Annotated in this window: 55 protein-coding genes and 1 riboswitch (2 of these 56 running past the window's edge); of the genes, 23 read left to right on the top strand and 32 right to left on the bottom strand. The window is 61.6% G+C overall.

Annotation, left to right across the window (positions count from 1 at the left end):
- The 3 genes from WBF69_RS12570 to kdgD all read left to right on the top strand — a co-directional run.
- A protein-coding gene (locus WBF69_RS12570) for an amidase (protein ID WP_424264485.1) crosses the window boundary here: on the top strand, positions 1-371 show its 3' portion. The gene continues 997 nt to the left of window position 1, outside the view; the window shows 371 of its 1,368 coding nt (coding positions 998-1,368); the start codon falls outside the window, past its left edge; its stop codon occupies positions 369-371.
- A gap of 59 nt (positions 372-430) precedes the next feature.
- Positions 431-1,246 carry an HpcH/HpaI aldolase family protein gene (locus WBF69_RS12565; RefSeq protein WP_424264484.1) on the top strand — a complete coding sequence of 272 codons (816 nt, stop codon included), beginning with the start codon at positions 431-433 and terminating at the stop codon, positions 1,244-1,246.
- 83 nt (positions 1,247-1,329) lie between these two features.
- Positions 1,330-2,247 carry a 5-dehydro-4-deoxyglucarate dehydratase gene (gene kdgD / locus WBF69_RS12560; protein WP_424264483.1) on the top strand — a complete coding sequence of 306 codons (918 nt, stop codon included), beginning with the start codon at positions 1,330-1,332 and terminating at the stop codon, positions 2,245-2,247.
- A 56-nt stretch (positions 2,248-2,303) separates the two neighbouring features.
- Here kdgD and WBF69_RS12555 read toward each other — a convergent pair whose 3' ends face one another.
- Positions 2,304-3,818, bottom strand: a complete 1,515-nt coding sequence (locus tag WBF69_RS12555; RefSeq protein WP_424264482.1) for a phospholipase D family protein — start codon at positions 3,816-3,818, stop codon at positions 2,304-2,306.
- Positions 3,819-4,153: 335 nt separating this feature from the next.
- On the opposite strand from WBF69_RS12555, the gene WBF69_RS12550 reads away from it, so the two are divergent.
- The gene (locus WBF69_RS12550; RefSeq protein ID WP_424264506.1) at positions 4,154-4,516 is read left to right on the top strand and encodes a hypothetical protein; all 363 of its coding nucleotides are present in this window, start codon (positions 4,154-4,156) and stop codon (positions 4,514-4,516) included.
- Between the two features lie 43 nt (positions 4,517-4,559).
- On the opposite strand, the gene bdcA is transcribed toward WBF69_RS12550, so the two are convergent.
- Positions 4,560-5,273, bottom strand: coding sequence for an SDR family oxidoreductase (gene bdcA / locus WBF69_RS12545; protein WP_424264505.1), 714 nt, complete (start codon positions 5,271-5,273; stop codon positions 4,560-4,562).
- 71 nt (positions 5,274-5,344) lie between these two features.
- On the opposite strand from bdcA, the gene WBF69_RS12540 reads away from it, so the two are divergent.
- Positions 5,345-5,938 carry a TetR/AcrR family transcriptional regulator gene (locus WBF69_RS12540; RefSeq protein ID WP_424264481.1) on the top strand — a complete coding sequence of 198 codons (594 nt, stop codon included), beginning with the start codon at positions 5,345-5,347 and terminating at the stop codon, positions 5,936-5,938.
- Between the two features lie 5 nt (positions 5,939-5,943).
- Here the strand turns inward: WBF69_RS12540 and WBF69_RS12535 are convergent, their stop codons facing one another.
- Both WBF69_RS12535 and queG read right to left on the bottom strand, forming a co-directional pair.
- The gene (locus WBF69_RS12535; RefSeq protein WP_424264480.1) at positions 5,944-6,285 is read right to left on the bottom strand and encodes a zinc ribbon domain-containing protein YjdM; all 342 of its coding nucleotides are present in this window, start codon (positions 6,283-6,285) and stop codon (positions 5,944-5,946) included.
- A gap of 80 nt (positions 6,286-6,365) precedes the next feature.
- Positions 6,366-7,472, bottom strand: coding sequence for a tRNA epoxyqueuosine(34) reductase QueG (gene queG / locus WBF69_RS12530; protein WP_424264479.1), 1,107 nt, complete (start codon positions 7,470-7,472; stop codon positions 6,366-6,368).
- Between the two features lie 402 nt (positions 7,473-7,874).
- On the opposite strand from queG, the gene WBF69_RS12525 reads away from it, so the two are divergent.
- Positions 7,875-8,771 (top strand): amino acid ABC transporter substrate-binding protein, encoded by an 897-nt coding sequence (locus WBF69_RS12525; protein WP_424264478.1) that lies wholly within the window; start codon positions 7,875-7,877, stop codon positions 8,769-8,771.
- Positions 8,768-9,904 carry a GGDEF domain-containing protein gene (locus tag WBF69_RS12520; protein ID WP_424264477.1) on the top strand — a complete coding sequence of 379 codons (1,137 nt, stop codon included), beginning with the start codon at positions 8,768-8,770 and terminating at the stop codon, positions 9,902-9,904. The genes WBF69_RS12525 and WBF69_RS12520 overlap by 4 nt, the downstream gene beginning before the upstream one ends.
- Positions 9,905-9,913: 9 nt before the next feature.
- Here WBF69_RS12520 and WBF69_RS12515 read toward each other — a convergent pair whose 3' ends face one another.
- The 5 genes from WBF69_RS12515 to WBF69_RS12495 form a co-directional block, all read right to left on the bottom strand.
- Positions 9,914-10,450, bottom strand: a complete 537-nt coding sequence (locus WBF69_RS12515) for a DUF2058 domain-containing protein (protein WP_424264476.1) — start codon at positions 10,448-10,450, stop codon at positions 9,914-9,916.
- A 127-nt stretch (positions 10,451-10,577) separates the two neighbouring features.
- Entirely contained in the window at positions 10,578-12,086 is a 1,509-nt protein-coding gene (locus WBF69_RS12510) for a tripartite tricarboxylate transporter permease (RefSeq protein WP_424264475.1), read from the bottom strand.
- Positions 12,087-12,112: 26 nt separating this feature from the next.
- Positions 12,113-12,580: a tripartite tricarboxylate transporter TctB family protein gene (locus WBF69_RS12505; RefSeq protein ID WP_424264474.1), complete on the bottom strand. Its 468-nt coding sequence runs from the start codon at positions 12,578-12,580 to the stop codon at positions 12,113-12,115.
- Positions 12,581-12,680: 100 nt separating this feature from the next.
- Complete coding sequence (locus WBF69_RS12500) at positions 12,681-13,670, bottom strand: tripartite tricarboxylate transporter substrate binding protein (protein WP_424264473.1); 990 nt, start codon at positions 13,668-13,670, stop codon at positions 12,681-12,683.
- Between the two features lie 111 nt (positions 13,671-13,781).
- The gene (locus WBF69_RS12495) at positions 13,782-15,077 is read right to left on the bottom strand and encodes a hypothetical protein (protein ID WP_424264472.1); all 1,296 of its coding nucleotides are present in this window, start codon (positions 15,075-15,077) and stop codon (positions 13,782-13,784) included.
- Between the two features lie 211 nt (positions 15,078-15,288).
- Here WBF69_RS12495 and WBF69_RS12490 point away from each other — a divergent pair, with 211 nt between their 5' ends.
- The 5 genes from WBF69_RS12490 to WBF69_RS12470 all read left to right on the top strand — a co-directional run bounded on the left by WBF69_RS12490 (position 15,289) and on the right by WBF69_RS12470 (position 18,837).
- The gene (locus WBF69_RS12490; protein WP_424264471.1) at positions 15,289-16,239 is read left to right on the top strand and encodes a LysR family transcriptional regulator; all 951 of its coding nucleotides are present in this window, start codon (positions 15,289-15,291) and stop codon (positions 16,237-16,239) included.
- Positions 16,236-16,847 carry a pseudouridine synthase gene (locus tag WBF69_RS12485; RefSeq protein ID WP_424264470.1) on the top strand — a complete coding sequence of 204 codons (612 nt, stop codon included), beginning with the start codon at positions 16,236-16,238 and terminating at the stop codon, positions 16,845-16,847. Before WBF69_RS12490 ends, WBF69_RS12485 begins: the two co-directional genes overlap by 4 nt.
- The gene (gene arfB, locus WBF69_RS12480) at positions 16,844-17,254 is read left to right on the top strand and encodes an alternative ribosome rescue aminoacyl-tRNA hydrolase ArfB (RefSeq protein WP_424264469.1); all 411 of its coding nucleotides are present in this window, start codon (positions 16,844-16,846) and stop codon (positions 17,252-17,254) included. The genes WBF69_RS12485 and arfB overlap by 4 nt, the downstream gene beginning before the upstream one ends.
- A 71-nt stretch (positions 17,255-17,325) precedes the next feature.
- Positions 17,326-18,075: an esterase gene (gene ypfH / locus WBF69_RS12475; protein ID WP_424264468.1), complete on the top strand. Its 750-nt coding sequence runs from the start codon at positions 17,326-17,328 to the stop codon at positions 18,073-18,075.
- 36 nt (positions 18,076-18,111) lie between these two features.
- Complete coding sequence (locus WBF69_RS12470) at positions 18,112-18,837, top strand: uracil-DNA glycosylase family protein (RefSeq protein WP_424264467.1); 726 nt, start codon at positions 18,112-18,114, stop codon at positions 18,835-18,837.
- A 38-nt stretch (positions 18,838-18,875) separates the two neighbouring features.
- On the opposite strand, the gene WBF69_RS12465 is transcribed toward WBF69_RS12470, so the two are convergent.
- Positions 18,876-19,211, bottom strand: coding sequence for a YnfA family protein (locus WBF69_RS12465; RefSeq protein ID WP_424264504.1), 336 nt, complete (start codon positions 19,209-19,211; stop codon positions 18,876-18,878).
- 90 nt (positions 19,212-19,301) lie between these two features.
- Here WBF69_RS12465 and WBF69_RS12460 point away from each other — a divergent pair, with 90 nt between their 5' ends.
- Together WBF69_RS12460 and WBF69_RS12455 are read left to right on the top strand one after the other, a co-directional pair.
- A complete protein-coding gene (locus WBF69_RS12460) occupies positions 19,302-20,573 on the top strand; it encodes an O-acetylhomoserine aminocarboxypropyltransferase/cysteine synthase family protein (RefSeq protein WP_424264466.1) in 1,272 nt (423 codons plus the stop codon).
- Positions 20,574-20,621: 48 nt separating this feature from the next.
- Positions 20,622-20,798: riboswitch (yybP-ykoY riboswitch) on the top strand.
- A 2-nt stretch (positions 20,799-20,800) separates the two neighbouring features.
- Complete coding sequence (locus tag WBF69_RS12455) at positions 20,801-21,382, top strand: TMEM165/GDT1 family protein (protein ID WP_424264465.1); 582 nt, start codon at positions 20,801-20,803, stop codon at positions 21,380-21,382.
- Between the two features lie 15 nt (positions 21,383-21,397).
- Here the strand turns inward: WBF69_RS12455 and WBF69_RS12450 are convergent, their stop codons facing one another.
- From WBF69_RS12450 to panB, 5 genes are all read right to left on the bottom strand, one after another.
- Positions 21,398-22,006, bottom strand: a complete 609-nt coding sequence (locus WBF69_RS12450) for a 2OG-Fe(II) oxygenase (RefSeq protein WP_424264464.1) — start codon at positions 22,004-22,006, stop codon at positions 21,398-21,400.
- 68 nt (positions 22,007-22,074) lie between these two features.
- Positions 22,075-23,097, bottom strand: a complete 1,023-nt coding sequence (locus tag WBF69_RS12445; protein ID WP_424264463.1) for a magnesium and cobalt transport protein CorA — start codon at positions 23,095-23,097, stop codon at positions 22,075-22,077.
- Positions 23,098-23,135: 38 nt separating this feature from the next.
- The gene (locus WBF69_RS12440; protein ID WP_424264462.1) at positions 23,136-24,557 is read right to left on the bottom strand and encodes a DNA recombination protein RmuC; all 1,422 of its coding nucleotides are present in this window, start codon (positions 24,555-24,557) and stop codon (positions 23,136-23,138) included.
- Positions 24,558-24,610: 53 nt separating this feature from the next.
- Positions 24,611-25,582: a LysR family transcriptional regulator gene (locus WBF69_RS12435; protein WP_424264461.1), complete on the bottom strand. Its 972-nt coding sequence runs from the start codon at positions 25,580-25,582 to the stop codon at positions 24,611-24,613.
- Positions 25,583-25,653: 71 nt separating this feature from the next.
- Positions 25,654-26,481, bottom strand: coding sequence for a 3-methyl-2-oxobutanoate hydroxymethyltransferase (gene panB / locus WBF69_RS12430; protein ID WP_424264460.1), 828 nt, complete (start codon positions 26,479-26,481; stop codon positions 25,654-25,656).
- 80 nt (positions 26,482-26,561) lie between these two features.
- On the opposite strand from panB, the gene WBF69_RS12425 reads away from it, so the two are divergent.
- The gene (locus WBF69_RS12425) at positions 26,562-27,404 is read left to right on the top strand and encodes an aldo/keto reductase (protein ID WP_424264459.1); all 843 of its coding nucleotides are present in this window, start codon (positions 26,562-26,564) and stop codon (positions 27,402-27,404) included.
- A gap of 71 nt (positions 27,405-27,475) precedes the next feature.
- On the opposite strand, the gene acnA is transcribed toward WBF69_RS12425, so the two are convergent.
- On the bottom strand, positions 27,476-30,151 hold the full coding sequence (gene acnA / locus WBF69_RS12420) for an aconitate hydratase AcnA (protein ID WP_424264458.1): 2,676 nt from the start codon (positions 30,149-30,151) through the stop codon (positions 27,476-27,478).
- A gap of 289 nt (positions 30,152-30,440) precedes the next feature.
- Here acnA and WBF69_RS12415 point away from each other — a divergent pair, with 289 nt between their 5' ends.
- Entirely contained in the window at positions 30,441-31,067 is a 627-nt protein-coding gene (locus WBF69_RS12415) for a hypothetical protein (RefSeq protein ID WP_424264457.1), read from the top strand.
- A 22-nt stretch (positions 31,068-31,089) separates the two neighbouring features.
- Here the strand turns inward: WBF69_RS12415 and WBF69_RS12410 are convergent, their stop codons facing one another.
- Positions 31,090-32,637, bottom strand: coding sequence for a sensor domain-containing diguanylate cyclase (locus WBF69_RS12410; RefSeq protein ID WP_424264456.1), 1,548 nt, complete (start codon positions 32,635-32,637; stop codon positions 31,090-31,092).
- Positions 32,638-32,881: 244 nt separating this feature from the next.
- On the opposite strand from WBF69_RS12410, the gene WBF69_RS12405 reads away from it, so the two are divergent.
- Positions 32,882-34,261 (top strand): nucleobase:cation symporter-2 family protein, encoded by a 1,380-nt coding sequence (locus WBF69_RS12405; RefSeq protein ID WP_424264455.1) that lies wholly within the window; start codon positions 32,882-32,884, stop codon positions 34,259-34,261.
- 111 nt (positions 34,262-34,372) lie between these two features.
- Positions 34,373-34,966: a phosphatase PAP2 family protein gene (locus WBF69_RS12400; protein ID WP_424264454.1), complete on the top strand. Its 594-nt coding sequence runs from the start codon at positions 34,373-34,375 to the stop codon at positions 34,964-34,966.
- Between the two features lie 102 nt (positions 34,967-35,068).
- Here WBF69_RS12400 and maiA read toward each other — a convergent pair whose 3' ends face one another.
- Positions 35,069-35,710: a maleylacetoacetate isomerase gene (gene maiA / locus WBF69_RS12395; protein WP_424264503.1), complete on the bottom strand. Its 642-nt coding sequence runs from the start codon at positions 35,708-35,710 to the stop codon at positions 35,069-35,071.
- A gap of 6 nt (positions 35,711-35,716) precedes the next feature.
- Positions 35,717-36,667 (bottom strand): LysR substrate-binding domain-containing protein, encoded by a 951-nt coding sequence (locus WBF69_RS12390; protein ID WP_424264453.1) that lies wholly within the window; start codon positions 36,665-36,667, stop codon positions 35,717-35,719.
- 113 nt (positions 36,668-36,780) lie between these two features.
- On the opposite strand from WBF69_RS12390, the gene WBF69_RS12385 reads away from it, so the two are divergent.
- Positions 36,781-37,401 carry an FMN-dependent NADH-azoreductase gene (locus WBF69_RS12385; RefSeq protein ID WP_424264452.1) on the top strand — a complete coding sequence of 207 codons (621 nt, stop codon included), beginning with the start codon at positions 36,781-36,783 and terminating at the stop codon, positions 37,399-37,401.
- A gap of 69 nt (positions 37,402-37,470) precedes the next feature.
- Here WBF69_RS12385 and WBF69_RS12380 read toward each other — a convergent pair whose 3' ends face one another.
- The 10 genes from WBF69_RS12380 to glmS all read right to left on the bottom strand — a co-directional run bounded on the left by WBF69_RS12380 (position 37,471) and on the right by glmS (position 48,859).
- The gene (locus WBF69_RS12380) at positions 37,471-37,641 is read right to left on the bottom strand and encodes a hypothetical protein (protein ID WP_424264451.1); all 171 of its coding nucleotides are present in this window, start codon (positions 37,639-37,641) and stop codon (positions 37,471-37,473) included.
- Complete coding sequence (locus tag WBF69_RS12375; RefSeq protein WP_424264450.1) at positions 37,638-38,840, bottom strand: MFS transporter; 1,203 nt, start codon at positions 38,838-38,840, stop codon at positions 37,638-37,640. Before WBF69_RS12375 ends, WBF69_RS12380 begins: the two co-directional genes overlap by 4 nt.
- 79 nt (positions 38,841-38,919) lie before the next feature.
- Positions 38,920-39,834, bottom strand: a complete 915-nt coding sequence (locus WBF69_RS12370; RefSeq protein ID WP_424264449.1) for a DUF1932 domain-containing protein — start codon at positions 39,832-39,834, stop codon at positions 38,920-38,922.
- A 64-nt stretch (positions 39,835-39,898) separates the two neighbouring features.
- Positions 39,899-40,750 carry an HpcH/HpaI aldolase/citrate lyase family protein gene (locus WBF69_RS12365; protein WP_424264448.1) on the bottom strand — a complete coding sequence of 284 codons (852 nt, stop codon included), beginning with the start codon at positions 40,748-40,750 and terminating at the stop codon, positions 39,899-39,901.
- Entirely contained in the window at positions 40,747-41,988 is a 1,242-nt protein-coding gene (locus tag WBF69_RS12360; RefSeq protein WP_424264447.1) for a CaiB/BaiF CoA transferase family protein, read from the bottom strand. Before WBF69_RS12360 ends, WBF69_RS12365 begins: the two co-directional genes overlap by 4 nt.
- Positions 41,985-43,064 (bottom strand): ABC transporter ATP-binding protein, encoded by a 1,080-nt coding sequence (locus tag WBF69_RS12355; protein ID WP_424264446.1) that lies wholly within the window; start codon positions 43,062-43,064, stop codon positions 41,985-41,987. Before WBF69_RS12355 ends, WBF69_RS12360 begins: the two co-directional genes overlap by 4 nt.
- Positions 43,057-44,757: an ABC transporter permease gene (locus WBF69_RS12350; RefSeq protein WP_424264445.1), complete on the bottom strand. Its 1,701-nt coding sequence runs from the start codon at positions 44,755-44,757 to the stop codon at positions 43,057-43,059. Before WBF69_RS12350 ends, WBF69_RS12355 begins: the two co-directional genes overlap by 8 nt.
- Positions 44,758-44,855: 98 nt before the next feature.
- Positions 44,856-45,932, bottom strand: a complete 1,077-nt coding sequence (locus WBF69_RS12345) for an ABC transporter substrate-binding protein (RefSeq protein WP_424264444.1) — start codon at positions 45,930-45,932, stop codon at positions 44,856-44,858.
- Positions 45,933-45,991: 59 nt separating this feature from the next.
- Positions 45,992-46,747: an IclR family transcriptional regulator gene (locus WBF69_RS12340; protein WP_424264443.1), complete on the bottom strand. Its 756-nt coding sequence runs from the start codon at positions 46,745-46,747 to the stop codon at positions 45,992-45,994.
- A 279-nt stretch (positions 46,748-47,026) separates the two neighbouring features.
- Entirely contained in the window at positions 47,027-48,859 is a 1,833-nt protein-coding gene (glmS, locus tag WBF69_RS12335; RefSeq protein WP_424264442.1) for a glutamine--fructose-6-phosphate transaminase (isomerizing), read from the bottom strand.
- Positions 48,860-49,047: 188 nt separating this feature from the next.
- Here glmS and WBF69_RS12330 point away from each other — a divergent pair, with 188 nt between their 5' ends.
- The 3 genes from WBF69_RS12330 (at position 49,048) to WBF69_RS12320 (ending at position 52,723) form a co-directional block, all read left to right on the top strand.
- On the top strand, positions 49,048-49,533 hold the full coding sequence (locus tag WBF69_RS12330) for an Lrp/AsnC family transcriptional regulator (RefSeq protein WP_424264441.1): 486 nt from the start codon (positions 49,048-49,050) through the stop codon (positions 49,531-49,533).
- A gap of 257 nt (positions 49,534-49,790) precedes the next feature.
- A complete protein-coding gene (locus WBF69_RS12325) occupies positions 49,791-51,425 on the top strand; it encodes a DEAD/DEAH box helicase (RefSeq protein WP_424264440.1) in 1,635 nt (544 codons plus the stop codon).
- A gap of 116 nt (positions 51,426-51,541) precedes the next feature.
- Positions 51,542-52,723 carry a class I SAM-dependent methyltransferase gene (locus WBF69_RS12320; RefSeq protein ID WP_424264439.1) on the top strand — a complete coding sequence of 394 codons (1,182 nt, stop codon included), beginning with the start codon at positions 51,542-51,544 and terminating at the stop codon, positions 52,721-52,723.
- On the opposite strand, the gene murI is transcribed toward WBF69_RS12320, so the two are convergent.
- Genes murI through WBF69_RS12305 form a run of 3 tightly spaced genes read right to left on the bottom strand, consistent with a single transcriptional unit; the run spans position 52,692 to position 56,727 of the window.
- Positions 52,692-53,537: a glutamate racemase gene (murI, locus tag WBF69_RS12315; protein WP_424264438.1), complete on the bottom strand. Its 846-nt coding sequence runs from the start codon at positions 53,535-53,537 to the stop codon at positions 52,692-52,694. The two genes, WBF69_RS12320 and murI, sit on opposite strands and share 32 nt — an antisense overlap.
- A complete protein-coding gene (locus WBF69_RS12310) occupies positions 53,537-54,655 on the bottom strand; it encodes a CCA tRNA nucleotidyltransferase (protein ID WP_424264437.1) in 1,119 nt (372 codons plus the stop codon). The genes murI and WBF69_RS12310 overlap by 1 nt, the downstream gene beginning before the upstream one ends.
- Positions 54,652-56,727: a transglycosylase SLT domain-containing protein gene (locus WBF69_RS12305; protein WP_424264436.1), complete on the bottom strand. Its 2,076-nt coding sequence runs from the start codon at positions 56,725-56,727 to the stop codon at positions 54,652-54,654. Before WBF69_RS12305 ends, WBF69_RS12310 begins: the two co-directional genes overlap by 4 nt.
- Positions 56,728-56,843: 116 nt before the next feature.
- On the opposite strand from WBF69_RS12305, the gene WBF69_RS12300 reads away from it, so the two are divergent.
- Positions 56,844-57,145, top strand: the beginning of a protein-coding gene (locus WBF69_RS12300; RefSeq protein ID WP_424264435.1) for a 5-formyltetrahydrofolate cyclo-ligase. The gene runs 322 nt beyond the window's last position; 302 of the gene's 624 nt are visible here — the first part of the coding sequence; its start codon is at positions 56,844-56,846; its stop codon lies off the right edge, out of view.

The following is a 57,145-nucleotide window of genomic DNA, read 5'->3' as shown; positions in this document are numbered from 1 at the left end:
AATACTTTGCCCTGCTGAACAAAGCCCGCCTGCATCGACAAGCCATGGAGTCCCTGCTGACACCGGGTTGCCTGATCGTCATGCCGACCACCAGCACCCCCGCCATCAAACTGGATGGCTTCGACCCGAAGCGCACGCTTGGCATTTACACGCGCTTCGTCAACCTGATCCAGGGATGCTCCATCGCTCTCCCGAACGGACTGAGTCCGCAAAGCCTTCCCACTTCGATGCAATTCATCGGGGCCTACGGGCAGGATGCGTCCATCGTTCACGCCGCACTGATGTGGCAAAAGCACACGGACTGGCACGAGAAAATTCGCGCGCAGCACCAGCAGCAAATGCAGGAACGCCTTCGGCGGCAACACATCTGAACATCGCCCATGACTCGGCGCTTCGGACAGACAAGAATCCAGACACAGACGAGGTTTCAATGAAGCAAGACCACATGATTTCCCTGAAGGAAAAGATGCGCCGCAAGAACGCGGTTCTATACGGGATGAATATATATAGCGGATCCAGCACGGTCGTGGAAATCACCGGATCTTACGACCTGGATTTCCTGTTCATTGATACCGAGCATACCTCGCTGGGCGTCGATGAACGACTGGAAAAGCTGGTGCTGTCATCCAAGGTCGCTGGCGTGGACGCCCTGGTTCGGGTATCCGGTGTGGTCGAAGCAGAAATACGGAAAGTTCTCGAATTCGGCGCCACCGGGGTGATCATCCCACGAGTCGACAACGCGGACCAGATGAGAAGAATCATCCAGGCAAGCAAATTTCCGGGGCAAGGACGGCGCGGAGGAGACAGTTCCGTGCGGTCTGCATCGTATGGCGCGCCAGGCTTCGATTGGAAGACGTATTGCCAAAGCGAAAACGACAGGACGGTCATCGTACCCATGGCGGAGAGCTATGAGTTCTTCGACAACATCGATGAAATTCTGGATGTGGGGGGCATCGATGCCGTTCATTTCGGCCCGGCGGACTATTCCTTGTCCAGAAATCTCCCCATCGATTACAAGATGCGGCATCCCGAAGTCCGAGAAAAACTGGCGCTCCTGATCAGTCAATGCCGCCCCCGGGGCATCCGTGTCATGGTCCCCTGCTTTCCTCCTGATGCAGAACAAGCCGCTGAGCTGGCCGCCATGGGATGCGACATGCTCCTCATCGGAAGCGACATTTACTGGATGAACATGGCCGGGAAAAATGTGGCATCGATCCGCGCAGATCTTGCCCAATCCCGCCCATGAGCACCACCCCGCGCACCTGCTACGTTTGACATGAACCGGAAGGCGTGCAGCATGCTGCCGCCTCCATCACCAGAGGATCCAACATGATCTCGCACCACGAACTGAAAGAAATAATGAATGACGGGCTGCTGTCATTTCCCATCACCGATTTTGACGCCCAGGGTGATTTCGATGCCAAGGGCTACCAGGCTCGGCTGGAATGGCTGATGCCCTACGGCGCGCGCGCCTTGTTCGCAGCCGGAGGCACTGGCGAATATTTTTCCCTGACCCTGGATGATTTTTCACGGGTGGTGCACACGGCAGTCAAAACCTGCGAAGGCCACACCCCCATCCTGGCGGGGGCAGGAGGCCCCACCCGCACCGCAATCGCCTACGCTCAGGAAGCTCAGCGCCAAGGGGCAGCCGGTCTGCTGCTAATGCCGCATTACCTGACCGAAGCGCCGCAGGACGGCATCGCTGCGCACGTCCGTGAAGTCTGCCGCTCAGTCGATATCGGTGTCGTCCTGTACAACCGAGGGCAATGCCGCTTGTCCGCCTCGGTGCTGGAACAACTCGCCGACAGCTGCCCCAACCTGATCGGCTTCAAGGACGGGATCGGCGATATCGAAAACATGGTGCGCATCCGCCGCCGCCTGGGCGACCGCTTCACCTACCTGGGAGGCCTGCCCACCGCCGAGGTATTCGCGGCAGCCTACCGCGCACTGGGCGTGCCGGTCTATTCATCAGCCGTGTTCAACTTCATCCCCGGAACCGCCACCCGGTTCTACCAAGCCGTGCGGGCCGCGGACTACGAGACAATCAATCGTCTGCTCGATACATTCTTTCTGCCGCTGCTGGAAATCCGCAACCGCAAGGCCGGTTATGCCGTAAGCCTCGTCAAGGCGGGAGCACGTATCGTCGGCCATCCCGCCGGCCCGGTCCGCGCGCCACTGACCGATCTGCTGCCTTCCGAAGAAGCAGAACTGCGCGCGCTCATCGAAGCGCTACCCGGATCAGACTGATTCGCCAAACCCAGTCGTTTTCGGCTGGGTTTTTTGTTGTCTGGAGCGGGCGCGATTCACAACAGAGATTCGATCGGCAGCCACGACAGCCCCTTCACCAGCAGAAGCCGCCAGAAAGAGGCCTTGGGTTCCGAATTCAGCGTCTCGGTTCCCTGGGGCGTACGTTCACGCCAGACAATCTCGCCCCGACCGTCCAGCCCCAGCTGATAAGCGCCGTTCGGGATCAAGTCGTCGAACAGCTTGGCCATGAGGCGGGCCATGGCCTCGCTGTCTATCACAAAGCCCAGTTCCGTATTCAAAAGAGCGGACCTGGGATCGAAATTGAAAGAACCCACAAACACACGCTTCCCATCTACCGCGAAAGTCTTGGCATGAAGGCTTGCGCCCGAACTGCCGAACGGCCCCGCCTTCTCCTTGGGACTTTCAGTTCCGGCCTCGCGCCGCATCTCGAACAGCGTGATGCCCTGTTCCAGCAAGGGGCGGCGATACTTTGCATAGCCCGCAAAAACCGCCGTCACATCCGTGGCCTCCAGGGAATTGGTCAGGATGCGGATGCGAACCCCCTGTTTCTCCAGGGTGCTGAATGCTTCCACGCCTTGCTGCGTGGGCACGAAGTATGGCGAAACCAGGTCCACCGAATGCGCAGGCTTACCCAGGATGTCGATCAGGCGCGCCATGAGAGTAGCCTGCTGCGGCGCACGGCCCAGCGCCTTGCCGGGATCATCGCTCACCATGCGCACCGACACCCAATCAAACGCCAGCTCCCGCGCCAGCAGCTTCTGAATGAAAGCCGACTGCCTCACGGCTGCCACATAGGCGCCGGCCTCGGGCGACAGCGCCATGCCCGCCTCTTCTTGTCGCAACAATCGAGACTCGCGCTCGCTCGGCATCGACACCAGGCGCTCTAGCGGATACGCCGATTCGCTGCCCCAATAGCGGTCGAAATCATGTGAGACGTCCTCGACCACATGGCCCGCCACCATGACATCGAGATCGGCAAACGCCACCCCCTGCGTTGCCCCGAAGTATTCGTCCCCGATGTTGCGCCCACCCACGATCGTGACCTGCCCATCCACGGTCAGCGATTTGTTGTGCATGCGCCGGTTCAGCCGGCTGAAGTCCGTCAGGAACGCCAACTGCTTGAACATGCGAAACGGAAAGGGGTTGAACAAGCGGACCTGAGCATTGGGTTCCGCATTCAGCAGGGCGAGCTTGTCGTCAAGTCCGCTGGTGCCGTTATCGTCCACCAGCAGCCTGACGCGCACCCCACGTTGAGCAGCCTCGTGCAGCGCCTGCAACATCAGATTGCCAGTAATGTCGTCGCGCCAGATGTAGTACTGGATGTCGATGGTGCGTTGCGCTTCGGAGATCAGGCGCATGCGTGCTGCGAACGCACCCAGCGGATCGGACAGCAGCACGACGCCCGACAAGCCCGAATGCTCTGTGAGTAGCGGCGCCAGGCTGCGCCCCAGCGCGGTATCAGCGCTCTGCTGCGGCGTGATGGCCTGCGACGACTGCCTTCCTTCCTGGGAAGGCAGGCTGCACGCCGACAGGCAGATCGCGACGACCATCAGCAGGGTCCCATTCTTCAACATCAAGCATCCACAAGACGAGAGCGAATGCTCATTTTATCGAAGTGGATATCGGCTCCGGGCAAAACCCGCCAGCCGCACGGCGCGATCAGTGAGCAGGGTGAGGGTGGGCCCCCTCAGAGCCCTCTCATGCCACCGCACATGCGGCCCCGCATGCAGCGATTCGGCGGACGCAAGCGCTGAATCACTCTGTAAATCATCCGAGTTGCATATCCCTTCCGTTCCGGCGCGCGCAGGTCTAAGCTTGTACAACGTCCTGGCGGCTTGGGGCGTTGAGCCTGCGAAATTTCACTGACGGAACAAAGGATCACATGATGCTACGTACCCTGATGTTGTTGGCGCTGGGTGCCACCGTGTCTTTGCCGGCACTGGCAGCTCCCCCGAAAATCACGAACGGCAGGATTGTCGATGAACACGGCATGACACTCTATGTTTTCGACAAAGACGGTGCGACCGGAAAAAGCATGTGCACCGACGGCTGCGCCACCAACTGGCCGCCTGCCGTGGCTGACTCACACGACAAAGCGAGTGGCGATTGGACCATCATCAAGCGCGGCGACGGCGCCATGCAGTGGGCCTACAAGGGCCGCCCCCTGTACCACTGGCATACGGACAAAAAGCCGGGCGATGCCATGGGCGACGGGATCAAGAACGTCTGGCATGCAGCCAAACCGTGACAAACAGAAACGGGGCCGGGGGTATTAAGGTTCACCCCCTGGCCTAAGCGCCAAATGCACCATCGATCGTATGCATCGCCCCCGTGACAAACGAGGCTTCCGGCCCAGCCAGCCAAGCGACCATGCCTGCGACCTCATCCGGCCGACCATGACGTTTAATCGCCATGAACCCATGCAGCACGTCCTTCATCGGCCCATCGGCTGGGTTCGCATCCGTGTCGATAGGGCCCGGCTGCACGACGTTCACGGTGATTCCACGCGGCCCGAAATCCCGGGCCAGCCCCCGCGCCAGCCCCTGGAGGGCAGACTTGCTCATGGCGTAGGCGGCCATGCCGGGGACCGGCATCCTGTCGCCATTGACGGAACCAATCACAATGATCCGACCGCCCTCGGGCATCTGCCGGGCAGCCTCGACAGCGGCATGATACGGCGCGTGGATATTGATCCGAAACAGCCGGTCGATCGCATCCGGATCCTGTGCCAGGGCATCACCGAAAACCGCGATCCCGGCATTCACCACCAGCACGTCCAGCGGACCGCTTGCCCGGACCCTCTCAATCACCGCATCCCGATCCGCACTGTCGGTCAACACCGCCGTACTGCCGGTTCCCATGGCAAGCTTCCGGGCGTCATCCGGCGAGCCGGCATACGTGAATGTCACGACGGCGCCTTCTGCCGAAAAGCGGCGGACGATCGCGGCGCCGATACCCCGGCTGCCGCCGAGCACTAAAATGGATCGGGATTGAAACGTTGACATGCGATGCTCCTTGGATAGTATTGTAGTGAGCACTATATAAATGACGATGAATGTTGTCAATGGGTTTTTTAATGAACACTAAAAAATTATCTCGACCGCCTGGTCGACCCCGAAGTTTTGATCCGGACCAGGCGGTCGCCATCGCTCAGCGCCTATTCCATGCGCAGGGATACGACGCCGTCAGCGTCGCGCATGTGACCGACGTGTTGGGCATCAATCCGCCCAGCTTCTATGCTGCTTTCGGCAACAAGGCGGGCCTGTACGCCCGCGTCCTGGACCGCTATGCCAGCACGGGTACTATTCCCCTCAAAGAAATCTTGCGGTCGGACAGGCCGGTAGCCGATTGTCTCGCCGCCGTCCTGGAGGATGCCGCCTGGCGCTATGCTGCCGACCCGGAAACCGCCGGCTGCCTGGTACTGGAAGGCACGCATGCCGAAGATCCGCAAGCCCGCGCAGCCGCCTGCCAGTTTCATGCCGCCGCTGAAGGGATGATCCGCACCTACATTGCCGAACGCCATCCGGAAAAGGCCGAGCGGCTGACGGACTTCATCAGTCTCTTCATGCAAGGCCTCTCCGCCAAGGCGCGTCAGGGCTATAGCGCAGATCGCCTGATGAACACCGTGCGACTTGCCTCTCGGGCGCTGGCCGACGAGCTGCAAACCTGAGCGTGTCAGGCCTTTTTGAGGAACTCGGCCTTGAGCATCACCGCCATGCCATCGACCTTGCAGTCGACTTCATGATCGCCATCGACGATGCGGATGTTCTTGATCTTGGTGCCTTTTTTAAGGGTGCTGGATGACCCTTTCAGCTTCAAGTCTTTGATCAGGATGACGGCGTCTCCCGTCACCAAAGGATTGCCGTTGCTGTCCAAGACTACACGGGCCTCGTCCACTGCCTCGGCAGGCTCAGCCTGGACAGGCCATTCATGGGCGCAATGCGGGCAAATATAGTGGTCGCCATCCTGGTAGGTATCCTGGGCGGCGCATTCGGGGCAATTCGAGAAATCAGTCATCGTTGGCTACAGAGCACAGCACACGCCGTGAGATAGTCAATAAGGCCCCCAGTATAGGCGACCCCTATCCCGTGGACGTCCTAGCCCTGCGCCAGCGCCCAGGCGACATGCTCGCGCACCAAGGCGCTGTCGTGGTCGGCGCGGCTTGACAGGGCTGCACGCAATTCCCGGGCCTGTTCCGCGTCCGCCTGGCGCAATGCATTGCCCAGCGCGACCGCCACATTGCGCAGCCAGCGTTCATGATTGATGCGCCGGACCGGGCCACCTTCGGTGTGCTTTAGAAAAGTCGCCTCGTCCCAGGCAAACAATTCCACCAGCCGATGGCCGACCAGCGGCGCGCGTTCATCAAAATCGGGCAGTTCCGTCGTCTGCGCATACTTGTTCCAGGGGCAGATCGTCTGGCAATCATCGCAGCCATAGATACGATTTCCCATCAAAGGACGCAGCTCTTCAGGGATGGGGCCATGATTTTCGATGGTCAGATAGGAAATACAGCGGCGCGCATCGACCACGCCCGGCGCCACAATCGCGCCCGTGGGGCAGATGTCGATGCAGGCGGTACAGGTGCCGCAATGCGCGCTGACCGGCTCAGTAGGGTCCAGCGCAAAATCCACAAAGATCTCGCCCAGGAAAAACATGGACCCCGCATCGCGCGACAGCACCATGGAATGCTTGCCGCGCCAGCCCTGACCGCTGCGGCTGGCGAGTTCTTTTTCCAGCACCGGCGCCGAATCCGAAAAAGCACGATACCCAAATGGGCCGACCAGCGTCTCGATGCGGTCGCATAATTTTCGCAGACGCCCGCGCACAACCTTGTGATAATCACGTCCCCGCGCATACAGCGAGACCACGCCTTCGCCCGGGTCTTCCAGCCGTGCCAGCTCACGGGTTTGCCAGTCCGGCGCAGTGGTGCCGCGTGGCAGATAGGGCATGCGCGCCGTGATGACGCTGATCGTGCCAGGCACAAGCTCAGCCGGGCGTGCGCGCGTGAGGCCATGTCGTTCCATGTAATGCAGGTCGCCGTGATAGCCCAGGGCCAGCCACTGCAGCAGTTGCGGCTCGGCTGATGACAAATCCACCCCCGACACACCGATATGGGAAAACCCCAAATCGTGCGCCCACGTCCGTATCTGGCGCAGCCACTGGCTACGGTCTGCGCTGGTCGATGAAGGGAGGGAAGAGGTCATCGTGCAAGTCTAGTCTTTTTCAGGCCTACGGATGCGCGGCGCCACGCAGGCCGCGCCTTAGGGGGAAGGACGGCGCCGGCGCCAATTGCACCGCGACATGGGTCCCTGTACAGTAAGGTCTGACCAGACCACAAACTACCCAAGGGCTGCAACGCATTCGCGCATGCACGCCATCGCTCAGTGAACCGCAATACCCGCCCCCCGATCGCCTGCAACCAGTGTGCGCACTTTCATATCACTTATGATCCACACTTGCCCTATGGCTGCCACGCAATGGGTTTCAAAAGTCACCGTCTGCCCGAACACGAAGTCCGGGAAACCACTGGCCACGTCTGCCTGAGTTTTTCCCCGAAAGAACCCCGGCAACGCGCCCCATGACCCACGACGATGCCTGACACCCACATGAAGACCTCTTTTTCGCCGTATCGCCGCAGCCTGCTGGGTCTATTCGCCGGGGCCTGCCTGCCCGTCTCATCGCGGGCGGCCACACCCCCTGTGTTTACCGTGCAGACAGAGCCTTCGCTGGCCCACTGCATCGCGCTGCTGCATACCGCGCTGGACGCCGCCGGATTCCCAGCCAAGCTGGTCAACGCGCCGCATACGTCCGAAACACGCAATCTGCATGAAACTGGCGCCGGGCGCATCCACATCACCTTACTGCCGGTGTCGCCGCCCCGCCTGACCTTGGTGCGCGAAGGCCGCCTGAGGATGATCCCCATCCCCCTGGAGCGCGGCTTGCTGGGCTGGCGCACAGCCTTTGTGCTGCAAAACCAGGTCGAACAACTGGCTCGCATCCGCGACCTGAAAGACTTGCGCACCCTGACCATCGGCCAAGGCTCGGGTTGGTGGGATGCGGACATCTACCGCAAGGCCGGCATCACCACCCGCGAAGTCCAGGCCTGGCGCAACGGAGAATTCGCCGAACAAATGCAGGCCGGGGTCATCGACCTGTTTCCCATGGGGATGGAAGAATCCCTAAGCTATTTTCTGCCGCACTTTCGCCAACGCTATCCGCAACTGGCGCTGGATAAGACCCTGCTGCTGCGCTACCCATGGTACCGTTTCGTCTGGGTGTCCCCCCACCCCAGCGCTGACGATCTGTACCAGGCACTGCAAAAAGGCTTTGATCTTATCAGCGGCGACGATCAGTTCGAGGCGATCTGGTCCCGGACGCGCCAACTGCCGCCTGCGGAATCCTGGCAAGACCGCACCGTCATCGACCTGGAAAACCCTTTTTACAGCTCGGACATCGTGCCAGAGCGCTACCGGCATCTGTTGCTACGCCCCCAGACATCGTGACGCCCCCCCAGAAACTCTATACACGGTTCTTGCGCCAGCTGGTGCCCCTGCTGGCGCTGGCCTTTCTTTTGGCCGCCACGGTGACAGCCGGGCTGCATTACCAAGGCCAGCGCACAGAAGCCGACAAGCAGCGCAGTCAGACCCTGGAGACGCTCTCTCGTGTGCTGATCAAGCCGCTGTGGGACTGCAACAGCCTGACCGCCCACGGCATCCTGCACGCCATGACTTTGCAGCCCGACGTGCGGGGGGTCAGCGCACTGGACCAATGCGCCCAGAAGCGGATTCAGGCGGGCGAATTACCCAAACCGGGCGACAAAGACACCTTGAGCACCCCGCTGTCCTATATCGATGAAACTGGCCGCGCCCACGCATTGGGCGAACTGCACATCGCCTTTGCACCCATTTCAGTCTTTACCGCTGCCGCCCAAGGCCTGATGCCGCAACTGGCGGTCTTTCTGTCGATGCTGGCTGCCGTGCTGGCCGGCGCGCTCTGGATCTTCAACCGCACCATCGGGCAACCGCTCTTGCAACTGCGCCAGGCCATGCGCAAACACCAGACACTGGAACCAATTCCCGTGCATTGGACGGAAGAGCTCACCGAAGTTACCCAGACGTACAACACCCAACTGCAAGAGCTGCGCCGCCAGGCGCGGCGTGACCCGCTGACGGGGCTGGGCAACCGTTTACTACTGGAAGAACATCTGGATCGCGCCATCCGCCATACCAAGCGCACGGGGCTACCCGGTCATGTCCTGCTGCTGGATCTGAATCGGTTCAAACCCATCAACGACACGTTCGGCCATGCCGCCGGAGACGAGGTGCTACGCACGGTCGCGCGGCGCCTGCTGGCCTGCGTGCGCGATGTCGACACCGTGGCCCGCCTGGGCGGCGACGAGTTCGTCATCATTCTCACCCCCTACTCGCCTCCCCCAGACGCACAGGACGCCGCCGCGCTGGCCACGCGCATCAAACATGCCTTGACGCAGCCTATTGTCTGGCAGGGCACCCCAATACACATCACCATCAGCATCGGACTGGCGCAGTTCCACCGGGGGAATGAAACCCCGGCCGCCCTGCTGGCACAGGCCGACACGGACATGTATAGCGAAAAACCAGGGCGCAATCGCCGCTGAGCCCGTCGCCTACCACATCAGGTCATCGGGAATGGCGTACTCGGCGTAAGGGTCGTCCTCATCCGCCACCGTGCTGGTCTTGGGGACCCGCACCACGGATGAAGGATCCCGTTCTGCAATTTTGTCCGCGACCACCTTGGGCACCAGTTCCACGACATCACCCAGACGGACAATCACCAGATGCCCGGCCACCAGCTGCGCCCTGACGGCAGCCGAGACGAATAAGCGTTCAATCTTTGTGCCGTAGGTATAGTTGTAGGCGATCTCGCCGGCGCCTTTGGCCTGGCGGGATTGCTGCACCATCTGCACAATTTGCGCCATGATCGCCTTTTGCTTGGCGGCAGTATCTTGCTGAGCATTCAGCTCGCGCACCCTGTCGCGATGCTTCCGCTGCGCATCCAGCGCTGCTTCGCGCGCCTCGTCAATGCTCTGCTGACCGGTTTGGCGTTCGACCTTTTTCTGCCTGCTCTTTTCGTGGCTGACCCGCTTGGCCTTTTTAGTGTCGACCAGGCCGGCCTTCAAAAGCTGCTCTTGCAAGGAAACCATATTGTGCTCACTCCGTATGGATAGGGCCGCTCAGCCAAAAAATACGGATGGTACGATGCCACCGGACGCTTAGCAATTCGGGGCGGCCTGCTGGATTTGACCACCAGCATCGGGAAAAGACCACAACTTAGCCGGATGTCCGCCTTGCCTTGAGCTGCGTCCGGACGCCTTGACCGATCGACAGCGCCATCAGACCAATAATCACCAAAGCGACTGGCGTGGTAAACATGCTTTCCATCAACGCCGCCACACTGCCATGCTCCAGGGACAGCGCCCGCGCCAGCTCTCCTTCCGCCATGGAACCAAGGACCAAGCCCAGAACCAGAGGCTCGCGCGGCACGTCGAAGACCTTCATCAGATACCCCAGCATGCCCACCGCGAGCATGATCCATACATCCACCAACGATGTGTTCAAAGCATAAGAGCCGATGACGCCCAGCACGACAATCAAGGGTCCCAGTATCGATGCGGGTGTCTTGATCAGATTGGTGCCGAATTTGGCGACAAGAAAACCGATGGGGATAAAGGCAAGATTGGAGACGAACATGCTCATGATGAATGCATAGGTCACATCCATGTTCTGCGTAAAGAGCTCGGGGCCTGGCTTGAGACCATGAATCATCAACCCCCCGAGAAGCACTGCGGACACGGCATTGCCTGGAATTCCAAGAGTCAGGGTGGGGATCAATGAGCCACCGACAACCGCGTTATTGGCGGTTTCAGAGGACACGACGCCATCGGGATTTCCTTGCCCGAACGACGCCGGGTCTTTTGAGGTTTTCTTGACATGGTCGTACGCCAGGAACCCTGCAATGCTGGAACCCGCCCCAGGCACGATACCCACGATGATGCCGATGATCGAGGACTTGAACACGACCAGTTTGTGCCTGAAGATCTGCATCATCTGCCCGAAGACCCCCCGAACCTGCGTGCTCGCCGATTCAATGGGTCCCGTTTTTTCCACCAGGCTCGTGATGACTTCAGGGATCGAATACAGACCGATCAACGCCACCACGAGAGGCAGACCGCTGAACAGCTCTGGTATACCCATGGTGAAGCGCACGTCGCCAGTCACAGGATGCATGCCAATGGTGGCCAGGAACAGTCCTGCCACACCGGAAATGAAACCCTTGATCATATTTTGTTCTGACAAGGATGCAATGACAGACACTCCGAACAAGGCAATCAGAAAGTATTCCATCGGGCCGAACATCAAGGCCAGGGAAGCCAGCGGCGGAGCCAGGAACAGCAGCGCCACATTACTGAGGATGCCACCGATTGCTGATGCAGCAGTTGCCAACGCCAGAGCCAGACCCGCCTGGCCCTTTTTAGTCATTGGGAAGCCATCCAGCAAAGTGCTGCAGTTGGCCGGCGTCCCCGGAATATTGATCAGTACCGCACTGATGGCGCCGGCATAAGTAGACGAGCAGTAGATGGCGCCTAATAGCGACAATCCATAGACGGGCGGCATGCTGAAAGTCACCGGGACCAGCAGAGCAACCCCCATCGTACTGGTGAGCCCAGGCAAAGATCCGATCACAACCCCAAATACTGTTCCCAGAAAAATCAGGCCGATCACCATGGGGTCAAACAGAGCGGCAGACCCCACCATAATGCCGCTGAATATCGAATCCATTCACATGCTCCGATTGAACGCACTCATTAGATCAATAATCCCGCAGGCAGCCGGACACCAATCAGAACACTAAACAAGACATAGATGACCAGAAGGCAGGCAGCCGTGACTCCAAGCATGGAAGCTGCCTTATTGCGCCCGAAAAAGGCCATCGACCCACACAGAAAAAACGCTGTCGAAACAAAGTAACCGATATACTCAATCGCCAAAATATATGCTGACACGCCGACAAAGACTTGGATTGGAATCCAGATCCTTCTCGAGTCCTGCGACTGTTGCGCTGACGCCCCGCCCGATTGAACCGCGGCGCCACCAGGGAGACGCAACGCTCGAACCAGCAGCATCGCTGAAAAAACGCACTGCAAAACCATCAAGAACCGGGGAAACTGCACCGACTCGGATGGGTAATCATACGTGCCGTAGACCATAGATGCCGAAATGACAACCATCACGACGGCAAACAGAATTTCCTTATTTCTTGTGCGTATCGGCATTTTTTCTCCAGACGGAATCAACAAAAAGGGAGCTCATGACTTGAACCATTGCTGGAAGGCATTGGTTCCAGGCATCTGCCCCCTTTCCGCCGCTGACGGCTTACTTCAACAGTTCTTTCAAAGACTCTACCGCTTTCACCGATGCCTGTATCGTCGCTTCTGCCTTATTGCTATCCATATACTGGATCATCAAACCAAGCTGCGCAGCTTCCTTTTGAAAATCGGGTGACTCCGCAGTCTGCTTGCAAACGCTTTCCAGCTTGCCAATCCTGTCGGCCGGCACTCCCTTGGGTGCTGCAAGACCACGGATGGCCATCCCGACAGGCTCGATTGCCTTCCCGAGTTCAGCGGATGCGGTGGGCACATTGGGAATCGTTGCGATCGGCTCATCACTAAAAACAACCAGTGCCTTAAGTTTCCCGCTATCGATATAATTCTGCGCGGCGCTCAGGGTCGATGCGGCCATCTCCACCTTACTTCCCATCAGGGCCGTCAAGGCCGCATTCGAACCATTGAAAGGGACAAAATTCGTTTTTACGCCGAGGGCTTCCGTGGCGGACAGATGCTGCAGCTGGACGTTGCTTTGCGGACCGTCGCCCGCCACATTCAAGGGCTGTTTGGCCTTTTCAGCCGCCGCGACGAAAGACTTTCCAGACGTGTAAGGGCCATCGGCATTGACCACCCAGACGATGGGATCAACCTGAATATTGCAGATATAAGTAAAATCGGAAAGCTCGAACGGCGTATTGGGGCGCATTGCCTTGACCAGCACCATCGAAGGCAGACTGGTTGCGCCAATCGTATAGCCGTCAGGACGAGATTTTGCCAAAGTCGTCCAACCAATCTGACCACTGGCGCCAGGCTTATTCTCGATGACGAGAGTCTGCCCCATCACCTCACCTGCATGCTTGGCCATCAAGCGCAGCAAAATATCATTTCCCCCGCCCGCACCGAACGGCACGATCGCAAGCACGGATTTCTCTGGAAACGAGTCTTGTGCGACAGCGACAGAACCGCTGACGGCTGCCGCACCCAGGACAGAAGCTGTCACTGCCTTTACAAACATGGATCGGATGGATTGAGTACGCATGGAAGTCTCCTTGTTTATTTTTGGCCATTTTGAATGGCCTCATGATTCGTATCAGCGTTTCCCGGCGACTCAGCCAGGACGGATACGACACCAAACTACAACATCTGAAAATCATGAATCCTGCTTGCATATTTCCGAAACATCCAGAATATACATTTGCCTTTCAGATTCGTGAACCGAATCAATACAGATCTGCATACCATCCCGGCTCCAGCGCGGATGCAGATCGCAGCGGTTTTCCTTCTTCAAGCCCGGATCCGCATAAAAACTGCCAAGATCAATCCGCACATCCGTCTTGACGTCATAGAGAAAAAGCACCCGCTCATTGGTTTCAGAGTCTGGATAGGTATCGCTCAGCATCCAGCGCTGATCAACGGGAGAAAATGACATATGACCATTTTCAGTAAGAATCCCATTTCCAATGACACTCACCTTGGGCGGCAGCATGTCCCGATAGAGATGGTAGTGAATTTTCCCTTCATGCGGCCCCCAGACGATGATGTCTTCCGCCGACAGCCACAGCGGGTGAGAGATCTGATATTCGGATTTCTCATAATCATAAGTACCCACCGCATTCGGATCGAACCCCTCGGCCAGCTGTGGCAACGGATGATCCGAACACTCCAGCAAACGCATGTCGGAACCATCCAGATTCATGGTGATCAGACGATGCAAGAAGCAGGTTTCATCTTCAACCCTTTCCGTCCACCGATGCAGAAAAAGGCACCGCGAGGAAGAGGTATTGATTTCGATATGACTGACCCAATGGATTGCCTTTTCCATAGAGGGGACATAATGAAATGCCTTCAGATCGGCATAGCTGACTGCCAAGCGGTATTGGCCCGATTCCAGATTCAGACACCAGATGCCATCCTCGGATGGCGCATTCTCCATCGATTTGGGCGAATCATGTTCCACATATCCGATGGTTTCATGAGTGATCCACAGCCGACTGTAATTGACACACAGCGCATGCCGGCTATCCGGCGAAACGGAATAGACCGGAAGCGGAAGAACACGCTCTGAGCCATCCTTGACGTTGTAAATCACAGACTCAAAGCCCGGATACACTGCGTCCGGCCGAGGCGCCTGCGAACGGCGGTTGTAGATGAGCGAGAGGTCCTTGGCACCATCCAGCCACTGCAGCTGGCACCCCATCTGCCAGTTCCATGCCGTCGTCTTTCCCACCACCACGAAATCGTGGCCATTCGCCGAATCAAAGAACCCGATCTCGGCCTCAAGGTCCGGTGTCAGATTGCGATCCATGAACGGCACCCGATTACCCAGGATATAGCGCCCCGTATGATCCCAGACCGTTTTGTTGTAATAGCCAAAGAAGTGATGATGCGCAGAACCTCCTAGGCGCTGCGCTTTTCTGTAATTCCTGGTGATGGCGTTCTGAGTCATTGCAGTCATGTAGAAACTAGTGATGCAGCTATCCTATGATGCGCAATCTATACGATCAAATCATATTTCTTTGTCATCCTATTCAATTTTGATATAGTTTAGTACAAGCTTCTCCCAGCATGCTGGAAAACCCCAAGCTATCGAAAAAGCGATCCCTGAACGCGGCGCTGCGTCCCGCGCCGTCCGCCCAGAACCCATCCCCGCGCACACTATGGCAAGAAACCTAACTTTCAGTCAGATCGAGGCCTTCAAGGCGGTCATGGATGCCGGCACCACCACCAGGGCAGCGACGGTTTTGAACACGACGCAGCCCTCCATCAGCCGCAGACTCTCAGAATTACAATCCGCAAGCGGCCTCAAACTGTTCGACCTGCATCACGGTCGGCTACGGCCCACTGCCGAAGGCCGACATCTTTATCATTCGATTCTGCAACACTACTCAGGCCTCCAGAAGATCGAGACCCTGGTCGCGGTCATGCGAGAATCAGGCACTCAATCGCTGCGCATCGGATGCACCCCTTCGGTTGCCGCAGGGCTGCTGCCGCCAGTCATCAACGCCTTTTTGAAGCAATATCCAAATACACATATCAGCATCCAGACCCTGAGCACCCGGCAGCTGGAGGACTACCTGAACCAGGGTCTGATTGAAATGGCGATGGCCAGCGGCGAATTCATGCAGGGTGATTTCGCGACCGAGGTACTTAGCCGCACACCGGCAATCTGCGTCCTGCCGCTGCACCACCCGCTCGCACAGCACGACAGAATCAGTCTGGACATGCTGGCCAATGAGAAAATTCTATCCTTCAGCGAAACGGATGAATTGAGCGTGCGGATAAAACAGCAACTGGTGAAACACGGCCTGCCACAGGAATTCTCGATCCAGACGCCCTCCTCCATCACCGTTTGTGCGCTTGTGGCGGCTGGCAACGGCGTTGGAATCGTCACGCCCTATATTGCCGCGCCGTTCGCTGACCGGCTCGCCATTACGCAACTCGATCCAATCATCGAAGTCGACCTGCAACTTGCCATGCCGTCGCACACGGCCCCATCCATGCTGGTAGAGTGCTTCCTGGACCTGATGCGGCGAAGCGTCAAAGCAAATCACCTGCAAGCGGGCGTCCGATCAGCTCGCACGCAACGCCCTCCACGGAGCGACCCATGAACGATGGCATTGCGCCACGGCGCCCCCGTCCCGCCGGATCACGCGGGGCGGCAAAACCGCCATCTGCGCGAGCCCGCCTGCTCCTGCTGAACAAGCCGTTCGGTGTGCTGACGCAATTCAGCGACGATCAAGGGCGCGCCACGCTGAAGGATTTGGTGAATGTGCCCGATGTGTACCCAGCCGGGCGACTGGACCGTGACAGCGAGGGCCTGCTGCTGCTCACCAATGACGGTCAGTTGCAGGCGCGCATCGCCGACCCCCGCTGCAAGATGGCAAAGACCTATTGGGCGCAGGTAGAGGGTGAGCCGACCGATGCCCAATTGCGGCGCCTGCAAGACGGCGTCGATCTGAAGGACGGCCCCACCCTGCCCGCCCAGGCCCGCCGCCTGGCTGAACCCCAGCTATGGCCGCGCGATCCCCCGGTGCGTTTCCGCAAAAGCATCCCGACCGCCTGGCTGGAGCTCATCATCCATGAAGGCCGTAACCGTCAGGTGCGGCGCATGACGGCGGCGGTGGGCTTGCCGACCCTGCGCCTGGTGCGCATGCGCATCGGCCCCTGGAGCCTGGACGATCTGCCGCCGGGCGCATGGCGCGAGGTCAGGCTGTGACGTCCCCCCGCCATCTGATCCCGGAACACGAGATTGAATTCATCGCCATCCGCGCACAAGGCGCCGGCGGCCAGAACGTCAACAAGGTGTCCAGCGCCGTCCACCTGCGCTTCGACATCCAGGCGTCTTCGCTGCCCGAACCGATTCGCGAACGTCTGCTGAGCCTGCGCGATCATCGCATCACGGCAGCCGGCGTGATCGTGATCAAGGCGCAATCCAGCCGCAGCCAGATACACAATCGGCTGGAAGCGTTGGCGCGCCTGCAAGAGATCGTGGACCGGGCCAGCGCCCGCCCGACGATCCGGCGCCCCACCCGCCCCACGCTGGGGTCCAAACGCCGCCGCCAACAGGCCAAGACCGAGCGCAGCGCCACCAAGCAGCTGCGCGCCAAGGTCACAGGGTACTGAGCGCAGCCAGCGGCAAATTCATCTACGATATCCATTCCGCCCTGCCGCGGTGTTATTGAATCGAGTTCCCCGTGTCCCAAGCCTCCACGCAGCGGCCTGATCCGCTATGCATTCTTCCTGCCGGCGATGCGCCGGCCCAGCTTTTTGTCGTGCTGCACGGCGAATCCGCCGAGCCGAGCCAGATGCTGGACGCGGTGGCCGCCATCCGCCAGGCATTCCCACTGGCCGTGATCATCCAGCCGTACGGGCCGTTCGGCGCGCAAGCCGACCGACGCTGGATCGCTGACGCCGCCCCGGATGCGCACGCCTACGTCGGGCTGATTGCGGATGCCGGCGCCGCCCTGGCGCGCGACGTGGCCGCCTGGCAAAGCCACCACGGCTTGAGCGGCGAGCAGACCGCTCTGCTTGGATTTTCGGAAGGCGCCGCCGTGGCGCTAGAAGCCGTGTGTTCGGCCCCAGGGCTGGCGGGCCGGGCGCTGCTGTTCGGCACGCGCTTTGCCACCCTGCCCGACACCGCGCCCCGCGCCACCACGCTGCATCTACTGCATGGCGCACAAGACCGCATCGCCCCGTTGGATCAGGCTCGTCAGGTGCACGCGCAACTGGCGGAACTGCAGGGCGATGTGACACTGGACATCGCCTCGGGCGTTGGCCACGAGCTGCATGCCGCCCTGATCCGGCAAGCCATCACCCGGCTGCAGACCTGCGTGCCCCTGCGCAGCTGGGAACAAGCCGAGGGCAAGCCTGCGTTGCGCATCGATGAATACAGCGCCGACGACCCGCTGGGCGGCGCACGCCCCGGTTCCAGCACGCTGCATTAGCGACCCAGCACCGCAAACGCCAGGCAGACAAGACACATGACGGCATTCTTCGAACCAGACCAGGACAACAACAGCACAGCGATCGCCCGTGTGCTGGCGGGCAGCCTGCAGGTGCTGACCTTCCCCAGCGCCAGCCACGTCTACAACCCGCTGATCTACATGTGGTCGGCGCATCGTGAATACCTGCAGCGATACGGCAGCATAAAGGGCCGGATCCTGCTGGTGGGCATGAACCCCGGTCCCTGGGGCATGGCGCAGACCGGAGTGCCCTTCGGCCAGGTCGCCATGGCGCGCGACTGGTTGGGGATCGAAAAGCCTTTGGGCGGCCCCTTGCCGGAGCAGCACGAGAAATACCCGATTGCAGGTTTCGCCTGTCACCGCATCGAAGGCAGCGGCGATCGCTTCTGGGGCTGGGCACAGCAGCGCTTCAACAGCGCCGACCGGTTCTTCCAGGACGTCTTTGTCTGGAACTACTGCCCCTTGCTGTTTCTGCGCAACAACCGCAACCTGATCCCCGAACAACTGCACAAGGCCGAACGCGAACCCTTGTTCGGCCTGTGTGATGCCGCGCTGGGCGCCGTCATTCACGCGATCAGACCGCGCGTGGTCATCGGCATCGGTCGCTTTGCGCATGGCCGTGCGCAAAGCATCGTCGGCGAGCTCGTGCCCACGGCCTACCTGCTGCACCCCAGCCCGGCCAATCCCACCGCCAATCGGGGCTGGGCGGACATCGCGGATCAAACGCTGGCGCCCTGGCTGTAAGCCGGCGGCCATGCGCCAAGGCTGCGCAGCCAGCCTGATCAAGCCCCCGAAGGCGGTTGCAAGGCGATGATGGACATTCCCAGCAGCGCAATCCCCGCCCCCGCCAGATCCCATCGAGTCAGCGCCACCCCATCGACGACGCGCAGCCACACCAGCGCCACGGCAATATACATCCCGCCATAGGCCGCATACGTGCGGCCCGCCGCGCTCGGATGCAAAGTCAGCAGCCACGCGAACAAGCCCAGTGACAGGGCTGCGGGCACCAGCAGCCAGGCCGATCGATCCTGCTTCAGGACCAGCCACGGCAGATAGCAGCCGACGATTTCAGCCACTGCCGTGATGGCGAACAGCGCGGCGATTTTCAAGATATCCAGGTCAGGCTCCTTAAGGCGGAAATTTAGTTTATGCCCTCAGGTCATAAAAAGCATGACAAAATGCCCTGATACCTTGAACCAGGAGACACCATGCAACGCGATACCATCGCCATCCACGGCGGTTTTGCCGGCGACCCCCAGACGCACTCCGTCGCCGTGCCGATCTACCAGACCACAAGCTATTACTTTGATGATACCCAGCATGGCGCCGATCTCTTTGATCTGAAGGTCGCGGGCAATATCTATACCCGCATCCAGAATCCCACCACCGACGTCCTGGAAAACCGGGTCGCCCAACTAGAGGGTGGCGCAGCGGGCCTGGCCTTTGCGTCCGGCATGGCCGCCATCACTGCCTGCGTGCTGACCGTCGCCAAGGCGGGCGACAACATTATTGCGACCAGCCAGGTCTACGGCGGGACGTATACCTTTTTGCGCCACACGCTGAAAGACCTGGGCATCGAAGCCCGTCTGGTCGATGGCCGCGATCCAGACGCCTTTGCCCGCGCCATCGATGACCGCACCCGCCTGGTGTACTGCGAATCGGTCGGCAATCCCGCCGGCAATGTGGTGGACATCGCCGCCCTGGCCGACATCGCTCACGCCAAGGGCATCCCCCTGGCCGTGGACAATACCGTCCCCACGCCCGCTCTGTGCCGCCCCATTGAACACGGCGCCGACATCGTCATCCATGCGCTGACCAAATATCTCGGCGGCCACGGCACCAGCATCGGCGGCATCCTGATCGATGCCGGTCGTTTCCCCTGGAAGGACAATCCGCGCTTCCCGCAATTCAACCAGCCGGAACCCGCGTACCACGGAGTGATCTATGCGGATGACTTTGCCGCCGTGCCGTTTGCCGGTCGCGCGCGCACCGTCGCCCTGCGCAATACGGGCGGGGCGATTTCGCCTTTCAACGCCTTCCTGATTCTGCAAGGCATCGAAACCCTCGGGCTGCGCATGGAACGCCACTGCCAGAATGCGCTGGCGCTGGCCCGCCATCTGCAACAGCACCCCAAGGTCAACTGGGTCAATTTCGCCGGGCTGTCGGACAATCGGGACTACGCCCTGGCGCAGAAATACATCGACGGCGGCATTCCTTCGTCGTTGTTCAGCTTTGGGGTCAAAGGCGGGATCGAGGCTTGCACACGCTTCATGGACCAGCTGCAATTGGTCAAGCGCCTGGTGAACATCGGCGACGCCAAGACGCTGGCCTGCCATCCCGCCACCACCACCCACCGCCAATTGACGGACGAGGAACTGAAGGCCGCCGGCGTCAGCACCGATCTGGTTCGCCTGTGCGTGGGCATCGAGCACATCGACGACCTGATCGCCGACGTCGATCAGGCGCTGGCGGCGGCCTGATCGACGGCCCCTCGCCCAGGGGCCGCAAGACGCATTACCTGCTACAATCCCGCCGTCATCGGGGAGTAGCCGCTCTTCTGTCCAGAAGAGGCTGACGTCAACACACTTGACCCACCGGTCATGGCGTCAGCGGTTGTCATACTTGGCAAGACCTTTGACCACCCTGCATCCGTCCTGGCCGGACATGCGCGGTGGTCAATTGTTTCTTGTCCGGCCTGGGAACCCTCATGGAAGCCTTGTTCGTTTCGACCGGCGTCGTCGCCCTTGCGGAAATCGGTGACAAGACACAGCTGCTCGCCTTCATCCTCGCCGCACGCTTCAAAAAACCGCTGCCCATCATTCTGGGCATTCTGGCTGCTACCCTGGTCAACCACGGCCTGGCCGGCGCCCTGGGCGCCTGGATCATGTCGGCGGTCAATCCCGATATCCTGCGCTGGTTGCTGGGATTTTCATTCATCGGCATGGCGATCTGGACCCTGATCCCCGACAAGATAGACGATGACGAGGCTCAGATCGCCAAACGCTTCGGGATTTTCGGCGCCACGCTCATCACGTTCTTCCTGGCCGAAATGGGGGATAAAACCCAGATCGCCACGATTGCCCTGGCAGCGCATTACGGCGCCCCGATCCTGGTGGTCATCGGCACGACCCTGGGCATGCTGATCGCCGATGTCCCCGCTGTCTTCGTCGGCGACAAATTCGCCGCCAAGATCCCGATGAAGCTGGTGCACTCGATTGCGGCCGCCGTCTTTGCCGGCCTGGGCATCGCGACACTGCTGGGCGCGGGATCGATACTGGACGGCGCATGACGCTGCGCCGTTCTTTCAGGTGATGTCGTCCGTGCGCAGCCAGCCGGTCAGGCTCCAGCGCGGCGCACGGGCCGGCAGCACTTCGTGGGGCATGACGCCGCTGACGAACACCGCCAGCCGGGCGCCCAGCGGCGCAAAGCGATGGATTTCCTCATCGGGCTGATAGGGGTTGTACAAACAGAGTTCTCCCCCGTTCCGGGGGTCCCAAGCCTCGTTCAGGTACAGCACGATCGAGACTTTTCGGTGGTCGCTGCCGCGGTGCTGATCGATATGCTTTTTGTAGCCAGCGCCCGAATCGTAGCGTGCAAAATGAAATTCCTGGCTGCGCAAGCCCATGCCGTAGCGCTCGTTGAGCACCTGCCGCAAGCCGGCCATCCAGGCAAAAAACGGATGATCGGCCAGGTCGGAACCGGGCGGCACCCAGCAGATGGCGTCTCCGCGCACCGAAGGCTGACGGGCATCATGGTCGCTGCGGCCGATCTCGCCGCCGGAGAACTGTCCCGATTCCCAGCGCTGCCGCGCCTGCGCCAGCAGATCCGCCTGCCAGACGGCAGGGATGGCCGCATCGGACACCGCCCACCCCTGTTGGTTCAATAAGCGGATGATCTCGTCATAGTCGGTCATAGAGGTCCACTGCTCGGGTCACCATCATCAATCGAAAACATCACCAGCCACATGCAGCGGCGCAACCGTTACAGCCACTTGATGCGGCGAAACTTCCAGTACAACAGGCCACACACCAATCCCGTCCCCGCCAGCATGGCCGGATAGCCATAGGCCCAACTGAGTTCCGGCATATCGTGGAAATTCATGCCGTAGACACCCGCCACCGCGGTGGGCACCGCCAGAATGGCGGCCCAGGCAGCCAGCTTGCGGGTGATGTCGGTCTGCTGCATCTGATTGATCATCATGCTGGCCTCGAAGGCGAACGCCAGGGCTTCACGCAATCCTGCAAAACCCTCGACGACACGCTGGATGCGGTCGGCCACTTCGCCGAAATACCCCTGAATGTCGGGGTCGATGTTGCGCGCGCCGACCCGCGCCAATCGGCGGCAGATTTCCACCAATGGCGCAACCGCAGCCTGCACACGCAGCAGGTCCCGACGCAGACGGTACAGATGGCGAATGTCCTTTTCCTGAAAGCTGCGCAGCAGAAACTGGCGCTCGATGCCTTCGACCCTGGCCTCCATGTGGTTCAGCGCCTCGACATAGCGATCCGCCAGCAGATCCAGCAAGGCGGACGCCACGTAGTCGCTGCCGCGCCCCAGGAATTCCGGCGACTCGGCCAGCAGGCCGCGCAGTTCCCGATGCGAACCGACGGCATTGCGGCGAATGGTCAGCAGATAGCCGGGACCGATCAGGATCTGGGTGTCCCCGAAACTGGGCCGATCTCGGGAGACTTCGGCGGTGATGGCGACGATCAGGGTCAGGTGGTCATATTCGATGACCTTCGGACGCCGATGAGGCGCGATGATTTCCTCGATGGCGCGTTCTGGCAACCCCAGGCGTGCACCGATCGCTTGCAGCAGCGGCTCGGCGGGATCTTTCAGCCCCACCCATAACAGGCCGTCGTCGGAAGCCGCCACCCCCAAGTCATCCAGACCGACTTCCTGCTGCGCGCCATCCGGCGCATACCGGACGGAGGCCACCGCAGATTGCCGAAAAGCGTCTTCCAGACTGGCGAACGCGTCTGCCGCCACTGCGTCATCGCTCATGAAGCGTCTCCTTGGGCACGAACTGCCATCCGCCCCTCCTATGCGTCGCCGGGCAAACGCGCCGGGCCGGGCATGTCATCCGCGTCAGGAATCACCGCCTGCAGGCGCTGCACCTCGATGTCGGCATGCATGGGTTCCAGGTCCGGCATCTGCTTATTGGCCTTGGCCGAGAGTTCGGCAAAGCGATTGACCTTGCCGTACAAGCCCTGCTGGCCCGCCACTGCCGTGACCGTGCTGTTGTAGTGCGTGCTGACGGTATTCAGGGCATTGCCCAATTTCTGCAGACGTTCGGCTACCGTGGCCACCTGGTTGTACAGGCCGCCGGCCATGTCGCTCAGCGCCCTGGTCTGTTCGTTGCTGCGGGCGATCATCCACAGATTCGCGACCGTGCGCAGGATCGGCATCAAGGTGGTGTGCGACACCATGATCACATTCTGGCGGTAGCCATAGTCGAACAGATCGCGGTTGTGTTTCATGGCCTCGATGTAGGCGGGTTCGATGGGCATGAACATCAGCACGAAACTGGGGCTCTTCAGGCCGATCAGATTGCTGTAGTCCTTGCGGGCCAGATCGTCGATATGATGGCGCACCGCCTGCACATGCGCCACCAGCGCCGCTTCGCGCTCGGCATCGGTCTGCGCCGCGATGGCACGATCGTAGTCCACCAGCGAGACCTTGCTGTCGATCACCATATGCTTGTCGTCGGGCAGCTTGATGACAAAATCGGGCTGCAAACGGTTGCCCGATTCATCGCGGAAGCTGGCCTGGGCCTGGTAATGATCCCCCGACACCAGACCGGCCAACTGCAGGCTGCGTTCGAGTTGAATTTCCCCCCAGTTGCCGGTCGTCTTTTTGTCGCCCTTCAGCGCAGTCGCCAGGGTGTTGGCCTCGGTGCTCATTTTCAGGCCGATATCCAGCACGCGGCGGATTTCCGCCCCCAACTGCGTCTGCCCGCGCAAGGACGCATCGTGGATTTCATTGACGCGCTTCTGAAAGCCATCGATCTGTTCCCGGAAAGGGCGCAACAGCCCGTCCAGAGAGGTCTGGTTGGTCTGGGCGAAAGCCTTGCCTTTTTCTTCCAGGACCTGATTCGCCAGATTCTGAAATTCTGCGCGCATGGCGGTCTTGGACTGCTCGAATGCTTGCTTCAGTTCCTGGATGAGCGCCAGTTTTTCCTGGTGCACCGCCTGCAGGCGGGTCAATTCCAGATCCCGTTCCTGGGCCAATGTCCGGCTATCGTCCAGATTCTTCAGGGATTGCGCCAGATCGATTCGCAGCTGTTCGATCTGCTGCGCCTGCGCCGCCTGCTGCGCATCCAGGCGGATACGCTCGGCGGTCTGTTGCGCGAGATCAGCCGCCAGGGACAGCGCACGACGGCGCGCCAGCCACCACCCCGCCAGACCGCCCAGCAGCAAGGCCAGCGCCCATCCGGATAGGGCTTCGAGGGGAAACGAGGTCACGATACGATCCTGGGATGGGAGAAACCCACATCATCGCACACCCCAGGCGGGCATCAAGCCAAAGACAGGGTACTGCTAGGTTCCGCGGCCTGCTGCCGCAAGCCGTTGGGGTCCGTATCCACAAACTGGGGGATGACGGCCCGCACATGGCTGTGCAGCCCCCGGATCAGGCGCACAGCGCCTTCGGGCAGATCATGGGTCAGTTGAGATACCACGCCAATGCGATAGTGGATATCGGACAGCACCGGTCGCAATACCACCCCGCCCAGCATGCCGCCCTGAGTGGTAAAGGGATCAATCAAGCCTACCCCCATCCCTGCCCGCACCATGGCCAATGCCGTCTGCTGGCTGCCGACTTCGATGTGGCGACGGGTGCCGCCGGCCGTGGCCTGCGCCAGGCTGTTCGTCAGGTGGTAGCGCATACGGTAGCGGCTGAGCAGCGTGATGACATCGGTATCGCGGATATCATCCAGCCGCACGGCATCCTGGGCAGCCAAGACATGCCCCGCCGGCAAAGCCAGCAAGCACGGCGCCTGCCCGCACCAATGCACCCGCAGCCCAACGGTATCGATAGGCAGGTTGATCAGGGCAAAATCGGCGCGGCCTTCCAGAATTTCCTGCGGCACGACTTCGTGCACGACTTCTTCCAGGATCAGTGTCTGGCGAAACACCGGATTGAACCGGTCGATCCGGGCCAAAGCATCGGGCAATAGCCCACGCGCCAGATCCGAGGTCGCCAGGATACGCAAAGGACGCACCTGCCCGTTGCGCATGCCCAGCACGCGAGCTTCCAGCTGTTGCAGGTCCGCCAGAATGCCCCGGACCTCGCGGTAGAATTCAGCGCCGGATTCAGTCAGCGTGATGTTGGGGCGAGTGCGCTCGAACAGGATAAAGCCCAGCTCGCCTTCCAGATCACCGATCTGACGGCTGACGACGGGCTGGGAGCGCCCCAGCATGCGACCGGCAGCGGTCACACTGCCGCTGGAGACCACGGCATTGAGCGCCTCGAGTTGGCGGATTTCCATAAGGACACGGGATAGGAGCGGCAGCCGCGGACGACGCGCCCCCACAGATTGGGGCTAATGGTGCTGCCATATTAATTCGAGCGGCGTACACCAAAGCAGTGATCAAGCGTTGGAAAAGTTTCTTCCCGCACCGATTGGGCATATTCCCGCGCGGCATCCCGGATGACCTGGCCGGCATCGGCAAAGCGGCGGGCGAATTTGGGAATCCGATCGCCGCTCAGCCCCAGGATGTCTTCGGTCACCAGGATCTGGCCGTCGCAGGCGGGCGAGGCACCGATGCCGATGGTGGGGATGTCCAGGCCGGCGGTGATGTCGCGCGCCAGCGGCTCGCTGATGCCTTCCAGCACGATACCGAACGCCCCGGCCTGGGCATGCGCCTGCGCGTCTTCCCGGATGCGCTGGGCGGCGGCGTCCGACATGCCCTGGGCCTTGAATCCGCCCATGGTGTTCACGTACTGCGGCATCAGGCCCACATGCGCCAGCACGGGGATGCCTCGGTCCACCAGGAAGCGGGTGGTTTCCGCCATGACCTGGCCGCCTTCCAGCTTGACGCCGGCGACGCCGCTGGCTGCCAGCATGTCCGCCGCGCTGGCAAAGGCCTGGGCCGGAGACTGCTGGTAGCTGCCGAAAGGCATGTCCACGATCACGCAAGCCAGCTGGGTGGCCCGCACGACGGCAGCCGCATGCGCCGCCAGGGTCTGCGTCGTGATCGACAAGGTGTCGGGCAAGTCATAGCCCACCATCGCCGTAGAATCCCCCACCAGAATCATATCGACGGATTCGTCCAGCAGGCGGGCGATGGGCGCAATATAGGCAGTCAGCGCGGCAATCTTGCGTGTCCCTTTGTAAGACATCAGCTGGGGAACAGTGACGCGTTGCGCCTGGCTATGTACACTCATTGGTCTACCCTAGAAAAAAGAATCATTGTCGGCCATCGCAGGTCTTCAGGGCCAGTGGCTGCCTCATTACGGAGACCACTATGTCATCCAACCAACCTTACCTGACGTTCCATGATGGCCGCCGCGTGCCGCAGTTGGGCCTGGGCACCTGGCAAGTGACAGGCGAGGACACCGCACCCGCTGTCCAGGCGGCTGTCGAGGCCGGCTATCGGGCCATCGACACAGCATACATCTACTACAACGAGGCGGAAGTCGGCCAGGGCATCGCCCGCTGCGGCGTGCCGCGCGAAGACCTGTTCGTGACGACCAAGCTCTGGAACAACCGACACGACCGGGACAGCGCCAAATCAGCCCTGCAGGAAAGCCTGGATCGCCTGCAACTGGACTACGTAGACCTGTATCTGATCCACTGGCCGGTCCCCAAGGAAAGCCGCTACCTGGAAGCCTGGGAAGCTCTGATTCAGCTGCACGACGACGGGCGGGCGAAATCCATCGGCGTCTGCAATTTCCAGATGCATCACCTGCAAAAACTGCTGGACAAGACCGGCGTGCTGCCCGTCGTCAACCAGATCGAACTGCATCCGTATTTTCAGCAGACCGAACTGCGGGCCTATCATGCCGACCACGACATCCTGACCGAAGCCTGGAGCCCGCTTGGTCAGGGGCAGGTGCTACAGGACCCGGTGATCCAGGAACTGGCCCATCAGCTGCAGGCCACCCCGGCGCAGATCATCTTGCGCTGGCACATCCAGATGGGCCACATGGTGATCCCGAAATCCTCCCATGCGGACCGCATCCGGGAAAATTTCAATCTCTGGAATCTGCATCTGGACGACGCAGCCATGGCCCGCATCGCAGCGCTGGACCGCGCCGACGGTCGTATCGGCCCTGATCCCGAGCTATTTCATGTCATGAAGGGATAGCCGACCGCGCAATGGTCCCCCGTGGACCATTGCGCGCCTGCATCATCAGAGCGGCCTGCAGGCCGCTTTTTTTAGTTCAACAGCTGCCGGATTGCGTACTGCAGAATCCCGCCGTGACGATAGTAGGCAGCCTCGCTGGGCGTATCGATGCGCACCAGCGCGTCGAATTCCACATCGCCGGCTTTGACGTGCACGGTCTTGGGGGTCTTGCCGTCGTTGAAGGCTTCGATCCCGGTGATTTCGAAGGTTTCCTTGCCGCGCAGACCCAGTGAATCCGCATTCTGGCCTTCCGGGAACTGCAGCGGCAACACCCCCATGCCGATCAGGTTGGAGCGGTGAATCCGTTCGTAGGATTCAGCGATGACAGCCCGCACGCCCAACAGCACCGTGCCCTTGGCCGCCCAGTCGCGCGACGAACCGGAACCGTATTCCTTGCCCGCCAGAATGACCAGCGGGATGCCGGCTTTCTGGTAGTTTTGCGAGGCATCAAAAATCGTCGCGACGGGAGCGCCGTCCTGGGTGAAGTCGCGTGTCCAGCCGCCTTCGGTATCCGGGGCGATCTGGTTGCGCAAGCGCACATTGGCAAAGGTGCCGCGGATCATGACCTCGTGATTGCCGCGCCGCGACCCATAAGAATTGAAGTCCTTGGGTTGCACGCCCTGCGACTGCAGGTATTGCGCAGCCGGGGAATCCTTGGCGATCGAACCGGCGGGACTGATGTGATCGGTCGTGACCGAATCGCCCAGTTTGGCCAGGACCCTGGCGCCCCGGATGTCGTGCACCGGATCGGGGGCGCGGCGCATGCCCTCGAAGTACGGCGGATTGCGCACATAGGTGGATGCCGGATCCCAGTGATACAAATTGCCTTCCGGAGTCGGCAGATCGCGCCATGCATCATTGCCGGCGAACACGTCTGCATAGCCGTGCTTGTACATATCCGCCGTAATCGAGGACTGGATGACGTCCTGGACTTCCTGGCTGCTGGGCCAGATGTCGCGCAGATAGACGTCCTTGCCGTTTTGATCCTGGCCCAGCGGGGATTGGTACAGATCGAAGTCCATCGATCCGGCCAGGGCATAGGCCACCACCAGCGGCGGGGACATCAGGTAGTTCATCTTGACTTCGGAGTGGATGCGCCCTTCGAAGTTACGATTGCCCGACAGGACGGACGTGACGGCCAGATCATGGGAACGGACGGCCTCGGAGACTTCCGGGATCAGCGGACCGGAATTTCCGATACAGGTCGTGCAGCCATAGCCCACCAGGTTGAAGCCCAGGGCATCCAGATACTGCATCAAACCGGATTTTTCGTAGTAGTCCGTGACGACGCGGGATCCAGGAGCCAGCGATGTCTTGACCCAGGGTTTGCGTTTCAGACCGCGCTCTACCGCCTTTTTCGCCAGCAGACCGGCCGCCACCATCACAGCCGGGTTCGACGTGTTGGTGCAGGACGTGATGGCGGCAATCGCCACCGCCCCATGATCGATTTCGAAATCGATACCGTCGTTCAAGTGGACTGCCGCGGGATTGGAAGCAGTCGACCCCGGCAAAGCGGCCAGGGATTTCTGGAAGGATGGCCGGGATTCGGTCAGCAAAATGCGATCCTGCGGACGCTTGGGTCCGGCGATGGATGGCACGACCGTGCCCAGATCAAGTTCCAGGCGTTCGGAATAGGCGGGTTCGTGCTGCGGGTCGTGCCACAGCCCCTGTGCCTTGGCATAGGCTTCGACCAGCGCGACCTGCTCGGCGGACCGTCCGGTGAAGCGCATGTAGTTCAGGGTTTCGTCATCAATCGGGAAAATCGAGATTGTGGAGCCGTATTCCGGGCTCATGTTGCCGATGGTGGCGCGATTGGCCAGCGGCACCGCCGCCACCCCCTGGCCGTAGAATTCCACGAATTTACCCACCACGCCATGCTTGCGCAGCATGTCGGTAATCGTCAGCACCAGATCGGTGGCGGTGGTGCCTTCAGGCAGGGCGCCAGACAGTTTGAAGCCCACGACACGCGGGATCAGCATGGAAATCGGCTGGCCCAGCATGGCGGCCTCGGCCTCGATGCCGCCCACGCCCCAGGCCACCACGCCCAGGCCGTTGACCATCGGGGTATGTGAGTCGGTGCCCACACAGGTGTCGGGATAGGCCTCGGTGACGCCATCGACCTGGCGGGTGAACACGCCCCTGGCCAGGTGTTCCAGGTTGACCTGGTGGACAATGCCGGTGCCCGGCGGCACAACACGGAAGCCATCGAATGCGGTCTGGCCCCAGCGCAGGAACTGGTAGCGTTCGACGTTGCGTTGATATTCGATTTCGACGTTGCGGCGATAGGAATCGTTGTGCCCGAAGTCGTCGACGATCACCGAGTGATCGATCACCAGCTCGACGGGCGCCAGCGGATTGATGCGGCTGGGTTCGCCGCCCAGGGCCTTCATGGCCTGACGCATCGCGGCCAGATCGACCACTGCAGGCACACCGGTAAAGTCCTGCAGAATGACCCGCGCCGGGGTGAAGGAGATTTCGCGGTTGGGCTGGGCATTCGGGTCCCAGGATGCCAGCGCGCGGATGTCATCAGCGGTAACGTCGCCGCCGTCTTCGGTGCGCAGCAGGTTTTCCAGCAGGATCTTCAGGCCGTACGGCAGCCGGGAGGGGTCCAGTCCGTGATCTTTCAGTGCCCCAAGCCGGTAGATATGGTAGGGCTTGCCCCCCACATCCAAGGTTGTCCGTGCGCCGAAACTATTAGGGTGAGCCATTGCAAGTCCTCCTGGAATTCGTCGTATCGAAGCCGGCCAGCCCTGAAAGCAACACCAGGCCGACCCTATCCAATCCATCTTACACGCATTCCCCATACGGTCTCCATCCTCGCCCTGCTGACTCAAGGGACTTCGGACGGCGCTCCTGCTCCAGTCCGATCGCACGTCACTCATTGACACTCGTCAAGTCAGCGCAGCAGAAACGACCGGACGCGCCGCAAGGTCAAACCTCTTTTCGGTAGGATCGGCTTCTACACTGAAGCATCCCTGAATTCCCGGAGTCCACACCATGGCATTTCCCGCATTTTTCACCCAGGCCCCCCGCATCACGCTGTACGATCCGCTGGCCCAGCTGCTGGGCGCGTCGGATGACGGCCAGATCGAGTACGGTTATGAAGACGTCGTGCGTCTTGCCGGACATTCCTGCCCAACGGTGGCCGGAGCCTGGCTGATGACGGTCAAGGCTCTGCAAACTCTGTATCCGGACACGCTGCCCGAGCGCGGCAACATCCAGGTGAAATTCGCCGACAGCGCCACCAATGGGGTCACAGGCGTCATCGCCAACATCGTCAGTCTGGTCACAGGATCCACGACGGATACGGGATTCAAGGGCTTGGCTGGCCAGTATGATCGCCGCCACCTGCTGGAATTCGACCAGAGCCTGCCCGGCGAAATCAGCTTCACGCGACGTGACACCGGCGCCAGCGTCGCCGTGTCCTACAGTGCCCAAGGGGTGCCGCCGTCGCCGACTGCCATGCCCATGCTGCAAAAAATCCTGTCCGGTCAGGCCGATGCAAAGCAGCAGCAGGAATTCGGCCTGCTATGGCAAGACCGTGTGCGCCGCATCCTGGAAGCCGCCGATCAACCCGGCATCGTCACCGTCCACGAACAGCAGATGGCGCCCCAGGCCAACTAAATACAGGCCCAGCCGCGCGGCCTTAGCTGGACGTATTCGAGGCGGACACGATATCGGCATCCGGCCCTGAATACCGCCGTTCTCGAGCGTATGTCTGGTAATAGGCCATCTTGTCGGCATACATGGCCTGATCGGCGGCCTTCATGGCAAGCTCCAGCTCGGCGGAATTTCGGCAGACCGCCAGCCCCGCCGACACGCTGATCGGCGCCCCGCTGTAATACTGATTATTCAGCTCGACCAGAGAACGGATGTTGTCCAGCACGACCTGAGCGGCACGCTCATCCATGCCGGGCAAGAGCACCATGAATTCATCACCGCCGATTCTGGCCGCCTGGCCAGGCCGGTCGACGGCCTTGTTCAGGACTTCACCCAAACGGCGCAACAGATCGTCGCCCGCCGCATGACCGTACTCGTCGTTGGTGTGCTTCAAATTGTTCAGGTCCAGCGCAACGAGTCCCACCAGCGGGGTATGTTTACGAGCCAGGCGACCCAGCTCGTCCACAAAGAACGAGCGGTTTTTCAACTGAGTCAACACATCGTGCTGGCCCAGGTATTCCAGATAGGCTTCGGCTTTCTTGCGCGCCGTGATGTCCGTCAGCGAAACCAGCACCTGAGACCAATCCTGCTCGCGCCCCCGGAACACGGACAATTGCAGATGGATGTACAGCACATCGCCTTGCAGCGTACGGTTCTGGACTTCCAGCTGATGAAACAAGCGCCCCTCCCACAGGCCGATCAATTGTTCGGCAAAGGACGCCCGCGTTTCCTCGTGCAGCACGTCGCCCAAACGCGCCAGCAACTCGGCCCGCGAGGCAGCTTTGAACATCGTCAAGGTGTAGTCATTGATGTCCAGCACCCGGATTTCCTGCAGACAGCGTTCCACGAAATCGGGGTGCACATCCAGAAACGTGCGGAAGTCGCTGACCCCCAAGGCGCGCAATTCGTCGAATAATTTCCGGATGGCGCTGAAATCCTCGACCCACAGCGACACCGGCGCCTGTTGGAAAAATTCTCGTGCATCCCGCGCGCTGGCCTGAGCCTGGCGTCTCAGGTCCTGCAGTTCGGTGACGTCTTCCATCGTGACCAGCACACGATCCCAAGGGCGCTCGGCATCCGCCAGCAGCACGCCCTTCAAGGACAGATCCAGGCGCCTGCCCGACAGGGTGTAGTTGACGGTCAGGCCATTGAATTCGGTCTGCCCCCGCCACATCTGATCCAGTTCTTCCAGAAAGCCGTCCAGCATGTCGTCGCGCAGGATCTGAACCAAATGCGCCAACAAGGCTTCCTGGGAATCGGCCTCGTAGAGCCGCAATGTCTGGCGGTTGACCCGCAGAACACGCACCAGACGGGTGCACTCTATCAGGCGATTGCGATCCTGCTGCAGCCAGTGACGCAAATCCTGAATACCGGCGGCACGCAAGCGCTGAAAGTGCGCGTGCAAAGCACTGTAGTCCTCGAGCCAGTACGCCATGGGCGAGAGTTCGAACAGATCAGGCACCTCAGTGCCGTCAGCCGGATACTGCTGGTCGTCTTGTGCCGCCGGGGTGTTCATATTGTCGATTCTGCTCAAAGCCCTGATGCCACCACCAGTCCCCATACACAGGGAAAGGTCCCATACGTTGAGATTAGCAGAAATCCCTATGGACCTAGGCCAATATGCAAACATGACGATAGGCAATATGCCGCCCCGCCGCACCCGGCGCGGCGGTGTAAGGTCACAATGACATCCTGGGTCGCCCCGGCGGCCAGCCTGCCCTGGGCTGATCAGAGGCGCCCGTCGGCGGCGGCATCATCATGCCCCGACCATCATCAGGATGGAGACTATTTTGCATCATCAGACCCACACCTCACCGCAACGTCCCGAGGACGAACGCCTAAGCTTGTCCGCCAATCTCTTGTACGGTCTGCAGCACGTCCTGACCATGTATGGCGGCATCATCGCCGTGCCGCTGATCGTCGGTCAGGCAGCAGGCCTGCCTGCTGCGGAAATCGGCATCCTGATTGCCTCCTGCCTGTTCATGGGCGGCCTGGCCACCCTGGTCCAAACGCTGGGCATCCCATTTTTCGGCTGCCAATTGCCGCTGGTGCAAGGGGTATCCTTTGCCAGCGTGGCCACGATTCTGGCCATCCTGACAGCCGGCGGCGACCTGCCGGCGGTATTCGGGGCCGTGATGACCGCGGCATTGCTCGGTTTGCTGATTACACCGGTCTTTTCCAAGATCATCCGCTTCTTCCCGCCCCTGGTGACAGGGTCGGTCATCACCACCATCGGCCTGTCCCTGATGCCTGTGGCGGCCCACTGGGCGATGGGCGGCAATGCCAGCGCCCCGGACTTCGGCAGCACCGCCAATATCGGCTTGGCCGCCGCCACCCTGGTCATCGTGCTGTTGCTCAGCAAACTGGGCAACGCCACCCTCTCGCGTCTGTCGATCCTGCTGGCCATGGTACTGGGCACCGTCATCGCCTGGATGGCGGGCATGACGGATTTTTCCCGCATCGCAGACGGCCCTTCCCTGGCCTTCCCCGCCCTGTTCCACTTCGGCGCGCCCACCTTCCACCCTGCAGCCATCCTGTCCATGTTCATCGTGATCCTGGTCGTGCTGGTGGAAACGGCTGCCGACATCCTGGCTGTGGGCGACATCATCAAAACCCCGATCGATTCACGCCGCCTGGGCGATGGCTTGCGTGCTGACATGGTGTCCAGCGTCATCGCCCCGGCCTTTGGCTCTTTCACGCAAAGCGCCTTCGCACAGAACGTCGGCCTAGTCGCCGTGACCGGCGTCAAAAGCCGTTTTGTCGTGGCCGCCAGCGGCATCATCCTGCTGGTGCTGGGCCTGCTGCCGGTCATGGGGCGCCTGATCGCCACGGTGCCCGCTGCCGTGCTGGGCGGCGCAGGCCTGGTGCTGTTCGGCACGGTCGCCGCCAGCGGCATCCGCACCCTGGCCAAGGTCGATTACGAAGACAATATGAATCTGATCGTCGTCGCGACATCCGTGGGCTTTGGCATGATCCCCATTGCTGCGCCGCAGTTCTACAACCACTTCCCGGCGTGGGTGGCGACCATTTTCCATTCGGGGATCAGTTCGACCGCCATCATGGCCATCACCCTGAACCTGCTGTTCAATCACCTCAAGCGCGGCAATCCCGCTCAACCCTCGGTCTTTGCGGCAGGCACAGGGGCACGCAACCGGTGATGCCGATGCGGCGGCTGCAGGTCGCCCATTGAAAAACCAGCGGGCGGGGCCGCCGCAGCGCCCCCGCCGGTGCTATGCTGCTGGACTCGATGTCCGGCTACGCGCACCCTTATGGAACACCTGAACAACACTCTGTTCTTATGGATCAACGCCACCGACCCCACCGCCTTTAGCCTGCTGCTGGGGCGGCTTCTGGCCAATGGCCTGGTCTATGTGTTCCCCCTGTACATCGTCCTGAACTGGCTGCGCGCCGACACAGCGGGCCGGGATGCCTTGGTGCAGGCCGCGCTCACTGCCGCCGTCGCCCTGCTCCTGTCCTGGGCCATCGCCCAGGCCTGGTTCCACCCCCGCCCCTTCGTCGTCGGCATCGGCCATCAATACATGCCGCACAAGCCAACCGCATCCTTTCCCAGCAACCACATGAGCTTCATCTGGGCGCTATGCGCCGGACTCTGGGTGCACGCCGCACGCCGACGCGCCGCCTGGATCCTGGGCCTGATCGGGCTGCCGGTGGCCTGGGCCCGCATCTACATGGGGGTGCACTGGCCGCTGGACATGGTCGGAGCCTTGCTGAACGCAGCACTGGCCGCCCTGATCTGTCTGCCCCTGCGACATCGCGCGATCCCCTGCCTGCGCGCCCTGATCGAATATCCCTACCGCAGGATCTTCGCCTGGCCGATCAGCCAGGGCTGGTTCCGGGCATAAGGCCTGCCTGACCATATCACGAGATGACGCCGATCACCTGCAGTTCCTGCGCAGCAGGTGATGATGGCACTGCTTGCATTTCACCGTTGCCAAGAAGCACCGTCACTCCGCATCCGGCTGTGCGTCCGGATGCGCCGCCTGAAAGGCCGGCAGCGATTCACAATAGGCTGCAATCCGGGCAATGGTCGGAAAGACCGCCAGGTCCACGTCGTAACGGCGCGCATTGTAGACCTGCGGCACCAGGCAGCAGTCGGCCAGGCCGGGCTCATCGCCATGACAGCAGCGCCCCGTCGCAGGCGACTGTAATTGAGTTTCCAGCGCCCGAAAGCCCAGCACGATCCAATGCCGGTACCAGTCGTCCCGGGCAGGCTGCTCGATCTTCAATTCGCGTGACAGCCAGCGCAGGACACGCAGATTGTTCAAGGGATGAATATCGCAAGCAATATGCAGCGCCAGCGCGCGTACCCTGGCGCGACCCACCGCATCCGTCGGCAGCAGCGTGGCGGGGGCATGCGTTTCGTCCAGATATTCCATGATCGCCAGGGACTGCGTCAGGATCTGGCCGCCCTCGTCCAGCACAGGCACCAGACCCTCTGGATTACGGCTCTGGTAGTCATCGCCAAACTGCTCCCCGCCATGACGCAGCAAGTGCACCGGGATGACCCGATAGTCCAGCCCCTTCAGGCCCAGCGCGATCCGGACGCGGTAGGCCGCCGAACTGCGGAAATAAGAATAGAGTTCCAGCATGGCTCAGGCCTCCGCATCCTGTCGGGCTTCATAACGACCTCCCCCGGCTGCGCTGCTCGGGATGCTGTCCATGGCCTCGCCCAGGTAATCCAGCAAGGAACGCACCGCCGGTGACATGCCGCGACGCGACAGATAGGCCGCATGGACGATGCCCGAAGGCAGTGACCATCCAGGCAACACGTGTTCCAGACGGCCCTGGGCGATGTCTTCGCGGCACATATAGTCGGGGACCATGCCGATGCCGACGCCCCCCTCGATGGCATAAAGCAGCGACAGCAGGTCATCCACGATGCAAGTGGCGCGACACACCACCTGAGCTTGCGCCCCCTGCGGCCCGGTCATGGAAAAATGGATCTTGCCGGCCTGGGCGGACATCCCTGCGGCATCGAACCGTTCCAGATCGGATGGCTGAGCCGGCCTGCCCAGGCGCTGCAGCAATTCGGGACTGGCAACCAGCAGACCGTGGCTTAAGCCCAGCCGCTTGATGATGGCGCTGCCGCTGTCCTCCAGGCTCTGACGCACCCGCAAAGCAATGTCCACGCGTTCGCTGACCAGATCGACGACGCGATTGGTGACTTCGAGTTCCAGTCTGACCAGCGGGTAGCGCTTCAAGAAATCCGGAATCAGCGGCGCAATCACCGACTGCGCCAACGTGACGGGACAAGACACGCGCAAGGGACCGCGCGGCTCGGCCAGAATCCGGGAGATTTCCGCATGTGCCTGCTCTGCCTCATCGCGCACCGCGATGCAATGCCGGACATATTGTTCCCCCGCCAAGGTCAGGGACAGTTTGCGCGTCGTGCGATTCAACAAGCGCACCCCCAGGCTTGTCTCTAGCCGGGCAATCCGTCTGGACAGCCGCGAAGTCGGCAAATCCAGCGCCCGCGCGGCGCCCGAAAAACTGCCATGTTCCACGACTTCGGCGAAATACCACATATCGTTCAAATCTTGCATGACAGATTCACTTCAAAAATAGAACACTGTAAGTCGATGGGGGCATATTATCTATTTCGTGTTCATAATGGACAATAGCACTATTCCAAGACTTCCGTTCAAAAGGGTTTTTCATGAAGCTCCTGCATATCGACTCCAGCATCACCGGTTCCGACTCCATCACCCGCCGCCTGTCCCGCGACATTGTGGCGCAACAGCAGGCTGCGCATGCCGACCTGCAAGTCTCCTACCTGGACCTGGCCGAGCAGGCGCCCCACCCCCTGTCGATGGACGCGCTGGGTTTCCGGATGGCGGCCCAGGATGACACGCTCTCCGAAACCCAACGTCAGGAAAATGCAGTCTCCGAAGCGCTGGTCAGCCAATTGATCGACTCGGACATCGTCGTCATCGGCGCGCCGATGTACAACTTCACGATCCCCGCGCAGCTCAAGTCCTGGCTGGACCGCGTGGCTCAGGCAGGTCGCACGTTCAAATACACCGAAAACGGCCCGGTGGGTCTGCTAGGCGACAAGACCATCATCCTGGCGCTCAGCCGTGGCGGCATCTATTCCGCCAACCCGGCCATGGAACACCAGGAAAGCTATCTGAGATCGATCTTTGGCTTCATGGGCGTCAGCGACATCCGCGTCGTGCTGGCCGAAGGCGTCAACATGGGATCCGATCACCGCGAACGCGGCCTGGCTCAAGCGCAGGCGGATATCCGGGCGCTGGACCCCACCGCCGTGGCTGCATAAGATTCTGAAGTGAAGATCGGGGCGGGAACCGCACGGGTCTGACCCCAGCCTCCCGGGCATCCGCCCCTGCTAGCAAAAATTGGCGCCCAACTGCAGCAATTCCCCGCCCCCCTGCCGCCAGCCCCACAAGACCAGCAACAGCACCCCCGCCCCCGCGACCACCAGCCCTGACACAAGCCAGCCTCGCTGCGCACCACGCAGTCGCAGACCGGCAACCGTGCGCATGGCAGGCTTTCTCATGCCGCGGCCCTTTGCAACAGGACCGAAGGGCGTTCCCGAATCGGCCAATTCAAGCCCGCTGCCAGCACGCTGAGCGCGATGCACAGATACCAGACCAAGTCGTAGCTGCCGGTGCGGTCGTACAGGTAACCACCCAGCCAGCCGCCCAGGAAGGATCCGAGCTGGTGGAACAGGAACACGATCCCGCCCAGCATGGATAAATTACGCACCCCAAAGAGGGTAGCCACCGTCCCATTGGTCAGGGGTACGGTGGACAGCCACAACAGACCCATGGCGATACCGAAGGCATATGCCGTCCAGAGACTGAGCGGCATATTGATGAACACCAAAATCACCACCCCGCGCAGCAGATACAAGCCGCTGAGCAGCCGCGGTTTGGCGTATACGTTGCCCAGCCAGCCGGCGACATAGGTGCCGAACACATTGAACAGGCCCACCAGCGCCAACACCGTCGTGCCCGCCATCACAGGCAGGTGTCGATCCATCAGATAGGCCGGCAGGTGCACCCCGATGAAGACCACCTGAAAGCCGCACACGAAAAACCCTAGCGACAGCAGCCAGAAGCCCGTGTCCCGACTGGCTGCCCGCAGGGCGTCTCCCAGACTCTGTTCCGGCTCGGGCGAGGCTTTGGGATGATCGCGGACCATCGCCGTCAGTGGCACCATCAAGGCCCCCAGCAAGCCCAGCGCCACCAGGGCGGCGGACCAGCCCATCCACTGGATCAGTCCTAAAGAGCCAGGCAGCATCGCGAATTGACCGAACGACCCGGCAGCGGCGGCAATGCCCATCGCCAGGCTGCGTTTTTCCGGCGGCACGGCACGCCCGACTACCCCCAGCAGCACAGAAAACGATGTCCCCGACAGGCCGATCCCGATCAACAACCCCGCGCTGATCGACAGCGACAGAGGAGAATCGGCGTACCCCATGCACATCAAACCGGCGGCATACAGCACAGCCCCCGCCAGAATGGTCCGGCGAGCACCAAAGCGGTCCGCCAACGCACCGGCAAAAGGCTGCGCCAGCCCCCATACCAGGTTCTGAAAGGCCAGGGCGAAGGCAAAGACCTCGCGCCCCCAGCCAAAGTCCTGGCTCATGGGCGCCAGAAACAGGCCGAAGCCGTGCCGGATGCCGAGCGACAAGAACAGGATGAGCGATGCGCCCAGCATCGTCCAGAAAGAGGCGCGCCAGATTGAGTTCATAGATCTTTCGCCAGGACGGCAGGGCGCCAGGACGATTTTGATGAGCTTTGCAGGACTATAAAGCCTGGCTGATCTATTCTCAATCCACGGATTGCAGTCCTGGCTTCTCGACATGAGCGATCAGTCGGTCTGCGTAGGTTTGCCAGCTATCGCCTTTCTTGATGCCGTCGAACAACCCCTGAGCAGCAAGCTGTGCCACCCAGTCTTGCTTTTCCGCGGTCGCTGCCGACATCCAGGACTCAAAACCGGCTTCACGCACAGTATTGGCCACCTCGCGCATTTCCTCAGCACGCCGCCTGCCATGCTGCACCACGCGGCTGTAAAAATAACGCCCCTGCTCGGTCCAGTCGATCGCCGGGAAGGTTTCCTGCAAGGTTGGCAGGACATAGTCCTCGACGCCGTAGGCGCGCGCCGCCGTGTAGCTCTCGATCACCAGTGCTTCAAGACCTTTGATCATGACGCTACGGCACATCTTGATCGCGGATGCGATCCCCAGTTCGGTTGAAATGGGCTTGGCGTCCATTCCGAGCGCACTCAGCTGCCGAGCCAGGGGTTCGGCATGCGGCCCGCCCAGCAGCATGGGCACTCGTATCCCATAGGGTGGCACCGAGGTCATGACGCCGGCTTCCACGTAATGCCCGCCCGCAGATTCGACCAGGGCTGCGGCTTCCCGCTTGGCACCCGGAGATGCGGAATTCAAGTCCAGATAGAAGGTCCCCGGTCGCAGATGCAATGCGGCTTCCCGGGCCACCGCCACCTCGTTGGACGCGGTCACAGCCGAGATCAGCAGATTGCTGGCGGCGCAGAGCTCTGCTGCGGACGCGCATAGGGCTACGCCATCTTGCCGGGCCCGTTCATGCAAAGGCGCGGCAAGAACCGGATCGGCAAGTTTGATGTCCCAGGCCCGGACGCTGGCCACCTGCGGACTCAGCCCCTCGCAGAATATGCCGCCCACCTCGCCATAGCCGATCAGCCCCAAATGTATTGCTTCCATGAACTACGCCTCCTTGTGAAACGCACGGGAGAGCGCGGACCATGCCGCGCCTCCCATCATAAAACTAGTCCGTCGATTCCGGCACATGCGCCAGCACCGATCTGGCGCGCTCGACGATGGGGGCATCGACGAACATGCCTTCAAACATGAAGGCCCCGATACCGTTGCGCTGCGCGACCTCGGCTGCTGCCACCAGACGGCGCGCACGATCGATTTCCTTCTGCCCAGGCGCAAAGCCCGCATTCAGCAAGGGCACCACGCTGGGGTGGATACAACTTGCGCCGTCAATACCAAAGGTCCGGGCCTCAAGAATGGAGGCGCGCATCGCCTCGGTGTCCCGATAATCCGCCACGGTGCGCATCAGCCCGAACGACAATTTCCCGGCAGCCTTGGCGGCAAGATGGATCAGCACTCTGGGGATCCGGATAACCTCCGGCAGCGGCTCTCCCCCGAAGGAAGTCGCCATGTCCTCGATCCCCATGCTCAGGGCCAGCACCCTGGGACCGTGGGCGATATCCTGAGCCTTGAGGACACCGGCAGCGTCTTCGATCAAGGGGACGAACACCATGGGCTCGCGACCCAGCCGGTCTTCCAGGGGCCGCAGCGCAGCATCGAGCCTTTCGAGAATCTTGGGACTCGAGGTCTTTGGCAGATACAGGCCATACGCCCCTGCCACGCAGGCGGCTTCCGCATCCTGGAAGACCAAGTCCTCACGATGATTGACCCGCACGAACACCTGCGCGCCCGCCTGACCGACTCGGGGCACTACCGTGGCCAGCGCTGCGCGAGCGTTCAGCTTCTCATTCTCGGCAACCGCATCCTCGAGATCGACGATGATGGCGTCCGCGCCCCGCAAGTGTGCCTTGGCGATGAATCGCTCGGCGATGCCCGGCACGTACAGCAATGACCGGATCATGCCGCACCTCCGTACGACAAAATGGATTGAATGTGTTCCTCGGCGATGCCCGCCTCGCGCAATACTGCTTCGGTGTGCTCTCCCAGCCGAGGAGCGGGCCGGCGCCACACGCCAGGGGTGCCGGACAACCTGGGCACGATGTTGTGCATCGCCACGCTGCCGAGATCCTGATCTTCCACGTCGACAAATACGCCGCGCTCAAGGAAATGGCTGTCCACCGCGGCGTCCGCTATGTCATAGACGGGTCCGACGGTGGCGCCAGCCGAGCGCATGATCGACAATGCTTCATCACGTGTATGCTGGATGAACCAGGCCCCCAGTGCCTCGTCGACCAGGCTGCGATTGCGCACCCGATCCGTGTTGCTCATGAATCGAGGATCGTGATTCATGTCATCGCGACCAATGGTCTGGAAGATCCGCTGCGCCACACCCTGCGTTGATCCCGACAGGGCCACATACTTGCCGTCGGCACAGGCATAGACGTTGCGCGGTGCCGTGGTATTCGAGGCACTGCCGCTGCGTTCCTTCACAGCGCCCGTCGTGTTGTAGATGGCGGCTTCAGGACCCAGTACCGAAAAAATGGACTCAAGCAAGGACAGGTCAATGACCTGGCCCTGAATCCGGCCTTGTTTTTTCGCCAGCAGCGCCATCGACACCGCCGAGACGCCATACAAGCCGGCAATCATGTCGGCCAGCGCCAAGGGCGGCAACACGGGTTCGCGATCGGGGAACCCGGTACGCGCGGCAAATCCGCTCATGGCTTCCACCAGCGTGCCGAAGCCCGGCAGCTTCGCATAGGGGCCGGTCTGTCCAAAACCGGATATCCGGACGATGATCAGATCCGGGTTCCTGCCCAACAGAACATCGGGACTCAGGCCCATTTTCTCTAAAGTGCCGGGGCGATAGTTCTCGATGAACACATCCGCCTTGTCGATCAGGCGCTCGAGGATATCTTTGTCGGCCTGCTGACGGACATTAAGCACTACCGAGCGCTTGTTACGCCCATAGGTCTTCCAATGCAGGGATTCCCCCCGATTTTGCCAATGACGCAGCGGATCGCCGCCGGGCGGCTCGACCTTGATCACATCCGCACCGAAATCCGCCAATTGCAGCGACAACATGTTCCCGGCCACCAGGCGCGACACGTCGATCACGCGAACTCCCTGCATCGGGCCGCTGGCGGCAGCATCGAACCTTACAGGGGAGTGCGCTGGATTCAATTTCTCGTTCATCGTCATTTCCCAGCGCCGGCACTACCCTGAAACAACATCGTCGCCTCTGGGGGAATGCGGAGCCAGACCTCCTGCTCTTCCATGCGGTGGCTCGTCTGGACACGGTAACGCCCGCCGGGCCCCGAGACCTCATGCTGATAGACCGATCCCAGATAAGAGCTGGCCTCCACCCGCACTCGCACAACGTTGTCCCCGGGGCCAGACGCAACTTCCAGGCGTTCTGGGCGCACCGCCAGCATGACACGGTCTCGCAGTTCCTCGCGACCGATGCCGGCGCGGATGACGGTGCCATCGTCCAGCCTGACGCTGGCCCAGTGCCCATCATGGGTCAATAGTGTGCCGTCCATGAAATTGGAGGAACCGATGAAATCCGCCACAAAGGCGTCAGCGGGCGATTCGTATATCTCGTGCGGCGTGCCGATCTGGCGAATCTTGCCTCCGGACATGACGGCGATCCGATCCGACACGGCCAGCGCTTCAGCCTGATCATGGGTGACGTAGACCGTGGTCACGCCCAGGCGTTCCTGGAGTTCCCTGAGCCACACCCGCGCCCGTTCACGCAATTTTGCATCCAGGTTCGACAGCGGCTCGTCCAGCAACAGCAGTCCGGGCCGATAGACCAGGGCGCGCGCCAGGGCGACGCGTTGCTGCTGGCCGCCCGACAATTCAAAGGGATATCTTTCCGCGAAAGAATCCATCTCGACCAAGCTCAAGGCTTCCTCGATGCGCCGGACCTGCTCGGCCCGGTCTACCTTGCGCAATCGCAGAGGGAACGCAAGGTTTTGCGCGACGGTCATATGCGGCCATAGCGCGTAGCTCTGAAAAACCAGACCGATATTTCGGTGTTCGGGTTCCAGGGAAACCTTGTTGGCGCCGTCGAACAACACGCTGGGACCCATGCGGATACAACCGGAGGTCGCATCATTCAGCCCCGAAATCGCAAACAGCGTCGTGGACTTTCCGCAGCCGGACGGCCCAAGCAGGGTCAGAAACTCACCAGAGGCGACCGTTAGGGAAATATCATCTACCGCCTTGACGCCGCCATAGGTGATGGACAGATTTTCCAGGATGAGTTCAGCCATAGATTTTTACTCCGAGTACGCGCCGTGCGATCAGCACGAAAACCGCTGTAATGATGACCTGTATCGCTGCCAATGCCGAAACCGGCCCGCCATCGCCTTGCGTATATAGCGATAGCATCGTGGTCCCGATGACTTCGGACCCCGGTTGATAGAGAAACACCGCTGTGACGTATTCCTTGAAGAAATGGATGAACAGCAATGTAAAGGTGGAAAACAGGACCGGCTTCAATAAGGGCAGAATGATGCGGACCATGGTCACCCACCAGTCGGCGCCGGAAATGCGAGCTGCCTGATCCAGTTCGTTGCCGATCTGCGTGAGCGCGGGGGCCACCGTACCAAACCCGATCGGGATATAACGCAGTATGAATACGCCTATCAGCACCCATATGGTTCCACGCACTGCGTCAAACCCTGGCACCCAGACGATGACGTAGAAGAACCCCAGACCGGCGATGATGCCCGGCAGGGAACGCGGCAACAGCGCGACGTATTCCAACGCTCTGGCGTAGCGGAACTTCGAGCGGCGCGCCACGAAAGCGATCAACACGACGACCACGGTTCCGATCACGCCGCCCACCAGGGCAATGACGACCGAATTTGTGATTGAGCGGATGTAGCTGGTATGCGCGAAAATTAGCTCGAAATTATCCGTCGTGAACAAAGTCCAGAAAGGTACCAACGGCGTCAGAAAGGTCGTGCTGGCACGCATCAATATCCCGACGAACACGGATATGATGGTCAAGAGGACATAGGCAAACACCAAGATGCCCGCAGTCCAGCGCCAGGCGCCCAGACTGACCATCGCCGGTCGTGTCGCTTTGCCGCGCACCGTCACAAAACGCCCGTCGTCCCGCATCAGGCGCCCTTGCAGCCATACCAGGAAACCAACCACCAGCAGCAGGATGACGGCGGCGGCGCTCACGAGCCCGTAGTCGGATTCGACCGCGGCATTGATGCCCTTGTCGTAAATGAACGTTGTAATCGTCTGGATGCCCTCTGGCCCGCCAAACACCAGGGGGATGGCCAGCATCTCGACGCCGATCACGAAATTGAGCACGGCGGAGTAGATCAAGGCAGGACGCATCATGGGGATGGTTACGCTCCACAGAGCCCTCATGGGACTGGCGCCGACCGACCGCGCAGCGGATTCGAGCTGGGCATCAGCCCTGGTCACCGCCCCGATACACATCAGATGGGTCAGCGGCGCCTGGCTCAGACCGGCGACGATGCCCATGCCGGTCAAGGTATACAGATTCCAGGGCTCGAACCCCAACCAGGAACGCAAAGCCAGCGTAAAGAAGCCGGAAGGCCCATACATGGTGAACCAGCCAAAGGCAATCACCAGATTGCTGACGAACAGCGGCCACAGGATGATCTCGCCCATCCAACGGCGGCCCGGCAGGTCGGTGCGCCCCAGCAGCACGGCAGACGCGGCCCCGAATATCTGAGCGACCGCCATCGTCAAGAAAGAAAAATACAGCGTATTGAGCGCAATGACTCCCATGCCTGCTTCAGTGAACAGCCGGGAGAAATTGTTGATCGTAGGGACTGCGGTATCGACGTACAGCGCCTTATCCAGCAGGGCTTGGGCAGCAATGGGCACCAGGGGCCCGAGGACCAGGACTGCGGTCAGCGAGGCTACCACCCAAAAAATGAGGGACGAGCGGGAGGGCATGACGCGCAATTGACGCACAGGAAGCGCATCCATTGCTTTTGACGGAGATTTGGACATGGGACGTATATCTTCAAGATGGGCCTATCCCGGCAGAGATAGGCCCTGGTGACGGATACTTACTTGCCAGACATGGCAGCAGTCCACTGCTTCGAGAAATCTTCCGCTTGATCGATCAACGCCTTGTCGAAACCGACAATGATCATATTGTCCTTGCCCACCTGATCGGCAATCGACTGGAAGGTATAGCGCACATTGGTGCTATCGATGCCCTCGCGATAGGGCGTCAAGCCGCCGGCCCCGATCAATTCCTGGCCCGCCTTACTGAGGATATAGTCGACCATCAGCTTGGCGGAATTCGGATTGGCCGTGTTCTGCGGAATACCCATGCCGCGCATCATGACCGGCGTACCATCATCGGGAAAGGCAAACCCGAGGATCTTTCCGCCCGGCTGATCCAGACGCGGAAAAATCGTGATCCCGGACACGTAGACTCCGGTCAGGTATTCACCGGTGGCGATTTTTTCATTCATGGTCCCGCCGGACGTTTCGCCCCGGATCATGGGACCGATTTTCTTCAGACTATCCCAGCCCTCCGCACCCTTTTGGTTCAGGACGGTCCACCAGGACGCCAGCCCGAACGAGTTCCTGGCTGCGTCGTATGTGGTGATGCGGCCCTTGTAGGCTGCGGGATCATCCGTGGCCGCTTTGACCAAGGACGAGAACCCGGTGGGCCGTTTGCCTTCCGCCAGCAAGGCCGTGTTGTATGCAATCACCAGGGGGTCCGTGGACATCACGAACACGCCCGGATACGGTACGGAGAAGTCCGGCAGCTTGCTGATTTCGGGCGACTGGTACTGCATCATCTTGCTGTCCAGGCCGTAGCGGGCCCAGCGGTCGTTGGCGCCTGACACCAGGATGTCCGCACTGCGCGACTGGCTGCCGGCTTCGGCTTCCCAACGGGAATGGACAGTACCCGAACCCAGATCCAATGTCTCGACCTTGATCCAAGGATAGACTTTCTTGAAACCGTCCAGCACGGGCTTCCAGTTGTAATCGGCAACGTTCGAATAGATGACGAGGCCGTTTTCATTCTTTGAAGCATCAATCAATTGCTGATAATCAGCCGGATAGTAATCCGGGAGATCAGCTGACAGCGCCGGCGAGCCCGCCGCCATGAGGGCAGATGCCGTCATGAGGGTTGCCGCTCGTAGTTTCCAATTCTTCATCCTTATGTCTCCTCTGATTCAACTGACTAATAGCGTTTCGCGATGAGATCGCTGGCTTTTCTAGCGGCGTCGATGGTCGCCTCTAAAATCTGATCAAGGTTTTTTTCTATGCGTTCGCGGGGGCCTGCGATATTGAGCGCAGCAATGCATCTGCCGGTCGAGTTCATGATCGGGGCGGCCACGCCCGCAGCGCCTTCGATGTGACCTTCCAGATTGATGGTGCATCCCGCTTTTCTGGACTGCTCGATGCTGACGCGGATGGCCTCGACCTGCGCGCTGTCGGCGCCATTCAGTTGCGCCAGATATGCACTCAAGTCGCTTGTATCCAGTCCAGCCAGCAAGGTCAGACCACTGGCCGTCTGGTGCGGGATACGCGTGCGGCTGATATCACGGTCATAGCGGATTTCCCTGTGCGCCAGCACCTTTGTGATGTAACGCAGTCGCATATCGACTGTCAGTATTCCGATGCACCCCGTTTCCAGGGTCGCACCAACTGCCTCTTCGAGAATCGGACGAATCATCCGCACCACGGTGCCCCAGGCCGGCGCCCCCAGGGAGGGCTCGCCCGGCAAGCGCTGCAAGAGATAGCGCTGATCAGCATCCTGCTGCGCGTAGCCGCGCTGCACCAATAGCCGCAGCAGAAGCAAAGTGGTGCTTTTCGGCCACGCCAGATCGCGCACTGCGTCGCTGAGCGCAATCGGTTCGGACTGTTGCGCCATCCACTCGATGAGTTCCAGGACCCGCGAGGAACCTCTTTTACTGGTGTCTTCCTGATCAGCCATAGACATGAAGTTCAATATATTGAACTCGGTTAATGTATTAAACGTTGCCAGTCTAACGAGCGCTGCAGTTCCTGTAATTAGGGGTTTTCCTGGTGGGGGATGTATGGGCGGCCAGGAACCCGCTGCACGGCGAAGGCCGTTAGCGCAAGGGAGACGTCCGCAGACAGGGGATAGGGTGACGGCGGACAGCGTGCGTCGTCGATGCTTGAAATGCAAAGCTGGCCGGCGCCGCTGCGCCGTCGGAAAGACGGCGACAGGACGCTCAGGCCGGGATGGGGCTTATTCCACCGTCACGCTCTTCGCCAGATTGCGCGGCTTATCCACGTCCGTGCCCCTGACGCAGGCCGTGTGGTACGCCAGCAATTGCAGTGGCACCGTGTGCAGGATCGGGGACAGCTTGCCATAGTGTTCAGGCAGGCGGATGACGTGCATCCCTTCCGCGCCCACGATCTGCGAATCGGCGTCGGCAAAGACATAGAGTTCCCCGCCGCGTGCACGGACTTCCTGCATATTGGACTTGAGTTTCTCCAGCAGTTCGTCATGCGGCGCTACGGTGACGACCGGCATGGCGTCGGTCACCAGCGCCAGCGGGCCGTGTTTCAGCTCGCCGGCGGGATAGGCCTCGGCGTGGATATAACTGATTTCCTTCAGCTTCAATGCGCCTTCCAGTGCAATGGGATAGTGCATGCCGCGCCCCAGGAACAAGGCGTGTTCCTTGCTGGCGAAGCGCTCGGCCCAGGCGATGATCTGCGGTTCCAGAGCCAACACGGCGGAAATAGCCACCGGCAGGTGACGCAGGGACTTGACGGCCTGCTGCTCGGCGGCATCATCCAGCCGCCCTCGCGTCTGGGCCAGCGCCAGAGTCAGCAAGTACAGGGCCGTCAACTGAGTGGTGAAAGCCTTGGTGGATGCCACGCCGATCTCCACCCCTGCGCGGGTGATGAAGGCCAGCTTGCATTCGCGCACCATGGCGCTGGTGGCGACGTTGCAGATGGTCAGGGTGTGATCCATGCCCAGACTGCGGGCATGCTTCAGGGCAGCCAGGGTATCGGCGGTCTCGCCCGATTGGGAAATGGTCACGACCAGAGTGCGCGGATCGGGCACACTGGTCCTGTAGCGGTATTCGCTGGCGATTTCGACGTTGACGGGGATCCCGGCGATCGACTCGATCCAGTAGCGCGCCGTCAGGCCGGCGTAATAGCTGGTGCCGCAGGCCAGGATCAGCACCCGATCGATGGATTTGAACACCCCGTGGGCGCCATCGCCGAACAGTTCCGGCATGATGGCGTCGATCCCCTGCAGGGTGTCGCCCACCGCACGCGGCTGCTCGAAGATTTCTTTTTGCATGAAATGGCGGTAGGGACCCAGTTCGGCCTCGCCCGTGTGGGCCTGAACGGTATGCACGGCCCGCTCGACTGGCTGGCCCTGGGCGTCGCTGACCCAGACGCGCGACAGTTGCAAGTCCACCACGTCGCCGTCTTCCAGATACATGATCTGATCCGTCGTGCCCGCCAGCGCCAGCGCATCCGACGCCAGGTAGTTGCCCTGCTCGCTGCAGCCCACCACCAGCGGAGACCCCTGGCGAGCGCCGACCACGCGATGAGGTTCCTGAGCGCAGAATACGGCGATGGCGTAGGCGCCTTCCAGGCGCCGAGTGGCCTGCTGAACGGCGGCAAACAAGTCGCCATCGTACAGGTGGTCCACCAGGTGGGCGATCACTTCGGTATCGGTCTGGCTATGAAAGGTATAGCCTGCCGCCTGCAGTTCCGCCCGCAGCGCATCATGATTTTCGATGATGCCGTTGTGCACCAGCGCGATGCGCGGCGCACCGCCGTCCGGACCGGAGAAATGCGGATGCGCGTTATGCGTCAGGGGTGCCCCATGCGTGGCCCAGCGCGTGTGTGCAATCCCCGTCAGCCCCTGGACATTGTCCTGGTCCGCCTGGGCGATCAGTTCCGCCACACGCTGGGTGCTGCGCACCCGCAGCAGGCCGGTGCCGGTATGCACAGCCACCCCGCAGGAATCGTAGCCGCGGTATTCCAGACGGCGCAGACCTTCCAGCAAGATGGGAACGATATTGTGACGCGCCACGGCGCCGACGATGCCACACATAGGGGATACTCCTGAATGCAATCCATAGGGGGCGCAGGCCATAACCACCCGTGCCAGTCCTGTTCAGCCGCTATTGTGTCCCGACCCGCAAGAAATATGATTTCTATTTTTTGCTTCTAATGAATTTATATTTCTCTTGCAAAACAACATGAAATATAATTTCATTACCGACCGAACGGACTGCATTCATGCCACTCGATTCCCCCCCGCCCGAGCTTGACGATCTGGATCGCCGCATCCTGAGCCAGCTGCAGCAGGATTGCTCGCTGAGCAACCTGGATCTGGCTGCCCGCGTGCATGCGTCTCCCCCCACCTGCCTACGCCGTGTGCGCAAGCTGATGCAATCCGGCCTGATCCTGCGCCAGGTCGCTCTGCTGGACCCGGCGCGGCTGGGTGCTGCCCTGACCGTCATCATTGAAGTCTCTCTGGATGCCCAGGCAGCGGCGCAACTGGACGCGGTCGAGGCGGGCTTCGTCAGCGAAGCCGCCATCCAGCAGTGCTACCGCGTCAGCAGCGGCCCTGATTTCGTGCTGATAGCACAGGTCGCCGACATGGCCGCCTACCAGGATCTGGCGCTGCGCCGCCTGACGGGAGACCCCCGAATTCGCAACGTCCGCAGCTTTTTCGCCACCAGTCGCAGCAAATTCGACACATCGGTGCCCATTGTTGAATAATGATTGAATAAGGGTTATTACTTATGCTATAGTGCTGGATTGCCTGTTTTCTGACCTCCTGACCTTGGCTTGCGCCGGGTGTTCTTTTCCGCACAGACGGATTGATAAACGGAACACCCTGATAGATGCGCTATTTTGGGTTGACCCGGTCGGCACATGCGACTGATTCTGCGTGGCAGACATCCACAGCAGCAACCCGGCGGGGCCATCTCTGGCGCCTCGCAGCACATCACCCGCTCTAGCGGGCCAAGGAACTCATGTCTTTCGACTCTCTGGGGCTCGACCCCAAGCTCGTGTCCGCTCTTCAGGAACAGGGCATCGCTACTCCCACCTCGGTGCAAGCCGCCGCCATTCCCAAGGCGCTGGCCGGCCAGGACCTGATGGTGTCTTCGCAAACGGGCAGCGGCAAGACCGCCGCCTTTATGCTGCCCTCGCTGCAACAGCTCAGCCGCCGCACCGGCTCCGGCGGGCGCGGCGTACAAGTGCTGGTGCTGACGCCCACTCGCGAACTGGCCATGCAGGTGGCCGACGCCACCCGCGCCTACGGCAAGCACCTGGGAGGCCTGCGCGTGGCCACGGTCGTCGGCGGCATGCCTTACGGCGCCCAGATCCAATCCCTGTCCAAGCGCGTGGACGTGCTGGTGGCAACCCCGGGCCGCCTGATCGATCACCTGCAGGCCCGACGCGTGAATCTGTCCACCGTGCAGACGCTGATTCTGGACGAAGCCGATCGCATGCTGGACATGGGCTTCATCGAAGACATCGAAACCATCGTCGGCGCGACACCGAAGGATCGGCAGACTCTGCTGTTTTCCGCGACACTGGATGGCACGGTCGCCAAGCTGGCGGCCAATATGATGCACGAACCGCACCGCATCGAAATCGCGAACGCGCAACAAAAGCACACCAACATTACCCAGCACCTGCTGTACGCGGACGACCGGGCTCATAAACTGCGCCTGCTGGACCACCTGCTGCGCGACACCAGCCTGGACCAGGCCATCATCTTCACGGCGACCAAACGCGGCGCCGATGATCTGGCCGACCACCTGTCCGAAGAAGGCTTCGCCGCCGCCGCTCTGCACGGTGACATGAACCAGCGCCAGCGCACTCGCACGCTGGGCCTGCTGCAAAATGGCCGGGTACGTGTGCTGGTCGCCACCGACGTCGCCGCCCGCGGCATCGACGTGCAGACCATCACCCATGCCGTGAACTACGACCTGCCGATGCAGGCCGAAGACTACGTGCACCGGATCGGTCGCACGGGCCGCGCGGGCCGTGATGGTCAGGCCATCACGCTGGCCGTCACTGCGGAACGCCACAAGATCCGCCGCATCGAACAATTCATCGGCCAGTCCATCCCCATGGAAACCATTCCGGGGCTGGAACCGCGCCAATCGGTCCGCCCGACCTGGAAGGATCGCCCGAACCAGAACCGTCCGCGCAGCGGGAAACCCGGCGGCTATCAGGGCCGCAAGCCCTGGCAGCAGGATCGGGACGAGGCATCCGCCGGACCCAGCCAAGGTGCGCGCAAACCCTGGCAGCCCCGCGCCGAAGCGAACGGTGAATCCAGTCACGGCGCCCGCAAGCCCTGGCACAAGGATCGCGACGCGACCGCCCACACCGGCGGCGCCAAGCCCTGGCACCGCGACCGCCCGCAAACAGGCGACGACACCCGGCCGGCTCGCCCGGCTCGCAGCCATGCCGCCCGCCCGTCGGAATGGACAGGTGCCGACGCCAGCCCGGCAACGCATCCGCGCCGTGCGGACACTCGCACGGACTATGCCAAGCGCGGCCCGCGTCCCGACAAAGTCGGCGCCAAATCCACGTTCAAGCGCCAGACCCGCCAGGACCAAGGCAAGAAACCGGCACAACGCCCGCGTTTCGCTTAAGTCCAGGCCGTTCGCCAGACACACGGTCCCCTAGGGACCACCGCCCGCCGCCCCGAGCACTTGCACAAAGTCCTCGGGGCGATTCTTTTTCCCACCCTGCTGCTATGCTTCGCCCCATGACTGAATTGCCTACCGTCCAAATTCCCGCACATCTGCCCGAACCCGATGCGCCGGCCCTCAGCCACGGTCTGCAGGTGCAGGCCATGCTGCGCGAAAAAATTGACGCGGCAGGCGGCTGGCTACCGTTTGACGCCTGGATGCAGGCCGCGCTGTACGCGCCCGGCCTGGGTTATTACAGCGCGGGCAGCGCGAAATTCCACCAGGAAGGGGATTTCACCACCGCACCGGAAACCAGCCCTTTGTTCGCTCGAGCGCTGGCCCCCCAGGTGGCGCAGATCCTGCAGGCCAGCGGCAGTCAGACGGTGCTGGAATTCGGCGCCGGGTCCGGCGCTCTGGCTGCCGCCCTGATCCCGGCCCTGCAGGATCTGGGGATCACCGTCGATTACCGTATCCTCGACGTATCCGCCGACCTGCGAGCCAGACAACAAGCCAGGCTGGCGCCTTGGGGCGAGCAGGTGCAATGGCTGGACACGCTGCCGTCGGCCTTCGAGGGCTGCGTGCTGGCCAACGAGGTCCTGGACGCCATGCCGGTCACGCTCTTTCGCTGGAACGATCAGGGCGGCCTGGATGAACTGGGCGTGGAACACTCACCTGCCCCCCAGGCCACCGTCCCTTTTTCCTGGGCGACGCGCCCGGCGGACCCAGCCGTAGGCACGGTGGTGTCCGCCCGCATGCCGCCCCTGCCCGGCTACCAGTCGGAAATCAATTTGCAGGCCGAAGCCTGGATCCGCGACCTGGGCCGCTGGCTGCGCTGCGGCGCCGCGCTGCTGATCGACTACGGCTTCCCCCAAGCGGAGTACTACCACCCCCAGCGCCTGCAGGGCACCCTGATGTGCCACTTCCGCCACCATGCGCATGATCAGCCCCTGATCCTGCCGGGACTGCAGGACATCACTGCCCACGTGGATTTCACCGCGATGGCGGATGCCGCCCTGGACGGCGGTCTGGACGTGCTGGGCTATACGTCGCAAGCGCGGTTTCTCATGAATGCCGGCCTGATGAATCTGATCCAGGCGCCGGGGGACAATCCACCCGAACGAGCGCGTCAGTTGGCGGCGCTGAACACGCTGATCTCCGAAGCCGAAATGGGGGAACTGTTCAAGGTGCTGGCCATCGGGCGCGGCGTGGACGGCCCCCTGCTGGGATTCAACCGCGGGGATCGGCGCGACCGGCTGTGAACGTCTCATCCCCCACCGCCAAGCCAAAACTGTTCATCAGCCGCCGGGTGGCGAAATCCGGCGCCCCGCTGGTGAAAAAGGCACTATCGGCTGACGCCGGATGCAGGGCGTGTTCCGCCCAGGGCAGCAGGCTGCGGGCGTGACGGGCAATGGCCTCGGCCGGATCCAGCCAGTCGACCGGCCAGGGAGCCAGGCGCCGGAACACATTCGCCAGAAACGGATAATGGGTGCAGCCCAGCACCACGATATCGGTGCGAGCGCCGCCGTCCTCCACGAAAGCAGCGGCGATCTCCGCCCGGATGGCCTCATCCGCCACCGTCTGTCCCCGGATATAGGCTTCGGCCATCTGCGCCAGGCGGGTCGACCCCACGAGCTGGACCTTGCAGCGGGAAGCAAATGACCGGATCAGCCGCCGGGTATAGTCGCGCTGCACCGTCCCCGGTGTCGCCAGCACAGACACCAGACAGGACCGGGTGCGTTCGGCTGCCGGCTTGATGGCCGGCACCGTGCCAACGAACACCCTGTCGGGATAGGCTGCCCGCAAAGCGGCCCCCGCGACCGTGAACGCCGTATTGCACGCCACCACGCACAGCGCGGGATCGTGATCCTGCAGCAGGGTGCCAAACAACGCCACAACATGGTCCCGCAAGGCGTCTTCCGACCAGCCTCCATAGGGAAACCCGGCATCATCAGCCACGTAGACAAAGCGTCGTTCCGGAATCAGCACCCGCGCCTCGCGCAACACGGTCAGGCCGCCGATGCCGGAATCAAACACCAGCACAGGCCGGTGCGACGCAATATCCGGTTCAGACATCAAATAGCCGTCAAGGCCCGCAGTCGAGCGGCGCGCAGATCATCGCGAATGCGCGACGGATCGCCTCCGGCGGCGCGAGCGACCGCGCCGGCATCCACGTCTCGCACGGCGGCCAGCCGCCTCGCCCACACCGGCAGATCGACGTCGTCTCGGACGCAAGCAGCCGCCGCCAGCAGCGCCGCGCAACGATCCGGGCGCCGCAAGGCATCGCAGGATTCCAGCAGATCCAGCCAGGAGGATGGGGAATCCGCGTTCGCTGACAGCCGCGCCAACATCCCCGGCAGCAGGCGCGCCAGATCGCGGCAAGCGGACGGCGCCCGCAAACGATCCTGCAGGCCGGACGCCGATGCCCGGCACAGCAAGGCATAGCGTTGCGCCAAATCCATGCCCAGGGCAGCGCCCCGCGCCAGACCCGCCGCCACATCGGCGTTCCACACCAGACCGGGCGCGACCCGGTCCAGCGCGCCGCATTCGGCCAGCACATCCAGCATGCGACCGGGATGGTCCGTCATCAGGCCCTTGGCGAATTCCTGCCAGACGCGCTCGGGCACCAGCGCATCGACTTCGCCGTCGCGCACCAGCGTGCGGCAGAGATCCAGGGTTTCCGGTGCGATGGAAAAATCGTGAAAGCGGGCGGCAAAGCGCGCCAGACGCAGCAGACGCACGGGGTCTTCGACAAAGGCCGGCCCCACATGCCGCAAGACGCGGGCGTGGATATCCGCCACCCCGCCCAAAGGATCCATCAGGGCGCCGTCGGACGCGCGCGCAATCGCATTGACGGTCAGATCGCGACGGTGCAAGTCATCGGCCAGGGACACATCCGGCCCGGCATGAAAGACAAACCCCCGATATCCCCGCCCGGATTTGCGTTCGGTACGCGCCAGGGCATATTCCTCGTGGGTCTGAGGATGCAGGAACACCGGAAAATCCCCGCCCACCGGGGTGAACCCCCGCGCAGCCATGATTTCCGGGGTGGCGCCCACCACCACCCAGTCCCTGTCGCCGGCGGGCCGCCCCAGCAGCGCATCGCGCACGGCGCCGCCCACGACATAGGCATCGAGACCATCCAGGGCGGGATCACCCCAACCGGCAGTCGCTGGCGCGCTGTCGGCGGTCACGGCTGCGCCGTCCGCGTGCCGTCCAGGGGACTGATCGTGCCCAGCCGCGCCTTCAGGGAATCCGGCTGACCGGAAAACAGCATGGCATACCAGACGGCATTGGACATGACGTTTTTCACGTACAGGCGCGTTTCGGTAAAGGGGATGGTCTCGGCGAAAATGGCGCCCTCGACAGGGGCCTGCAGCTGAGAACGCCAGCGCTTCGGGCGTCCAGGACCCGCGTTGTAGCCGGCGGTGGCCAGCAGTTGCGACCCATCCAGCCCCTGCAGCACCATGTTCAGGTAGCTGGTACCCAACAGCGTATTGGTGTCAAAGTCGTTGACCTGGCTGGGGGTGAAATCCTTCAGCCCGATCTTGCGGGCCACATGCTTGGCCGTCGCCGGCATCAATTGCATCAGTCCCGATGCGCCGACTCTGGATTTCGCATTCATGATGAAGCGGGATTCCTGGCGGATCAGACCATAGACCCAGGCCGGATCCAGATTGATCTGCCGCGCTTTTTCCGCGACTTTGCCCTCGAAGGGCGCGATGAAGCGCTGGCTGAAATCCACCACCTGCCGGGTCTGCAGCGATGTATTCACGACCCGGTCGTAAATATGTTCGGCGCGGGCGAATTCCGCGGCCCCGCGCAACTGGGCATCATTCATGCCGCGCAGAGCGAAATTCCATTCAGGGACGGCTTCGCGACGCCAGCCCAGATCGAACAGGGCCACCGCGCGCCTTAAAGCGGGATTGGCGCTTGCCTGGGCTGTCCAGGCGGGGTCCAGCGCGGGCGTCGCGGGCAGACGCGGCAGGCCGCCTAGTTCTTCGGTGGCCAGCTGTCCATAAAACCCCAGATCGCCCTGGATGGACTGGAAATATTGCCGGGCGGCCTGATCGTTGCCCTGAGCGGCCAGCGCGCGACCATACCAATAACGCCAGACCGGCTCATCCGCCTGGGGGCCCGACATCTTGCGGATCGCCGTGGCCACCCGATCCCATTGAATGGGCGAGGCTCGCAATTCGGCGCGGACTTCCCAGGCATGGTTGTAGTCCGTCATGGGAATGAACCCGGACTGGCGATACCAACGGGCCGCGTCGATATCCACGTTCAGGGCGGCCACCAGCCCGAACTGCCCCCAAACCCACTGCATGTCGGCCTTGGGCATGACGCCAGCCCAGTGTTCCTGCACGTAGCGCGCCGCCTCGACTCGGTCGTCGCTGCGCGCCAGCCGGGACAGGGCGATGGATGTCAGTTCCAAATCTGTGGTCGACCGGGGCTTGGACCGAGCGGCCAGCCATTTGCGCGGGTCTTTCATCAAAGCGGCGAACTGCACCATCGCCGCATCGTCGAATACCACCGATGCCAAGCGGGTGATGTCACCCGCCCTGCCGCTTTCCATGGTGTCGCGCAGCAGGCCATTCCATTCTTTGCGGCTCAGCACATGATCCGCTGCCGCCTGGTCCAGCAGTTCCCAGCAATCGGCATTCGGCTTGAAGACGTCCAGCACTTCGGCGGCGCGCGCGTGCTTGCCCGTCATGTGACGCGCCAGCAGCAAGGAACACTGCACGGCGGTCGAGGGATCGGCGACCGGCTCAATCCGCATGGCCCCGGCGTAATCGCCTGCACGGACCGCGGCCAGTATCCAGTCGGAGCGGATGCGTTCGTTCAGATAGACGCCGGGATTGTCCTTCAGGAATTGCTGCACATCCGCAGTCGGCACCGGAGTCGTGCGATCCTGCAGGCGGCGCTGCAGCGCCCAGTAACGCGGGTACTGTCCCAGCACGGGGTCGGCGGCAGCGATGGGCGCCAAGCGATCCAGATCCGCCCAGCGGCGTTTCTGCACGGCTTCGTAGGCATCCTGAACCGCCTGTCGGGCCGCCGCCGGCACCACCGGGGCCACATACGCAGGCACGACAGGCGCCTGAAGCACCGCCGGACTGGCGGGCGCGCCCTGCACGGCATCCGCCCCATCGGCGGCCACCACGGCCACACGCGGGGCTTCGCCCGCCTGCGTCTCGGCCTCGGTCGGGGCCTGCGCAGCCGCGCAGCCGCTAAGGCCCAACACAGCCGCCACGCCCCAGGCCAGCATACGTCCTCGCGCAAGCCGTTCGAACGCACCGGCGGCATGCCTGGTCCGGTCAAAGCATCCCGGATCCCTTAGAATGTCCTCGCACATCATGCCACCTCACAGCTACTGCTTGCCTTATGAATCAGAACGCACAGAATAACGCAGTCCCCTTGCGGACGCGACTCAAACAACGCCGGGCGGCTCTGCCCGACGCAGAACGCGACCGAGGCGCCCTGCTGATCCGCGGTCGTCTCTATACCTGGCTGGCGAGTCGGCGCACGGCGCTACGCGACGCCGGCAGCGCGGACATCCGCCACATTGCCGCTTTCTGGTCCATGAGCGATGAGCCCGCCTTGCAGGCCTTGCTGCGCCAATGGGCCGACGATGAATCGCTGACGGTGTCGCTGCCCGTAGTGACAGGCCCCGGCCAGCCGCTGCA

Source organism: Castellaniella sp., from assembly GCF_049673105.1.
GTDB lineage: Bacteria > Pseudomonadota > Gammaproteobacteria > Burkholderiales > Burkholderiaceae_B > Castellaniella.
The sequence above is the reverse complement of the archived record's forward strand: the minus strand, read 5'-3'. Positions and strand labels throughout refer to the sequence as shown.

Bases quoted from the DNA above. Each gene is read 5' to 3' on its own strand.
- WBF69_RS12450 (WP_424264464.1), bottom strand. From the start codon at position 22,006: ATGACCGACTATGACGAGATCATCCGCTTATTGAACCAACAGGGGTGG.
- WBF69_RS12425 (WP_424264459.1), top strand. From the start codon at position 26,562: ATGTCATCCAACCAACCTTACCTGACGTTCCATGATGGCCGCCGCGTG.
- WBF69_RS12415 (WP_424264457.1), top strand. From the start codon at position 30,441: ATGGCATTTCCCGCATTTTTCACCCAGGCCCCCCGCATCACGCTGTAC.
- glmS (WP_424264442.1), bottom strand. From the start codon at position 48,859: ATGTGTGGCATCGTCGGCGCCGTGGCGCGTCACAATATCGTTCCCATC.
- WBF69_RS12340 (WP_424264443.1), bottom strand. From the start codon at position 46,747: ATGGCTGATCAGGAAGACACCAGTAAAAGAGGTTCCTCGCGGGTCCTG.
- WBF69_RS12455 (WP_424264465.1), top strand. From the start codon at position 20,801: ATGGAAGCCTTGTTCGTTTCGACCGGCGTCGTCGCCCTTGCGGAAATC.
- WBF69_RS12555 (WP_424264482.1), bottom strand. From the start codon at position 3,818: ATGGTCGTCGCGATCTGCCTGTCGGCGTGCAGCCTGCCTTCCCAGGAA.
- WBF69_RS12565 (WP_424264484.1), top strand. From the start codon at position 431: ATGAAGCAAGACCACATGATTTCCCTGAAGGAAAAGATGCGCCGCAAG.
- bdcA (WP_424264505.1), bottom strand. From the start codon at position 5,273: ATGTCAACGTTTCAATCCCGATCCATTTTAGTGCTCGGCGGCAGCCGG.
- WBF69_RS12510 (WP_424264475.1), bottom strand. From the start codon at position 12,086: ATGGATTCGATATTCAGCGGCATTATGGTGGGGTCTGCCGCTCTGTTT.
- WBF69_RS12500 (WP_424264473.1), bottom strand. From the start codon at position 13,670: ATGCGTACTCAATCCATCCGATCCATGTTTGTAAAGGCAGTGACAGCT.
- WBF69_RS12390 (WP_424264453.1), bottom strand. From the start codon at position 36,667: ATGCAAGATTTGAACGATATGTGGTATTTCGCCGAAGTCGTGGAACAT.
- WBF69_RS12460 (WP_424264466.1), top strand. From the start codon at position 19,302: ATGCAACGCGATACCATCGCCATCCACGGCGGTTTTGCCGGCGACCCC.
- WBF69_RS12360 (WP_424264447.1), bottom strand. From the start codon at position 41,988: ATGACGATGAACGAGAAATTGAATCCAGCGCACTCCCCTGTAAGGTTC.
- WBF69_RS12515 (WP_424264476.1), bottom strand. From the start codon at position 10,450: ATGGTTTCCTTGCAAGAGCAGCTTTTGAAGGCCGGCCTGGTCGACACT.
- WBF69_RS12345 (WP_424264444.1), bottom strand. From the start codon at position 45,932: ATGACGGCATCTGCCCTCATGGCGGCGGGCTCGCCGGCGCTGTCAGCT.
- WBF69_RS12470 (WP_424264467.1), top strand. From the start codon at position 18,112: ATGACGGCATTCTTCGAACCAGACCAGGACAACAACAGCACAGCGATC.
- WBF69_RS12445 (WP_424264463.1), bottom strand. From the start codon at position 23,097: ATGAGCGATGACGCAGTGGCGGCAGACGCGTTCGCCAGTCTGGAAGAC.
- WBF69_RS12320 (WP_424264439.1), top strand. From the start codon at position 51,542: ATGACTGAATTGCCTACCGTCCAAATTCCCGCACATCTGCCCGAACCC.
- WBF69_RS12375 (WP_424264450.1), bottom strand. From the start codon at position 38,840: ATGAACTCAATCTGGCGCGCCTCTTTCTGGACGATGCTGGGCGCATCG.
- WBF69_RS12485 (WP_424264470.1), top strand. From the start codon at position 16,236: ATGAACGATGGCATTGCGCCACGGCGCCCCCGTCCCGCCGGATCACGC.
- WBF69_RS12400 (WP_424264454.1), top strand. From the start codon at position 34,373: ATGGAACACCTGAACAACACTCTGTTCTTATGGATCAACGCCACCGAC.
- WBF69_RS12355 (WP_424264446.1), bottom strand. From the start codon at position 43,064: ATGGCTGAACTCATCCTGGAAAATCTGTCCATCACCTATGGCGGCGTC.
- WBF69_RS12385 (WP_424264452.1), top strand. From the start codon at position 36,781: ATGAAGCTCCTGCATATCGACTCCAGCATCACCGGTTCCGACTCCATC.
- WBF69_RS12370 (WP_424264449.1), bottom strand. From the start codon at position 39,834: ATGGAAGCAATACATTTGGGGCTGATCGGCTATGGCGAGGTGGGCGGC.
- WBF69_RS12435 (WP_424264461.1), bottom strand. From the start codon at position 25,582: ATGGAAATCCGCCAACTCGAGGCGCTCAATGCCGTGGTCTCCAGCGGC.
- WBF69_RS12540 (WP_424264481.1), top strand. From the start codon at position 5,345: ATGAACACTAAAAAATTATCTCGACCGCCTGGTCGACCCCGAAGTTTT.
- WBF69_RS12380 (WP_424264451.1), bottom strand. From the start codon at position 37,641: ATGAGAAAGCCTGCCATGCGCACGGTTGCCGGTCTGCGACTGCGTGGT.
- acnA (WP_424264458.1), bottom strand. From the start codon at position 30,151: ATGGCTCACCCTAATAGTTTCGGCGCACGGACAACCTTGGATGTGGGG.
- WBF69_RS12535 (WP_424264480.1), bottom strand. From the start codon at position 6,285: ATGACTGATTTCTCGAATTGCCCCGAATGCGCCGCCCAGGATACCTAC.
- kdgD (WP_424264483.1), top strand. From the start codon at position 1,330: ATGATCTCGCACCACGAACTGAAAGAAATAATGAATGACGGGCTGCTG.
- panB (WP_424264460.1), bottom strand. From the start codon at position 26,481: ATGAGTGTACATAGCCAGGCGCAACGCGTCACTGTTCCCCAGCTGATG.
- WBF69_RS12525 (WP_424264478.1), top strand. From the start codon at position 7,875: ATGAAGACCTCTTTTTCGCCGTATCGCCGCAGCCTGCTGGGTCTATTC.
- WBF69_RS12325 (WP_424264440.1), top strand. From the start codon at position 49,791: ATGTCTTTCGACTCTCTGGGGCTCGACCCCAAGCTCGTGTCCGCTCTT.
- WBF69_RS12550 (WP_424264506.1), top strand. From the start codon at position 4,154: ATGCTACGTACCCTGATGTTGTTGGCGCTGGGTGCCACCGTGTCTTTG.
- WBF69_RS12305 (WP_424264436.1), bottom strand. From the start codon at position 56,727: ATGCTGGCCTGGGGCGTGGCGGCTGTGTTGGGCCTTAGCGGCTGCGCG.
- WBF69_RS12490 (WP_424264471.1), top strand. From the start codon at position 15,289: ATGGCAAGAAACCTAACTTTCAGTCAGATCGAGGCCTTCAAGGCGGTC.
- WBF69_RS12365 (WP_424264448.1), bottom strand. From the start codon at position 40,750: ATGATCCGGTCATTGCTGTACGTGCCGGGCATCGCCGAGCGATTCATC.
- WBF69_RS12495 (WP_424264472.1), bottom strand. From the start codon at position 15,077: ATGACTCAGAACGCCATCACCAGGAATTACAGAAAAGCGCAGCGCCTA.
- WBF69_RS12505 (WP_424264474.1), bottom strand. From the start codon at position 12,580: ATGCCGATACGCACAAGAAATAAGGAAATTCTGTTTGCCGTCGTGATG.
- murI (WP_424264438.1), bottom strand. From the start codon at position 53,537: ATGTCTGAACCGGATATTGCGTCGCACCGGCCTGTGCTGGTGTTTGAT.
- queG (WP_424264479.1), bottom strand. From the start codon at position 7,472: ATGACCTCTTCCCTCCCTTCATCGACCAGCGCAGACCGTAGCCAGTGG.
- WBF69_RS12405 (WP_424264455.1), top strand. From the start codon at position 32,882: ATGGAGACTATTTTGCATCATCAGACCCACACCTCACCGCAACGTCCC.
- WBF69_RS12330 (WP_424264441.1), top strand. From the start codon at position 49,048: ATGCCACTCGATTCCCCCCCGCCCGAGCTTGACGATCTGGATCGCCGC.